At 65.9% G+C, this 57,671-nt stretch carries 51 protein-coding genes (2 of these 51 running past the window's edge); 32 read left to right on the top strand and 19 right to left on the bottom strand.

Going from position 1 to position 57,671, the window contains the following annotated elements:
* From ABS761_RS03675 to ABS761_RS03660, 4 genes are all read left to right on the top strand, one after another.
* Positions 1-672 carry the 3' portion of a phospholipase effector Tle1 domain-containing protein gene (locus ABS761_RS03675; RefSeq protein WP_350406732.1) on the top strand. 3,039 nt of this gene lie to the left of the window's left edge, so only the last 672 of its 3,711 coding nucleotides appear in the window; its start codon lies off the left edge, out of view; it ends in the stop codon at positions 670-672.
* Positions 673-785: 113 nt separating this feature from the next.
* Positions 786-2,471: an arginine--tRNA ligase gene (gene argS / locus ABS761_RS03670; RefSeq protein WP_350406731.1), complete on the top strand. Its 1,686-nt coding sequence runs from the start codon at positions 786-788 to the stop codon at positions 2,469-2,471.
* Between the two features lie 5 nt (positions 2,472-2,476).
* Positions 2,477-3,181: an SPOR domain-containing protein gene (locus tag ABS761_RS03665; RefSeq protein ID WP_350406730.1), complete on the top strand. Its 705-nt coding sequence runs from the start codon at positions 2,477-2,479 to the stop codon at positions 3,179-3,181.
* A gap of 36 nt (positions 3,182-3,217) precedes the next feature.
* Positions 3,218-3,847 (top strand): thiol:disulfide interchange protein DsbA/DsbL, encoded by a 630-nt coding sequence (locus ABS761_RS03660; protein ID WP_502881384.1) that lies wholly within the window; start codon positions 3,218-3,220, stop codon positions 3,845-3,847.
* Between the two features lie 216 nt (positions 3,848-4,063).
* Here ABS761_RS03660 and metC read toward each other — a convergent pair whose 3' ends face one another.
* Both metC and ABS761_RS03650 read right to left on the bottom strand, forming a co-directional pair.
* Positions 4,064-5,278 carry a cystathionine beta-lyase gene (gene metC / locus ABS761_RS03655; protein WP_350406728.1) on the bottom strand — a complete coding sequence of 405 codons (1,215 nt, stop codon included), beginning with the start codon at positions 5,276-5,278 and terminating at the stop codon, positions 4,064-4,066.
* A 45-nt stretch (positions 5,279-5,323) separates the two neighbouring features.
* Positions 5,324-6,394, bottom strand: a complete 1,071-nt coding sequence (locus ABS761_RS03650; RefSeq protein WP_350406727.1) for an MBL fold metallo-hydrolase — start codon at positions 6,392-6,394, stop codon at positions 5,324-5,326.
* A gap of 92 nt (positions 6,395-6,486) precedes the next feature.
* On the opposite strand from ABS761_RS03650, the gene ABS761_RS03645 reads away from it, so the two are divergent.
* The 9 genes from ABS761_RS03645 to ABS761_RS03605 all read left to right on the top strand — a co-directional run bounded on the left by ABS761_RS03645 (position 6,487) and on the right by ABS761_RS03605 (position 19,080).
* Positions 6,487-6,894 (top strand): MerR family transcriptional regulator, encoded by a 408-nt coding sequence (locus ABS761_RS03645; protein WP_350406726.1) that lies wholly within the window; start codon positions 6,487-6,489, stop codon positions 6,892-6,894.
* Between the two features lie 64 nt (positions 6,895-6,958).
* Positions 6,959-8,137 (top strand): isovaleryl-CoA dehydrogenase, encoded by a 1,179-nt coding sequence (locus ABS761_RS03640; protein ID WP_350406725.1) that lies wholly within the window; start codon positions 6,959-6,961, stop codon positions 8,135-8,137.
* Between the two features lie 9 nt (positions 8,138-8,146).
* Positions 8,147-9,997, top strand: coding sequence for a bifunctional isocitrate dehydrogenase kinase/phosphatase (gene aceK / locus ABS761_RS03635; RefSeq protein WP_350406724.1), 1,851 nt, complete (start codon positions 8,147-8,149; stop codon positions 9,995-9,997).
* 18 nt (positions 9,998-10,015) lie between these two features.
* Complete coding sequence (locus ABS761_RS03630; protein WP_350406723.1) at positions 10,016-11,197, top strand: acetyl-CoA C-acyltransferase; 1,182 nt, start codon at positions 10,016-10,018, stop codon at positions 11,195-11,197.
* 71 nt (positions 11,198-11,268) lie between these two features.
* Positions 11,269-12,873, top strand: a complete 1,605-nt coding sequence (locus ABS761_RS03625; protein ID WP_350406722.1) for a carboxyl transferase domain-containing protein — start codon at positions 11,269-11,271, stop codon at positions 12,871-12,873.
* Positions 12,874-12,884: 11 nt separating this feature from the next.
* Positions 12,885-14,906: an acetyl/propionyl/methylcrotonyl-CoA carboxylase subunit alpha gene (locus ABS761_RS03620; RefSeq protein WP_350406721.1), complete on the top strand. Its 2,022-nt coding sequence runs from the start codon at positions 12,885-12,887 to the stop codon at positions 14,904-14,906.
* A gap of 106 nt (positions 14,907-15,012) precedes the next feature.
* Entirely contained in the window at positions 15,013-15,480 is a 468-nt protein-coding gene (locus ABS761_RS03615) for a Smg family protein (RefSeq protein ID WP_350406720.1), read from the top strand.
* Between the two features lie 15 nt (positions 15,481-15,495).
* Positions 15,496-16,383: a tRNA glutamyl-Q(34) synthetase GluQRS gene (gluQRS, locus tag ABS761_RS03610; RefSeq protein WP_350406719.1), complete on the top strand. Its 888-nt coding sequence runs from the start codon at positions 15,496-15,498 to the stop codon at positions 16,381-16,383.
* A 93-nt stretch (positions 16,384-16,476) separates the two neighbouring features.
* Positions 16,477-19,080: a DNA topoisomerase III gene (locus ABS761_RS03605; RefSeq protein WP_350406718.1), complete on the top strand. Its 2,604-nt coding sequence runs from the start codon at positions 16,477-16,479 to the stop codon at positions 19,078-19,080.
* 71 nt (positions 19,081-19,151) lie between these two features.
* Here the strand turns inward: ABS761_RS03605 and ABS761_RS03600 are convergent, their stop codons facing one another.
* The 4 genes from ABS761_RS03600 to ilvB form a co-directional block, all read right to left on the bottom strand.
* On the bottom strand, positions 19,152-20,429 hold the full coding sequence (locus ABS761_RS03600; protein ID WP_350406716.1) for a TRAP transporter large permease: 1,278 nt from the start codon (positions 20,427-20,429) through the stop codon (positions 19,152-19,154).
* An 18-nt stretch (positions 20,430-20,447) separates the two neighbouring features.
* On the bottom strand, positions 20,448-20,936 hold the full coding sequence (locus ABS761_RS03595; RefSeq protein WP_350407046.1) for a TRAP transporter small permease: 489 nt from the start codon (positions 20,934-20,936) through the stop codon (positions 20,448-20,450).
* A gap of 4 nt (positions 20,937-20,940) precedes the next feature.
* The gene (locus tag ABS761_RS03590) at positions 20,941-21,924 is read right to left on the bottom strand and encodes a TRAP transporter substrate-binding protein (protein WP_350406715.1); all 984 of its coding nucleotides are present in this window, start codon (positions 21,922-21,924) and stop codon (positions 20,941-20,943) included.
* A gap of 159 nt (positions 21,925-22,083) precedes the next feature.
* Positions 22,084-23,829: a biosynthetic-type acetolactate synthase large subunit gene (gene ilvB, locus ABS761_RS03585; RefSeq protein ID WP_350406714.1), complete on the bottom strand. Its 1,746-nt coding sequence runs from the start codon at positions 23,827-23,829 to the stop codon at positions 22,084-22,086.
* A gap of 62 nt (positions 23,830-23,891) precedes the next feature.
* On the opposite strand from ilvB, the gene ABS761_RS03580 reads away from it, so the two are divergent.
* The 5 genes from ABS761_RS03580 (at position 23,892) to ABS761_RS03560 (ending at position 28,256) form a co-directional block, all read left to right on the top strand.
* Positions 23,892-24,419: an SET domain-containing protein gene (locus ABS761_RS03580; RefSeq protein WP_350406713.1), complete on the top strand. Its 528-nt coding sequence runs from the start codon at positions 23,892-23,894 to the stop codon at positions 24,417-24,419.
* Positions 24,420-24,512: 93 nt separating this feature from the next.
* A complete protein-coding gene (locus ABS761_RS03575) occupies positions 24,513-25,049 on the top strand; it encodes a TRAP transporter small permease (RefSeq protein ID WP_350406711.1) in 537 nt (178 codons plus the stop codon).
* The gene (locus ABS761_RS03570; protein WP_350406710.1) at positions 25,046-26,344 is read left to right on the top strand and encodes a TRAP transporter large permease; all 1,299 of its coding nucleotides are present in this window, start codon (positions 25,046-25,048) and stop codon (positions 26,342-26,344) included. Before ABS761_RS03575 ends, ABS761_RS03570 begins: the two co-directional genes overlap by 4 nt.
* A gap of 34 nt (positions 26,345-26,378) precedes the next feature.
* On the top strand, positions 26,379-27,404 hold the full coding sequence (locus ABS761_RS03565; protein ID WP_350406708.1) for a DctP family TRAP transporter solute-binding subunit: 1,026 nt from the start codon (positions 26,379-26,381) through the stop codon (positions 27,402-27,404).
* 6 nt (positions 27,405-27,410) lie between these two features.
* Positions 27,411-28,256 carry a TSUP family transporter gene (locus tag ABS761_RS03560; protein ID WP_350406706.1) on the top strand — a complete coding sequence of 282 codons (846 nt, stop codon included), beginning with the start codon at positions 27,411-27,413 and terminating at the stop codon, positions 28,254-28,256.
* A gap of 8 nt (positions 28,257-28,264) precedes the next feature.
* On the opposite strand, the gene ABS761_RS03555 is transcribed toward ABS761_RS03560, so the two are convergent.
* The 4 genes from ABS761_RS03555 to ABS761_RS03540 form a co-directional block, all read right to left on the bottom strand.
* Positions 28,265-28,813 carry a YaeQ family protein gene (locus ABS761_RS03555; RefSeq protein ID WP_350406705.1) on the bottom strand — a complete coding sequence of 183 codons (549 nt, stop codon included), beginning with the start codon at positions 28,811-28,813 and terminating at the stop codon, positions 28,265-28,267.
* A gap of 164 nt (positions 28,814-28,977) precedes the next feature.
* On the bottom strand, positions 28,978-30,252 hold the full coding sequence (locus ABS761_RS03550) for a TRAP transporter large permease (protein ID WP_350406703.1): 1,275 nt from the start codon (positions 30,250-30,252) through the stop codon (positions 28,978-28,980).
* Between the two features lie 57 nt (positions 30,253-30,309).
* Positions 30,310-30,828, bottom strand: coding sequence for a TRAP transporter small permease (locus tag ABS761_RS03545; protein WP_350406702.1), 519 nt, complete (start codon positions 30,826-30,828; stop codon positions 30,310-30,312).
* 122 nt (positions 30,829-30,950) lie between these two features.
* Positions 30,951-32,039, bottom strand: coding sequence for a TRAP transporter substrate-binding protein (locus ABS761_RS03540; RefSeq protein ID WP_350406701.1), 1,089 nt, complete (start codon positions 32,037-32,039; stop codon positions 30,951-30,953).
* Between the two features lie 241 nt (positions 32,040-32,280).
* Between ABS761_RS03540 and ABS761_RS03535 the strand changes: the two genes are divergently transcribed.
* Together ABS761_RS03535 and ABS761_RS03530 are read left to right on the top strand one after the other, a co-directional pair.
* Positions 32,281-33,069 (top strand): GntR family transcriptional regulator, encoded by a 789-nt coding sequence (locus tag ABS761_RS03535; RefSeq protein ID WP_350406700.1) that lies wholly within the window; start codon positions 32,281-32,283, stop codon positions 33,067-33,069.
* Between the two features lie 57 nt (positions 33,070-33,126).
* A complete protein-coding gene (locus ABS761_RS03530; protein ID WP_350406699.1) occupies positions 33,127-35,373 on the top strand; it encodes a DUF3604 domain-containing protein in 2,247 nt (748 codons plus the stop codon).
* Positions 35,374-35,456: 83 nt separating this feature from the next.
* Here the strand turns inward: ABS761_RS03530 and ABS761_RS03525 are convergent, their stop codons facing one another.
* Positions 35,457-36,224 (bottom strand): GntR family transcriptional regulator, encoded by a 768-nt coding sequence (locus tag ABS761_RS03525; RefSeq protein WP_350406698.1) that lies wholly within the window; start codon positions 36,222-36,224, stop codon positions 35,457-35,459.
* A 618-nt stretch (positions 36,225-36,842) separates the two neighbouring features.
* Between ABS761_RS03525 and ABS761_RS03520 the strand changes: the two genes are divergently transcribed.
* The 8 genes from ABS761_RS03520 to ABS761_RS03485 all read left to right on the top strand — a co-directional run bounded on the left by ABS761_RS03520 (position 36,843) and on the right by ABS761_RS03485 (position 42,947).
* Positions 36,843-37,295: a TRAP transporter small permease gene (locus tag ABS761_RS03520; protein ID WP_350406697.1), complete on the top strand. Its 453-nt coding sequence runs from the start codon at positions 36,843-36,845 to the stop codon at positions 37,293-37,295.
* 12 nt (positions 37,296-37,307) lie between these two features.
* On the top strand, positions 37,308-38,597 hold the full coding sequence (locus tag ABS761_RS03515; protein WP_350406696.1) for a TRAP transporter large permease: 1,290 nt from the start codon (positions 37,308-37,310) through the stop codon (positions 38,595-38,597).
* 59 nt (positions 38,598-38,656) lie between these two features.
* The gene (locus ABS761_RS03510; RefSeq protein WP_350406695.1) at positions 38,657-39,892 is read left to right on the top strand and encodes an aconitase X; all 1,236 of its coding nucleotides are present in this window, start codon (positions 38,657-38,659) and stop codon (positions 39,890-39,892) included.
* Positions 39,889-40,311, top strand: a complete 423-nt coding sequence (locus tag ABS761_RS03505) for an aconitase X swivel domain-containing protein (RefSeq protein ID WP_350406694.1) — start codon at positions 39,889-39,891, stop codon at positions 40,309-40,311. The genes ABS761_RS03510 and ABS761_RS03505 overlap by 4 nt, the downstream gene beginning before the upstream one ends.
* Positions 40,312-40,423: 112 nt before the next feature.
* Positions 40,424-41,419 carry a TRAP transporter substrate-binding protein gene (locus ABS761_RS03500; protein ID WP_350406693.1) on the top strand — a complete coding sequence of 332 codons (996 nt, stop codon included), beginning with the start codon at positions 40,424-40,426 and terminating at the stop codon, positions 41,417-41,419.
* Between the two features lie 84 nt (positions 41,420-41,503).
* Entirely contained in the window at positions 41,504-41,863 is a 360-nt protein-coding gene (locus ABS761_RS03495; RefSeq protein WP_350406692.1) for a YidH family protein, read from the top strand.
* Positions 41,860-42,174 (top strand): DUF202 domain-containing protein, encoded by a 315-nt coding sequence (locus ABS761_RS03490; RefSeq protein ID WP_350406691.1) that lies wholly within the window; start codon positions 41,860-41,862, stop codon positions 42,172-42,174. The genes ABS761_RS03495 and ABS761_RS03490 overlap by 4 nt, the downstream gene beginning before the upstream one ends.
* Before the next feature lie 11 nt (positions 42,175-42,185).
* Positions 42,186-42,947: a sulfite exporter TauE/SafE family protein gene (locus tag ABS761_RS03485; RefSeq protein WP_350406690.1), complete on the top strand. Its 762-nt coding sequence runs from the start codon at positions 42,186-42,188 to the stop codon at positions 42,945-42,947.
* Between the two features lie 31 nt (positions 42,948-42,978).
* Here the strand turns inward: ABS761_RS03485 and ABS761_RS03480 are convergent, their stop codons facing one another.
* Genes ABS761_RS03480 through xdhA form a run of 5 tightly spaced genes read right to left on the bottom strand, consistent with a single transcriptional unit; the run spans position 42,979 to position 50,742 of the window.
* Positions 42,979-44,463 (bottom strand): AMP nucleosidase, encoded by a 1,485-nt coding sequence (locus tag ABS761_RS03480; protein ID WP_350406689.1) that lies wholly within the window; start codon positions 44,461-44,463, stop codon positions 42,979-42,981.
* A gap of 41 nt (positions 44,464-44,504) precedes the next feature.
* Complete coding sequence (gene guaD, locus ABS761_RS03475; protein WP_350406688.1) at positions 44,505-45,830, bottom strand: guanine deaminase; 1,326 nt, start codon at positions 45,828-45,830, stop codon at positions 44,505-44,507.
* Between the two features lie 36 nt (positions 45,831-45,866).
* Positions 45,867-46,868: a xanthine dehydrogenase accessory protein XdhC gene (gene xdhC, locus ABS761_RS03470; RefSeq protein WP_502881383.1), complete on the bottom strand. Its 1,002-nt coding sequence runs from the start codon at positions 46,866-46,868 to the stop codon at positions 45,867-45,869.
* Positions 46,868-49,243 carry a xanthine dehydrogenase molybdopterin binding subunit gene (gene xdhB / locus ABS761_RS03465; protein ID WP_350406686.1) on the bottom strand — a complete coding sequence of 792 codons (2,376 nt, stop codon included), beginning with the start codon at positions 49,241-49,243 and terminating at the stop codon, positions 46,868-46,870. The genes xdhC and xdhB overlap by 1 nt, the downstream gene beginning before the upstream one ends.
* Before the next feature lie 11 nt (positions 49,244-49,254).
* Positions 49,255-50,742 (bottom strand): xanthine dehydrogenase small subunit, encoded by a 1,488-nt coding sequence (gene xdhA / locus ABS761_RS03460; RefSeq protein WP_350406685.1) that lies wholly within the window; start codon positions 50,740-50,742, stop codon positions 49,255-49,257.
* A 150-nt stretch (positions 50,743-50,892) separates the two neighbouring features.
* On the opposite strand from xdhA, the gene ABS761_RS03455 reads away from it, so the two are divergent.
* Complete coding sequence (locus tag ABS761_RS03455) at positions 50,893-51,828, top strand: LysR family transcriptional regulator (protein ID WP_350406684.1); 936 nt, start codon at positions 50,893-50,895, stop codon at positions 51,826-51,828.
* Here ABS761_RS03455 and ABS761_RS03450 read toward each other — a convergent pair.
* Entirely contained in the window at positions 51,825-52,760 is a 936-nt protein-coding gene (locus tag ABS761_RS03450) for a LysR substrate-binding domain-containing protein (protein WP_350406683.1), read from the bottom strand. The genes ABS761_RS03455 and ABS761_RS03450 overlap by 4 nt on opposite strands.
* Before the next feature lie 134 nt (positions 52,761-52,894).
* Between ABS761_RS03450 and uraD the strand changes: the two genes are divergently transcribed.
* Together uraD and ABS761_RS03440 are read left to right on the top strand one after the other, a co-directional pair.
* Positions 52,895-53,425 carry a 2-oxo-4-hydroxy-4-carboxy-5-ureidoimidazoline decarboxylase gene (gene uraD / locus ABS761_RS03445; protein WP_350406682.1) on the top strand — a complete coding sequence of 177 codons (531 nt, stop codon included), beginning with the start codon at positions 52,895-52,897 and terminating at the stop codon, positions 53,423-53,425.
* A 27-nt stretch (positions 53,426-53,452) separates the two neighbouring features.
* Complete coding sequence (locus ABS761_RS03440) at positions 53,453-53,956, top strand: ureidoglycolate lyase (RefSeq protein WP_350406681.1); 504 nt, start codon at positions 53,453-53,455, stop codon at positions 53,954-53,956.
* Between the two features lie 37 nt (positions 53,957-53,993).
* Here the strand turns inward: ABS761_RS03440 and ABS761_RS03435 are convergent, their stop codons facing one another.
* On the bottom strand, positions 53,994-54,974 hold the full coding sequence (locus ABS761_RS03435; protein ID WP_350406680.1) for a DMT family transporter: 981 nt from the start codon (positions 54,972-54,974) through the stop codon (positions 53,994-53,996).
* Positions 54,971-55,888 (bottom strand): LysR family transcriptional regulator, encoded by a 918-nt coding sequence (locus tag ABS761_RS03430; RefSeq protein ID WP_350406679.1) that lies wholly within the window; start codon positions 55,886-55,888, stop codon positions 54,971-54,973. Before ABS761_RS03430 ends, ABS761_RS03435 begins: the two co-directional genes overlap by 4 nt.
* 232 nt (positions 55,889-56,120) lie before the next feature.
* Here ABS761_RS03430 and gcl point away from each other — a divergent pair, with 232 nt between their 5' ends.
* On the top strand, positions 56,121-57,671 hold the 5' portion of the coding sequence (gene gcl, locus ABS761_RS03425) for a glyoxylate carboligase (protein ID WP_350406678.1). Its footprint extends 231 nt past the window's final position; the window shows 1,551 of its 1,782 coding nt (coding positions 1-1,551); it begins with the start codon at positions 56,121-56,123; the stop codon falls past the right edge of the window.

Raw genomic sequence — 57,671 nt, 5'->3', positions numbered from 1 at the left:
TGGTTCTCGATCGACGACCCGCTGCGCGGAACGATCGGCCTGTGCCTGGACCTGCGCTTCATGGGCCTGTTCGACTCGGTGGCGCAATTCGGCCTGCTGGGGGCGCACAACGCCGGCTACGCGCTGGGCATCGCCCATGCCTGGCAATGGGTGGCGCACGCCGTCGCCTTGCACGAATACCGCCTGATGTTCCCCCTGCTGTCCGCCGACGGCGCCGGCCACCTCAATGCGGTCGAGGCCCCCTTCATCGGTGCGCACGCCGACATCGGCGGCGGCGTGCGCCTGAACCACGCCGGCGAACCCGAGCCCGCCGGCGATCTGTCCGACGTGGCGCTGAACTGGATGCTGTGGCAGGCGCGCGCGGCGCAGGTGCCCTTTGCCGACTTGGCGCCCGAGGAGCGCCAGGTCACCGAGGCGCTGCTGCACGACGAGCGCCCGGCATGGCAGCGGATGCTCGCGGACAGCGACCGCGCCATCCAGGACAGCCGCGGCCTGTCCACCCTGATGGCTCAAGGCCGTCACGAACAGCTCGGCGACGTCCGGCGACGCGAGCTCGAAGCCTATATACGGCGTGTGGACGACTGGCGCGGCGCGGCTGGCAGCGTAGCGGGCGAAGTCGACATGCAGGGATACGGACAGTGGCTCGAGTCGGCCCTGGGTCTGCGGATGTAGCGCGGCTCCGCTGAAATCACGCTATCATTCCAGGATGCCCTGACGATCCCGTTTCGACGGAATCGGCCCGACCCGGGCCTGTGTTCCCGCACCCCGAAACTTTTCCGCACTCCATGCTACCAGAGCAACACGCCCAGCTCATCGCCGTCATCCAGTCCGCGCTTGCCCGCACCCTCCCCGAGGCCACGCCGGAGATCACGCTCGAACGACCCAAGGTCGCCGCCCACGGCGACATCGCCTGCAATGTCGCCATGCAGGCCGCCCGCGCAGCGCGGCGCAACCCGCGCGAGCTGGCCCAGGCCCTGGTGGCCCTCATCCTGGCCGACGAACGGTCCGCGAGCCTGATCGCCCAGGCCGAGGTCGCGGGCCCCGGTTTCATCAACTTCCGACTGGCCGCCGCCGCGCACCAGGCGGTGCTCGCGGCGATCCGCGACAAGGGTCCGGGCTATGGCCACCGCGCGCCAACCGAGGACAAGGTCATGGTCGAATTCGTCTCGGCCAACCCCACCGGCCCTCTACACGTCGGCCACGCACGCCAGGCGGCGCTGGGTGATTCGATCTGCCGACTGTTCGCCACCCAAGGCGCCCAGGTGACCCGCGAGTTCTACTACAACGACGCCGGCAACCAGATCCACAATCTGGCGATCAGCGTCCAGGCGCGCGCGCGCGGCATCGAGCCCGATGCGCCGGATTTCCCGGTCGATGGCTACAAGGGCGACTACATTCTGGACATTGCGCGCGACTACATGGCGCGCGCGACGCTGCAGGCCGCCGATGGCGAGCCCGTCCAGGCCGCGGGCGACCTCGATGACCTCGAGGCCATCCGCCGCTTTGCCGTGGCCTACCTGCGCCGCGAACAGGACCTCGACCTCCAGGCCTTCGATCTGCGCTTCGACCACTACTATCTGGAAAGCTCCCTCTACACCAGCGGCCGAGTCGACCGCACGGTCCAGGCGCTGGTCGCGGCAGGCCATACCTACGAGCGGGACGGCGCGCTGTGGCTGCGCACGACGGAACTCGGCACCGGCGACGACAAGGACCGCGTCATGCGCAAGTCCGAGGGTGGCTATACGTACTTCGTGCCGGACGTCGCCTACCATGTCTCCAAATGGGAGCGCGGCTTTCACCGGGCCATCAACATCCAGGGCACCGACCACCACGGCACCATCGCCCGGGTGCGGGCGGGCCTGCAGGGCCTGAACCTGGGCATCCCCAGGGACTACCCCGCCTACGTGCTGCACAAGATGGTCCGCGTCATGCGCGACGGCGCCGAGGTCAAGATATCCAAACGCGCCGGCAGCTACGTCACCCTGCGCGACCTGATCGACTGGGTGGGGCGCGATGCGGTGCGGTTTTTCCTGGCCCAGCGGCGAGCGGATTCCGAATTCGTGTTCGACGTGGACCTGGCGCTCTCACGCAGCGAGGAAAACCCCGTCTACTACATCCAATACGCCCACGCGCGCATCCACTCGCTGCTGGGCCAGCACGCCGAGCTCGCAACGCGGATCGACGAGGCCGACCCCGCCGTCCTGGAGGCCCCTACAGAGATCAAGCTGCTGCAAAGGCTCGCCGAGTACCCGGGCACCCTGACGCTTGCCGCCCAGGAACTGGCGCCGCATCAACTGGCGTTCTGGCTGCGCGACTGTGCGGCGGATTTCCACGCCTGGTACAACGCCGAGCGCATCCTGGTCGATGCGCTGCCGCTGCGCGCCGCGCGGCTGCGCCTGGCCAAGGCCACCGCCCAGGTCCTCGCCAACGGCCTGGGATTGCTCGGCGTCTCGGCCCCTGAAAGGATGTGACCCGAATGGCGACTCGCAAACGTAAAACCTCCTCACGCTCCGGCGGGACCTGGCTCGGCCTGATTCTCGGCATGGTGCTGGGCGTCGGCGCGGCCGTGGCGGTCGCCTTGTTCGTCACCCAGGCCCCCATGCCCTTCATGGACAAGGCCAGCCGCAGCACGCCCTCGACCCTGCTGCCCGATGTCAGCAACGCCCCCGATCCCAATATCGGCCTGTACGGCAAGGACGGACCCGCCGGTACCCGCAGCCCCGCGCAGGGCGGCGGCACGAACAATCCACCGGCCCCGGCGCCCAGCGAGAGCGGGAACCCCCTGGCCGACGACATCGGCAAGCTGATCGCCGGCCTGGACGCAAAGCCATCCGCCGTCCCGCCACCCTCGGCGCCGCCGGCCGCGACCGCTGCATCGGGCACCGCATCAGGCGCCCAGGCGCCCGCACCCCCGCCCACGAAACCCGCGGCCCAGCCGGCCCCGGGCACCCAGACCATCTACTATCTGCAGACCGGCGCATTCCGGTCCAAGGACGAGGCCGAGGCCATGCGCGCACGGGTGCTGCTGCTGGGCCTGCCGGTGCGCATCGAGCAGGGGCAGTCAAACGGCAGCGCCATCAACCGGGTCCGGGTGGGCCCCTTCAAGGGCATCGATGAGATGAATCGCGCGCGCACTCAACTCGGCAGTGAAAAAATCGAATCCTCTGTCGTCCGGCCCTGAACGGACGCTAACCCCGACCTTCGCACCACGGAGTCCCTGATGAAGTCCTTTCTTTCCCGCATCGCCCTGGGCATGGCCCTGGGGCTATCCCTGGCGTTTGCGCCCATGGCGCAGGCCGCCAACCCATACGACGTCGTGGACCCCGCCCAGCCCTCTGATACACCGGGCAAGATCGAGGTACTCGAATTTTTCGCCTATACGTGCCCGCATTGCAAGGCAATCGAGCCGCTGGTCGAAAAATGGCGGCCCACGCTGCCCGCGGACGTGGCGTTCAAAGCCGTCCCGGTGGCCTTCAACGCCAGCATGCAGGACCTGCAAAAGCTCTACTACGCGCTCGAGGCCATGGATCGCCTGGATCTGCATGCCACCGTGTTCCGCGCCATCCACGATGAACACGAGCGTCTGTTCAAAGCCGACGCCATCATCGACTGGATTGCCGGGCAAGGCGTGGATCGTCAGGCCTTCATCGACGTGTTCAACTCATTCGGCGTCAAGACCCGCGTGATGCGCGCCGACGAACTGGTCAAAGCCTACCATATCGATGGCACGCCCTCCTTTGCGATCGGCGGGCGCTACGTGACCTCGCCCTCGCACACCGGCACGTACCAGGGCGCCATCGACGAGGCCGACAAGCTGGTCAAGCAGATACTGGCCGAAGGGAAGTAAATAAGGCCCCCACGCTGCGCCTGCGGCTTGCTGCCCCCCAGGGGGGCGCTTTTTCCTTGGGGCGGCCCGGCGGAAAAAAGACCCCCACGCTGCGCCTGCGGCTTGCTGTCTACCTCACCGCTTGCAGGCGGTTCGGATTCACCAGGCACGGAACGGTCCGCAGGACCATTCCGTATCCCGGCTCATCCCCAAAGGGGGCGCGCGGCTTGTCGTACCTTAGGCCAGAGCTTGTGTGAAGGCCTGCTGGAGGTCGGCGATCAGGTCGCGCGGATCCTCCAGGCCGATATGCAGGCGCAGCACACTGCCGGCGCGCAATCGCGCATCGGCCTGTTCGGCCCAGTAGCCATGCGTCTGCAGAGCCTGGGGCTCGACCTGGGTGACGAGGCTCTCGTAGCCCCCCCAGGAATAGCCGATGCCAAACAGGCGCAAGGCGTCGATCAGCCGCCGGGCGCCGGCCCCATCGAAATCCACCGCCACCGACAACAGACCGTTCGAGCCCTGCGCATCCCGGCGCCATAGCGCGTGACCTGGATCGGCGGGCCACGCCGGATGAAACAGGCGCGAAACCTCGGGGCGGGATTCCAGCCAGCGACAGACCTCGAGCGCATGGACCGCGCTCTGGCGCATGCGCAGGCCCAGCGTGCGCGCACCGCGCAGGGCGAGCCAGGCATCGTCCGCGCTGACCGTACTGCCCAGAGCATAGTGGGTTTCGCCCAGCCGCCGGTTCAGCGCCTCGTCGCACGCCACCGCCGCGCCCAGCATCAGGTCCGAGTGCCCACCGATGTATTTGGTCGCCGCGACGACCGACACGTCCGCGCCCAGCGCCAGGGGGCGATAGACATATCCCGATCCCCAGGTGTTGTCGACCACCACCACGAGGCCATGCGCACGACCCCAGCGCGCCAGCGCCGGCAGGTCCAGCATCTCTAGCAACAAAGAGCCCGGTGATTCCAGATACAGCACCCGGGTTTCCGGCCGCAGGGCGGCCGTCAGGGCCTCGACCGTGGGCCGCACGAAATCCATGCGCACGCCCATGCGCGACAGGATGGTCTTGTGCAGATAGCGCACCGGCGCATAGACGCAATCAGCCGCCAGGATATGGTCGCCCTGCCCCGCCAGGGCCAGCAGCGCCATGCTGATCGCCGCCATCCCCGAAGGGGCGAGGAAGGCCCGGGTGCCCCCCTCGAGCTCGCACAACAGGGTCTCGAGCGCCGCATGGGTCTGCAGGCCCACGCGCCCGTAGGTCGGGACCCGCTCGCCGCGCGCCTTGGCCGCCTGGGCGCGGTCGAGGGCCTCCATGTCCGCAAAGCGCACCGTGCTGGTGCGCATGGACGGCATGGCGACGGGCCCGCTGCCCGTGGCCGGGTCCAGCGGCGCCTGGCCGGTATGCTGCAGCAGGGTATCGAGGCGGGCGTCTGAGGGGACGGACATGGGCGGGCCTGAAAAAATCTGGTGGACGTTGCGGCTGGCGAGGCGCTAGACGCGCTGGAAACGGTAGATTCCTTGCGCATCGACGCTGCGGCGCAGCTTCCCTTCGAAGTATAAGGCGTGCAGGTGGGCGATGGCCTCGCCCATGGCGAAGGTGAGCTGGTGCAGGTCGAGTTTGCGGCGAAACAGCACGGGCAGGATGTCGGTCGCACTCACGGGCTCGCCGCAGGCCACCAGCAACTCATCCAGGCGCTCGGCATGATGGGCATGCTGCTGGGCTACGCGCTCGTGCAGGCCCGTGAAGGGGCGGCCGTGCGACGGCAGCACCAGCGTGTCGGCATCCAGACCATCGTAGGCCTTGAGCGAATCCAGATACAAAGGCAGGGGATTGGCCTCGGGCTCGAGATCGAACACGCTGACATTGGTCGATATCCTCGGCAACACCATATCCCCCGAGATCAGCACCCCCAGCGCGGGGCAGGACAGCGAGGCGTGCTCAGGCGCATGGCCATAGCCCACGATCACACGCCAGTCTCGTCCGCCGATGCGCAGAACCTGGCCATGGAGCATTCGATGAAAGCTGCCGGGCATTCCCGGCACCAGTCCGCTGTAGTAGCCGTGGCGCTCGCGGATCTGCCGCTGCGCCTCGGGATCCAGCAGGCCGTGCTGCGCAAAATGCCGCACCGCGGATTCCCCGGTGGGCCCCCCGCCTTCGGCGTCCGCGGGTGCGGGCGCCGACCATAAGCGGGCCAGCGTATAGTCGGTCATGGTCATCCATAAAGGCGCCTGCCAGCGCTCGCACAGCCAGTGTGCAAGCCCCACATGGTCGGGATGCATGTGCGTCACGACCACCCGCAGGACCGGCAGGCCGCCGAGCGCATGTTCGAAGACCTCTTCCCAGCGCGCCCGCACCTCGGCGCGGTCGATGCCGCAATCGACCACGGTCCAGCCCTGGCGCCCGTCGATCTCATCGCGCAGCAGCCACAGATTGATGTGATCCAGGGCGAAGGGCAGCGGCATGCGGATCCACTGCACCCCATCGGCGATGCCGACCGCCCGGCCCGGTTCGGGGAGGGCTTCGCCCAGGGGATAGCTCAGTTTCTGCTCATTCGGATTCAATTGATTTCTCCACGGATACAGTGGCGCGCGGCCATATGGATTTGATGCATATTATGGCATTATGTATTGACGTTAACGTAAGCTTCCGCCCCATGACTCAAATCACCTGGACCATTTCCGAGCTGGCCCGCGAATTCTCGGTAACGCCGCGCACGATCCGCTTCTACGAGGATCAGGGCATCGTCAGCCCAGGTCGCCAAGGGCGCAACCGGGTCTATTCGACGCGCGACCGCACGCGGCTCAAGCTCGCGCTGCGCGGCCGCCGCCTGGGCTTGCAACTCGCAGAGATCCTGAGTCTGATCAATATGTACGACGAAACCGGCGCCAGCAGCACCGCCCAGTTGCGGCACTACGCCCAAGTGCTTGAGACCCACCGGATCAAGCTCGAGCAGCAGCGCCAAGACCTCGAGGTGACGCTGCGCGAGATCCGCCAGCAAGAGGCTGAATGCCAAGCCTTGCTGCGCGAACGCGCCCTGGATGCTGCTTCGGCCAGATCCTGATTGACGTTAACGTAAACGTCATAGCAAAATAAGGCCTTATTCACGCCCCACCCTGGAGACTCCCATGAACTTGCCCGGCCTCAATTTCGAACTCGGCGACGACTTGGACATGCTGCGCGATGCGGTCCGCGATTTCGCGCAGGCCGAGATCGCACCGCGCGCCGCCGCCGCCGACCGCGATGACCAGTTCCCCATGGACTTGTGGCGCAAGTTCGGCGACCTGGGCCTGCTCGGGGTGACCGTGGACGAGGCCTACGGCGGCTCCAGCCTCGGCTACCTGGCCCATATGATCGCCATGGAAGAGATCTCGCGCGCGAGCGCCTCGATCGCCCTGTCCTACGGCGCGCACTCCAATCTGTGCGTCAACCAGCTCCACCGCAACGGCACCGAGGCGCAAAAGCGCAAGTACCTGCCGGCGCTCGTCTCGGGCGAACGCATCGGCGCCCTGGCCATGAGCGAGCCAGGTGCCGGCTCGGATGTGGTCGCCATGCGCCTGCACGCCGAAAAACGCGGCGACCGCTACGTGCTGAACGGCACCAAAATGTGGATCACCAACGGCCCCGACGCGGACACCCTGGTGGTCTACGCCAAAACCGACCCGCAGGCACGCCAGCACGGCATCACCGCCTTCATCGTGGAAAAGGGCTTCGCGGGATTCTCGGTGGCCCAGAAGCTCGATAAGCTCGGCATGCGCGGCAGCCACACCGGCGAACTGGTGTTCCAGGACTGCGAGGTGCCCGAGGAAAACGTGCTGGGCGCCGTCAACGGCGGCGTCCGGGTGTTGATGAGCGGCCTGGACTACGAGCGCGCGGTCCTCGCCGCGGGCCCCCTGGGCATCATGCAGGCGGTCATGGACGTGGTGGTGCCCTATGTGCACGAGCGCGAACAGTTCGGCCGGCCGATCGGCGAGTTTCAACTGATCCAGGGCAAGCTTGCCGATCTCTACACGACGCTGCAGGCCTCGCGCGCCTTTTGCTATACCGTCGGCAAAAACCTCGATCGCCTGGGCACCGCGCACGTGCGCCAGGTACGCAAGGACTGCGCGGCCGCCATTCTGTACTGCGCGGAAAAAGCGACCTGGATGGCGGGCGAGGGCATCCAGATCCTGGGCGGCAACGGCTACATCAACGACTACCCCACGGGCCGCCTGTGGCGCGACGCCAAGCTCTATGAAATCGGCGCCGGCACCAGCGAGATCCGCCGCATGCTGATCGGCCGCGAACTCTTCGGCGAGACCGCCTGACGCGATCCCATGAGCGATTCCGGGGACCACCAGCGCATTGAGCCCGTCGCCCCCCGGCGGCTGTCGCCCGAGGCCGTGGCGCGCATGATTCTTGCGGGCTTCGACCGCCACTACTCGCTGTTTCGCTACGGTGCGCAGCGCGCCAAGTCGCTGTTCGAGTCCGGCGACTGGCACGGCATCCAGCGGCTCTCGAGCGAGCGCATCGAATACTACGACATGCGCGTGCGCGAATGCGCCGCGACCCTGGCGCAGGCCCTGCGCGGCAGCGATACGGCGCCGGCGCCGGGCATCCCGGCCGCCCTGACGCCGGCGCAGCTCGAATTCTGGCAAGAAACCAAGGCCCTCTACGTGGGCCTGCTGGCGGGTCACCGGCAGCCTGAATGCGCCGAGACGTTCTTCAATTCGGTCTCTTGCCGCATCCTGCACCGCAGCTACTTCAACAACGATTTCATCTTCGTGCGCCCCACGGTGGCGACGGAGTACATCGATGACACACTGCCCTCGTACCGCAGCTATTACCCCCTGAGCGACGGGCTGGCGGCCACCATCGTCCGCATGGTCGCGGACTTCGGCCTGGCCGCGCCCTACGCCGACCTGCCGGCCGACGCCCGCCGGCTCGCGCGCCTGGCGATCCGCCAGTTGCGCCTGCGGCTGGCGCGCGGCATTGGCCAGCGGCTCGCGCCGGATTGCCAGATTCAGGTCCTCAACACCTTGTTTTTCCGGAACAAGGGCGCCTACATCGTCGGCCGGCTGATCAACCAGACCGCCATCCACCCCTTTGCCATCGCCCTGCTGCACAATCCGGCCGGACAGGTCCGCCTGGACGCGCTGCTGCACACGAGCGACGACCTCAGCACCTTGTTCAGCTTCACCCGGGCCTACTTCCTGGTGGACATGGAGGCGCCCGCCGCCTATGTGGAATTCCTTATTTCGCTGTTCCCACGCAAGCCCAAGGCCGAGGTCTACACCACCTTGGGGCTGCAGAAGCAGGGCAAGACGCTGTTCTACCGCGATTTCCTGCACCACCTCTCGCACTCGCACGACGCCTTCGACTACGCGGCGGGGATCGAGGGCATGGTCATGACCGTGTTCACCCTGCCGTCGTATCCCTACGTGTTCAAGCTGATCCGCGACCGCATTGCCAAGGACGGCATGACCGAGGACATCGTGCGCCGCAAGTACCAAATGGTCAAAATGCACGACCGCGTCGGACGCATGGCCGACACCTGGGAATACTCGCTGGTGGCCCTGCCCAAGCGGCGCTTTTCAGCGCGCCTGCTCGATGGCCTGCGCGCCGAGGTGCCGAGCCTGATCGAGGAAACCGAGGACACGGTCCTATTCAAGCACGTCTACATCGAGCGGCGCATGACGCCGCTGAACCTCTACCTGGCGCGCGCCTCGGACGGTGCCCTCGAGGCGGCCGTGCGCCAATATGGGCAGGCCATCCGCGAGCTGGCGGCGGCGAACATCTTCCCCGGCGACATGTTGTACAAGAACTTCGGCGTCACGCGCCTGGGGCGCGTCGTGTTCTACGACTACGATGAGATCCAGCGCATGACCGAAATGCAGTTCCGCCGGATCCCGCCCGCCCCCAACGAAGAGGCCGAGCTCGCGAGCGAGCCCTGGTACCCGGTGGGCCCCAACGACGTATTCCCCGAGGAGTTTCGTCACTTCCTGCTGGGCGACGCGCGCGTACGCGCCGCCTTCCTGGCGCACCACGCCGAGCTGCTGGACGCACAATGGTGGCAAGAGTGCCGGATGCGCGCCTCACAGGGCCGGATCGAGGATATTTTTCCGTACGATAATGCCAGAAGGCTGCTCGGCTCGGCGCCACCGCCCTATCCCCGCAGCATCCTCTGAAACTTTCTGGAGCTCATCATGTCCGATCACATCATTCTCGCCTCAGTCGCCCGCACCCCCATGGGGGGCATGATGGGCAGCCTGTCCGGACTGGCCGCCCACGAGTTGGGGTCGATCGCCATCCGCGCCGCCGTCGAACGCGCCGGCATCACCGGCGATGCCGTCGATGAAGTCATCATGGGCAACGTCCTGCAGGCCGGCCAGGGCCAGGCCCCGGCGCGCCAAGCGGCGCTGGGCGCCGGCCTGCCGCTGGGCGTGGCCTGCAGCACGCTGCACAAGGTCTGCGGCTCAGGCCTGAAGGCGGTGATGCTGGCCCACGACATCATCAAGGCCGGATCGGCCGACGTGGTGGTGGCCGGCGGCCAGGAAAGCATGAGCAACGCCCCCTACCTGCTGCTGCGCGGCCGCCAGGGCTATCGCTATGGCCACTCGACGGTCTACGACCACATGGCCCTCGACGGCCTGGAGGACGCCTACCAGCGCGGCACCGCGATGGGCGTGTTCGCCGAGGACTGCGCCGCCAAGTACAGCTTCACCCGCGAACAGCAGGACGCCTTCTCGCTGGAATCCCTGCGCCGCGCCCGCCAGGCGAACGAGGACGGCTCCTTCAAGTGGGAAATCGTCTCCGTCGCGATCAAGGGCCGCAAGGGCGATACCGTGATCGACACCGACGAGGCGCCCTTCAAGGCCATGCCGGAAAAGATCCCCACCCTCAAGCCCGCCTTCAAAAAGGACGGCACCATCACCGCCGCCAACGCCTCCTCGATCTCCGACGGCGCCTCGGCGATGGTGGTCATGCGCGAATCCACGGCCAAGACCCTGGGCGCCACGCCGCTGGCACGCATCGTCGCCCATACCCAGCACTCTCAAGAGCCCGGCTGGTTCACCACGGCGCCGGTCGGCGCCATCCAAAAGCTCCTGGACAAAACCGGCTGGAGCACGGACGAGGTCGATCTCTACGAGATCAACGAAGCCTTCGCGGTGGTCACGATGGCGGCGATGGCCGACCTCGGGCTATCCCACGACAAGGTCAACATCCACGGCGGCGCCACCGCCCTGGGCCACCCCATCGGCGCCTCGGGCGCGCGTCTGCTGACCACGCTGGTGGGCGCGCTGCGCAAGACCGGTGGCCGCCGCGGCATCGCCTCGTTGTGCATCGGCGGCGGCGAGGCCGTGGCGCTGGCCATCGAAATGCTCTGAATCCAAGCCTCCCGGGGCGCGCGGCCACGGCCGCGCGCCCTTTCGACCAGGCCCGTTTTCCAGGAGCCCATATGCCGGTCATCGAATCCAGAATCAACCCCAGGACACAGGAATTCCAGGACAACGCACAAGCCATGCACGCCCAGGTCGAGGACCTGCGCGCGCAACTCGCGCGCACCGCCTCCGGTGGCAGCGAATCGGCCCGCGCCAAGCACCTCGCGCGCGGCAAGCTGCTGCCGCGCGAGCGCGTCGAGCGGCTGCTCGATCCGGGCACGCCGTTCCTGGAACTCTCGCCGATGGCCGCGCATGACCTCTACGACAATGCCTCGCCAGGCGCCGGCATCATCACCGGCATCGGCCGCATCGCCGGCGCCGAGTGCGTCATCGTCTGCAACGACGCGACGGTCAAGGGCGGCACCTACTACCCCCTGACAGTCAAGAAGCACCTGCGCGCGCAGGAAATCGCCCAGCAGAACCGCCTGCCCTGCATCTATCTGGTGGACTCCGGCGGTGCCAATCTGCCCAATCAGGACGACGTCTTTCCCGACCGGGACCACTTCGGCCGGATCTTTTACAACCAGGCGGTGATGTCCTCGATGGGCATTGCCCAGCTCGCCGTGGTCATGGGTTCGTGCACCGCGGGCGGCGCCTATGTGCCGGCCATGAGCGACGAATCCATCATCGTACGCAATCAGGGCACGATTTTCCTGGGCGGCCCACCACTGGTGAAGGCGGCCACCGGCGAGGAGGTCTCGGCCGAGGATCTGGGCGGCGGCGACGTCCACACCCGGCTCTCGGGCGTGGCCGACCACCTGGCGGCCGATGACACGCACGCGCTGCGGCTGGCGCGCGAGGCCGTGGCCCGCCTGAACCTGGCCAAGCCCGCCGCGCCCGCCGGCGCCTGGGCCGAACCCCTGTATGACGCCCGCGAACTCAACGGCATCATCCCCCGCGACACGCGCAAACCCTATGACGTGCGCGAGGTCATCGCGCGGATCGTGGACGGCTCGGAGTTCGAGGAATTCAAGGCGCGTTTCGGCACCACGCTGGTCACGGGCTTCGCCCGCATCTACGGGATGCCGGTGGGGATCATCGCCAACAACGGCATCCTGTTCTCCGAAGCAGCGCAGAAAGGCGCGCACTTCATCGAGCTGTGCTGCCAGCGCCGCATTCCGCTGGTCTTCCTGCAGAACATCACCGGCTTCATGGTCGGGCGCAAATACGAGAACGAGGGCATCGCGCGCCACGGGGCCAAGATGGTCACCGCGGTGTCCACCGCCTCGGTGCCCAAGTTCACGGTCCTGATCGGCGGCTCGTTCGGCGCCGGCAACTACGGCATGTGTGGCCGCGCCTTCAGCCCAAGGCTGCTGTTTCTCTGGCCCAACGCCCGCATCTCGGTCATGGGCGGCGAACAGGCCGCCAGCGTGCTGGCCACGGTGCGCCGCGAGGGCATCGAACGCAAGGGGGGCCAGTGGAGCCCCGACGAGGAAGAAGCCTTCAAGGCGCCGATCCGCGCCCAATACGAGCATGAGGGCCATCCCTACTATGCCACCGCGCGTCTGTGGGACGATGGCATCATCCAGCCGGCGGACACCCGCCGCGTCCTGGGGCTGGGCCTGTCGGCCGCGCGCAATGCACCGATCGAGGACACGCGATTCGGCGTGTTCAGAATGTAAGGAGACGCCCTGTGTTCGATACGCTCTTGATCGCCAATCGCGGCGAGATCGCCTGCCGCGTCGCCGCCACCGCGCGGCGCATGGGCCTGCGCACGGTGGCCGTGTATTCCGACGCCGACGCCCACGCCCGCCACGTGGCCGCCTGCGACGTGGCGGTGCACATCGGCGGGCCCGAGCCCGCCAGCAGCTATCTGCGCGCCGACGCCATCCTCGAGGCGGCGCGCCGCACGGGCGCCCAGGCCATCCATCCAGGCTATGGATTCCTCTCGGAAAACGCCGCCTTCGCACGCGCCTGCGCCGAGGCCGGCATCGTCTTCGTTGGCCCGCCCGCCGACGCCATCGCCGCCATGGGCAGCAAGTCGGCCGCCAAGACCCTGATGGAGTCCGCCGGCGTCCCCCTGGTGCCCGGCTACCACGGCCAGGAGCAAGATCCGGAATTCCTGCGCCGGCAGGCCGATGCCATCGGCTATCCGGTGCTGATCAAGGCCAGCGCCGGCGGCGGCGGCAAAGGGATGCGCATCGTCGAGTCGGACGAGGCCTTCGCCGAGGCCCTGGCCTCCTGCCGCCGCGAGGCCGCCAGCAGCTTCGGCAGCGACCAGGTCCTGATCGAACGCTACCTGCAGCGCCCGCGCCACATCGAGATTCAAGTCTTCGCCGACGGGCTCGGCAACTGCATCCACCTGTTCGAGCGCGACTGCTCGGTGCAGCGGCGCCACCAGAAGGTGATCGAAGAGGCGCCGGCACCCGGCATGACGCCCGAGCGCCGCCAGGCCATGGGCGAGGCCGCCGTGGCCGCCGCGCGGGCTGTGGGCTACGTCGGGGCGGGCACGGTGGAGTTCATCGCCGAGCCCGGCGGGCGTTTTTATTTCATGGAAATGAACACCCGGCTGCAAGTCGAGCATCCCGTCACCGAAGCCATCACCGGCCACGACCTGGTCGAATGGCAGTTGCGCGTGGCCGCCGGCCAGGCACTGCCCGTCTCGCAGGCGCAACTGAGCATCCATGGCCATGCGATCGAGGCGCGAATCTATGCCGAAAACCCCGACAAGGGCTTCCTGCCCTCGATCGGCCGCCTGGATGCCCTCGAATTCCCGCCGCACGTGGTGTTCCAGCGCGGCCCGGTCCGGGTCGACGGCGGCGTCCAGGCGGGCGACACGATCACCCCCTATTACGACCCCATGATCGCCAAGTTGATCGTGCACGGCCAGGACCGCGAGCAGGCGCGCCAACGCATGCTGCGCGCCCTGGCGGCGATCCGCGGCACCGGCGTCCAGACCAACATCGCCTTTCTCGGCCGCCTCATGGACGATCCGGCCTTTGCCGCGGCCGACCTGGATACGGGCCTTATCGAGCGCGAACACGACCGCCTGTTTCCTCCGGCGGAGGCACTCCCCGACACCGTGCCCGCCCTCGCGGCGGCGGCCGTGCTGCACGCGGGCGGGCTGGCTGCGCCCGAGGCCCGGCGGCTCACCGGCGATCCCTGGGCGGATGCGGATGGCTGGCGCGTGGGCGGCGTCTATACGCGCGAACTGCCGTTCTCCGACGGCACGCGGGACTATCGCGCCGGCCTGCGCCGCGAGGATGGGCAGTGGCGGCTGACCGTGGACGACGGGCCCTCGCAGGCGCTGTCCTGGAGCGCGCGCGGCACCCATCCCGCCCACGTCCGCGCCCGCCTGGCCGATCTCGACGTCCAGGGCGCCGTCTTCATCCAGGGCCGCCGCCTCGACCTGTTCGTCGACGGCCGGCGCCATACCTTGGAATGGCGTGACCCGATCGCCCTGGCGACCGGTGAATCCGACGAAGGGCCGGGCGGCCTGTCCGCGCCGATGCCCGGCAAAATCCTTGCCGTGGCCGTGGCGGCCGGCGCCATCGTCGCGCGCGGCGACCCGCTGATCGTGATGGAGGCCATGAAAATGGAACACACCATCCACGCGCCGCACGACGGCAAGGTCCTCGAGGTCTATTTCGCGCCGGGCGACCAGGTCCGCGACGGCGACGCCCTGCTCGCGCTGGGTCCGGTCGGCGACGAATGAGGGCGCGCGCCGACGCGGCGACCGGGGAAATCCCCACGTCGCCGGCGCGCTCGGCGCCGCGTCCGAATCAAGTACACTGTACGGGAAGCACGCAATACGGGCCGCCATGTACGACATCCTCGTCTATCTATTCGAAACCTACTACACCCCCCAGGCCTGCCCCAAAGCCGAAGTCCTGGCCAGCAAGCTCGCCGCCGCCGGCTTCGAGCACGAAGACATCGACGACGCGCTGGCTTGGCTGCGCGACCTGGCCGCCGCGACCGAGCAATGCCAGGCCCTGGCCCCCGCCCGGGATACGGGATACGTGGCGCAGCGGATTTATACCCACCAGGAATACCAGACCTTGGGGGCCGAGGCCATCGGCTTCATCGTCTTCCTGGAAAACTCCGGCGTGCTGCCGCCGGCCCTGCGGGAAATCCTCATCGAGTGCGCCCAGGCGGCGCACGCGGCGCCCCTGACGCTGGCCGAAATCAAGGTGATCGCCCTGATGGTGCTCTGGAGCCAGGAGGCCGAGGTCGATCACTTGATCTTCGAAGAACTGCTGGCCGACGACAACGAGCGCCCCTCGCACTGATTCCGGCGCGGCGCCATGGCGCAGGCCCCATCCCCACGGCCGTACGTCGGCCGTTTTGCCCCCAGCCCCAGCGGTCCGCTGCATGACGGCTCGCTGGTCGCCGCCATGGCCAGCTACCTGGACGCCCGCGCCCATCGGGGTGCCTGGCTGCTGCGCATCGAGGACATCGACGCGCCACGGGTGGCGGCGGGCGCCGACCGCTGGATCATGGCGCAGCTATGCGGCCTGGGCATGCACTGGGACGGGGAGCCGGTCTGGCAGACCCGGCGCCACCCCGAATACCAGCGGGCCTTCGAGCGCCTGCGTGCGGACGGACGGGCCTACGGCTGCGCCTGTACGCGCCGGGAACTGCCCGTCGCCGGCCCGTACCCCGGCACCTGCCGTCCAGAGGCAAGGGGCGCCAAGGGCCCGGTGCCCGCCCACGAGGCCCGATCCTGGCGCTTTCGGGTCGACCGGGGCCTCGAAGCCTTCACTGACCGGTGGCAGGGCCCCCAGTCCCAGGATGTGGCCACCGAGGTCGGGGATTTCATCATCCGCCGGGCCGACGATTTGTGGGCCTACCAACTGGCCGTGGTGGTCGACGACGGGTTGCAGGGGGTCACGGATGTGGTGCGCGGTGCCGACCTGCTGGACTCGACCGCCCGCCAGCGGCAGCTCGCGCGCGCCCTGGACCTGCCCTGCCCCCGCAGCCTGCACGTCCCGCTGCTGTGCGACGGCGCGGGCCGCAAACTGTCCAAGCAAAACCATGCCCCCGCGCTGGACACGGACCACGGGCTGGAGTGCCTGCAAAGGGCGTGGCGGACCCTGGGGTTCGAGCCGCTGCCGGCCCGCGGCCTGGGGGAATTCTGGGCGTGGGCCATCGCCCGCTGGGCGGCACGTTTCGGAATCACACCGGCGCCTTGACACGTGCCGAAAAGGGTGCACGACTTGCGTGGTAGGACACCACCCTCGTATGATCCGCGCTATCGTGGCTGAAATTTCAGCCTCCGGGACCTCATGACTAAAACACTGATCATTGCTGAAAAACCCTCGGTTGCCCTCGACATCTCCCGCGCCCTGGGTGGCTTCACCCGCGAGGGGGACTACTTCGAGAGCGACCAATACGTGCTGTCCTCGAGCGTCGGCCACTTGCTGGGCCTCGTGGCGCCCAACGACCCCGTGCGCGGCAAATGGAGCTTCGCGCACCTGCCGGTCATTCCGCCCAAATTCGAGCTGGGTCCAACCGACAAACGCTCGGCCGAGCGGCTGAAGCTCCTGGTCAAGCTGCTCAAGCGCAAAGACGTGGGCGCCGTCATCAACGCCTGCGATGCGGGGCGCGAGGGCGAGCTGATCTTTCGCTATATCGTCCAGTACGCCAATGTGCACAAGCCGATCCAGCGCCTGTGGCTGCGGTCCATGACGCAGGCGGCCATTCGCGAGGCCTTCGCCGGCCTGCGCAGCGACGAGGCCATGAAGCCCCTTGAGGCCGCCGCACGCGCCCGCGCCGAGGCCGACTGGCTGGTGGGCATCAACGGCACCCGGGCCATGACAGCCTTCAACAGCAAGGACGGGGGTTTCTTCAAGACACCGGTCGGGCGCGTCCAGACGCCGACCCTGGCGATCGTGATGGAGCGCGAGGACCGCATCCGCCGATTTGTCTCGCGCGACTACTGGGAGGTCCACGCCACCTTCGTCGCCGCTGCGGGCCTCTACGAGGGGCGCTGGTTCGATCCGACGTTCACCAAGGACGAGCAGGACCCCGAGCGCCGTGATTCCCGTCTGTGGTCGGCCACGGCGGCCCAGACCATCGTCGCGGCCTGCCGCGAGCAGCCCGGCAGCGTGCGCGAGGAATCCAAGCCCAGCACCCAGCAGTCGCCGGCCCTGTTCGACCTGACCACGCTGCAGCGCGAGGCCAACTCGCGTTTCGGCTTCTCGGCCAAGACCACGCTGGCGCTCGCCCAGGCCCTGTACGAGCGTCACAAGGCCCTCACCTATCCGCGGACCGACTCGCGCTACCTGCCCGAGGACTACCTGGATACGGTCCGTCAAACCATGCGTGCGCTCTCCGGCAGCGAGTCGGGCATCGCCCGCGGCCTGCGTCCCTTTGCCCATCAGGCGATCGAGCAGGGCTGGGTCAAACCCAACCGTCGGATCTTCGACGATAAAAAGGTGTCCGACCACTTCGCCATCATCCCCACGCTGCAAGTGCCGCGCGAGCTGAGCGAGGCCGAGGCCAAGATCTACGAACTGGTCTCGCGCCGCTTTCTCGCCGTGTTCTTCCCGGCGGCCGAATTCCGCGTCACCACCCGCATCACCGAGGTCTCCGGCCACTCATTCAAGACCGAGGGCAAGGTCCTGGTCTCGCCGGGCTGGCTGGCCATCTACGGGCGTGATGCGCAGGGCGCGGACGGATCGCTGGTGCCCGTGGCCCAGGGCGAAGCCGTCCGCACCGAGGACATCGAGGCGCGCGGCCTGGCCACCAAGCCACCAGCGCGCTTCAACGAGGCGACCCTGCTCTCGGCCATGGAAGGGGCCGGCAAGCTCGTCGACGACGAAGCCCTGCGGGAGGCCATGTCCGAACGCGGGCTGGGCACCCCGGCGACGCGCGCGGCCATCATCGAGGGCCTGCTCAACGAGGGCTACATGCGCCGCGAGGGCCGCGACCTGGTGCCCAGCGCCAAGGCGCGCCAACTCATGACCCTGCTCTCGGGCCTGGGCGTCAACGAACTCACCTCGCCCGAGCTCACCGGCGAATGGGAGCACCGGCTCAAGCAGATCGAACAGCGCGAACTCGACCCCGACGCCTTCATGCGCGAGATCGCGCAGATGACCCAGGTCATCGTCAAGCGCGCCAAGGAATACGAACGCGACACCGTGCCCGGCGACTATGCGACCCTGCAGACCGCCTGCCCCAAATGCGGCGGCGTAGTCAAGGAAAACTATCGCCGCTACGCCTGCACCGCCTGTGATTTCTCGATTGGCAAGCATCCCGGCGGGCGCACCTTCGAGATCGCCGAGGTCGAGGAACTGCTGGCCCGGCGTGAACTGGGCCCCCTGACCGGATTCATCAGCAAGATGGGCCGCCCCTTTGCCGCCCTGCTGCGCATCACCGACGAGTACAAGCTCGAATTCGACTTTGGCCAAAAGGACGACGAGGACACCGAGCCTGTCGATTTCTCGGGCCAGACCCCGGTGGGGCCCTGCCCAAAATGCGGCGGCAAGGTCTACGAACACGGCTTGAATTACGTCTGCGAGCACTCGGTCGGCCCGGCCCGGTCCTGTGACTTCCGCAGCGGCAAGATCATCCTGCAGCAGGAAATCAGCGCCGCCCAGGCGGCCAAGCTGCTGACCGATGGCAAGACCGATCTGCTCGATGGCTTCGTATCGAGCCGCACCAACCGCAAGTTCAAGGCCTACCTGGCGCGGCAGGCCGATGGCAAGATCGGTTTCGAGTTCGAGGCGCGCGCGCCCAAGGCCGGTGCCAAGGCTGCCAAATCCACCGGCGCGGCGGCGAAAAAGGCGACCGCCAAGACGGCGGCCAAGAAAACCGCCACCAAGACGGCGGCCAAGAAGGCCCCCGCGAAAAAAGCGGCGAAAAAAGCGTCAAAGACGGCCGGCTAGTGTCCGTCCACCCGCGGGCTGGATGCCCGGGCCCGCCCGGCACCGCGCAGGGCGGGCCCGGCGCCGGATCCCTAACGGTACACGAGATCGCGAAAATACAGCGACAGCTCCGCCCAGTAGGTGACTACCATCAGGCAAGCCACCACCACGCCCACAAAAGGCAGCAGGGGTCGGATCAGGCGCTCGATCGGCACCTTGGCCACCGTACACGCCGCAAACAGGTTCACGCCAAACGGCGGAGTCACCATCCCCAGGGCCAGATTGACCACCATGATCACCCCGAAATGCGCGGGATCGACGCCGAACTGCATGGCCACGGGCAGCAGCAAGGGCGCCAGGACCACGATGGAGGCCGAGGTCTCGATGAACATGCCGATCACAAACAGGGCGACGTTCACGCCCAGCAGGAAACTGAACTCGCCATCGAACACCTGCGACAGCCACTGGCCCAGCGCCATGGGCACGCCCGCGCGGTTGAGCAGGAATCCGAACACCCCCGCGTTGGCAATGATGAACATGATGATGGCCGTGGATACCACCGAGCGGTGGAATGTCCGCGACAGCACGGGCAGGCTCAGGCGCCGGTAGACGAAGACCCCCACGAACAGCGCATAGACGACCGCCACGGCGGACGCCTCGGTGGGCGTGAAGACGCCGCCATAAATGCCGCCCAGGATGATGACCGGCATCAACAGCGCCCACCAGGCGCGCTTGAATGCCGTCCAGACCGGCAGACGCCCATCGCCGTCATGCGTCCCTAAACCGTGGCGGCGGGCGTAGAGCCAGACATAGCCCATCAGGGCCGCGACGATCAACAGGCCCGGCCCGATGCCCGCGATAAAGACCTCGCCCACCGAGGTGTCGGTGGACACGGCGTACAGAATCATCGGAATCGAGGGGGGGATGATGACCCCGAGCTCGGCCGCCGAGGCTTGCAGCGATGCCGCGAACGGCGCCGGATAACCGTGCTTGACCATGGCGGGGATGAGGATCGCGCCCACCGCAAACGTCGTGGCCACGCTGGAGCCGGCGACCGCGGCGAAGATCATGCAGGTCAGCACGCAACTGCAGGCCAGGCCGCCCTGCACGCCGCCCACGACGCTCTTGGCGAACTCGACCATGCGCTCGGAAATCCCGCCCGCCTCCATCAAATTGCCGGCGAGGATGAAGAACGGCACGGCCATCAGGGGGTATTTGTCCAGCGCCGCGTAGAGCTGCTGTGCGATGACCAGCCACGTCATGTGGCCGTCCCAGCCAACGCCCAGCATACTGGCCAGGCCGATGGACACCGCCACCGGCACCGTCAGCGCGAAAAACATCAGCATCGACAGGACCATCAGCTGGGACATGCGCCGGCCCTCCGGGATTCAGATATTGTCGATGTGCTGGCGCCTGGGCCCCTCGGCCCAGTACGCGAGGACGGCCGCCAGCGACAGCGCGGCGCCGACGGGGATGGCGAGATAGACCCACGAGATCGAGGCGTCCAGGCTGGGCATGGTCTGGAAACGCACGCGCCAGGTCATCTGCCCTCCTACCCAGACGAGAAAACCGAGAAAACCCACCACGATGAGCAGGACCAGGTGCTCGAGGCAGCGCGCCCGGGCCCCGCTCAGCAGGTTGTGCAACAGGTCGACGCCCAGCATGGCGCCCTGGCGGAAGGCCAGGGCGACCCCCAGCATGACCGCCCAGATGATCGAGGCCCGTGTCCAGGCCTCGCTCCAGGCCGAGGGTGACTCGAGGACGAAGCGCGCCAGGACCTGATAGAAGCCCGCCGCCACCGCGCTGAACAACAACCACTGCGCGGCCAGCGAAACCCCGCGGCACAGGCCACGGTCGATGCGGGCGATGAGGCGCATGGCCTTACTGGACGTTGCGGATGGCATCGACCAGGTCCTGGCCGAACTGCTTGTAGTACTGCGGATAGACCGGCTCCACCGCCTTGACGAAGGCGGCGTGGTCGACCGTGTTGACCGCCATCCCGTGGGATTTGAGCTCTTCGACGCCGACCTTTTCGACGTTGTCGACGAACGCGCGCATGGCTTGTGCCGAGACCGCGGCGGCCTCCTTGAGCTTGGCCTTGTCGGCGTCCGACAGCGCGCCATAGGCCGAGGGCGACATCAGCACCAGCGCGGGGCCGTAGACGTGCGCCGTCAGGGAAAGATATTTTTGCAACTGCCACATCTTGACCGACACGATCACCGACAGGGGGTTCTCCTGGCCATCGATGGTGCCCTGCTGCAGCGCCGTGGCGACCTCGGGCCAGGCCATGGGCGTGGCCAGCACGCCCATTTCACGGAAAGCCGCGATATGGATCGGGTTTTCCGTGGTGCGGATCTTGAGGCCCTTGATATCGGCGGGCTCCTTGACGGCGCGCACATTGTTGGTCAAGTGCCGGAAGCCCTGCTCGCCCCAGGCGAGCGCGATCAGGCCGCGCTTGGGGAATTCGGCGAGCATATCCTGGCCGACCTTGCCGTCCAGGACCTTGCGCGCATGGGCCAGGTCGCGAAACAGGAAGGGGATGTCGAACACGCCGGTCTGCGGCACGAAATTCAGGGTGGCGCCCGTGGATACGATGGCCAGGTCGATGGTGCCCAGTTGCAAGCCCTCGATCACCTCGCGCTCGCCGCCCAGCGCGCTATTGGGAAATTGCTCGATCTTGAACGCATCGCCGGCGCTGCCCTGGAGGGACTGCGCAAAGGCCGCCGCCCCCGCCCCGTAGTGGGAATTCTCGGATAGGGCATAGGCCATCTTCAGCGAGGTCTGCGCCAGAGCCGGCGACGCCGCCGTCGCGCCCGCGAGGGCCGCGGCGGCCAGCCATTTGAACAAACGTTTCCCGTGTCGCATGAGAGATCTCCCGATGATGGTTCCGGGTGGCGGACGCCAAAACGCCCCACACCCAAGTTTCACGACGAATTCAAGCACGAATCCCCGTCGCCATTCAAGCACGGCATCGCCGACGCATCCCTCAAAGCCCCATCCCCCGCCCGGGCATGGCGCGCGTCCTCAAGCCTCGACGTACCAGGTATCCTCGGACAGCATGACCTGCTGGTGGCCATAGCCCGCCGGCATCATGGGAAAGCAATTCTGCAGGGGCACGACCGCCACATCCAGGAAATACGGACCGTCGTAGGCCAGGCAGGCGGCCAGGGCGGCCTCCAGGCCATCGGGATGGTCGATCCGCGCCGCCCCCCAGCCAAAGGCGCCGGCCAGCGCCACGAAGTCCGGGAGCGAGGCGTTATAGCTGTGGCTGTAGCGCCCCTCGTGTATCAGCTCCTGCCACTGGCGCACCATCCCCATGTGGCCGTTGTTGCACAGGATCAGCTTGACCGGCGCACGGTGCTGGGCGGCGGTGGCCAGCTCCTGGATATTCATCAGCACGGAGGCATCGCCGCTCACGCAGACGACGGTCTTGTCCGGATGGGCGATCTGAGCGCCGATGGCGGCGGGCAGCCCATAGCCCATGGTGCCGGCGCCGCCCGAGGTCAGCCAGCGATGGGGCCGCGTGACCCGGATATATTGCGCGGCCCACATCTGGTGCTGGCCCACGTCGGTGGCGACGATGGCATCGCGGCCCTCGAGGGCCGCATCGATGCTCCGCATCAGGTGCTGCGGCAGGATATGCGCCATCGAGGGTTCGAATTCGAGGCATTCCCGAGCCTGCCAGACGGCGATGCGCTGCCACCATTCGTCCAGGCGTCCGGGCTCGGGTGTCTGGGCGCCCAGCTCTTTGTGCAGCGCCCGCAGCAGCGGGTAGCAGTCGCCCACCAGGGCCACATCGGCGCGCACGACTTTGTTGATCGACGCCGGATCGATGTCCAGGTGGATCTTGTCCGCATGGGGACAAAAATCCGACAGCCTGCCCGTGATACGGTCGTCGAAGCGGGCCCCGACGCAAACAATCAAGTCCGCATGGTGCATGGCCAGGTTCGCCTGCAACGTGCCGTGCATCCCCAGCATGCCGAGGAACAGCCGGTCGCCGGCCGGATACGCGCCCAGGCCCATGAGGGTCAGGGTGCACGGCGCGCCGACGTCCTGCACCAGGCTGCGGAATGCATGGCAGGCATCGAGACCCGAATTGATGAGGCCGCCGCCACCGTAGAACACCGGCCGCTTGGCGCGCGCGATCAGTGCCGCCGCGCGCTTGAGGGCGGCCTCGGTCGCCGCCGGCACGGTTTCGGCCACGGCCGGCGCCTCGGGTTCGGCCCGCAGGTGCTCCGGCGGGACCAGGGCGGTCTGGATATCCTTGGGGAAATCGAGCAGCACCGGCCCCGGGCGCCTGGCGCGTGTCAGCCGCAAGGCTTTGGCCGTCAACGCGGCCACGTCCTCGACCCGGCGGATCTGGGCGTTCCACTTGGTCACCGGCCGCGAAATCCCCACGGCATCGCACTCCTGGAAAGCATCGGTGCCGATCGCGCCGGTGGCCACCTGGCCGCTGATGCACAGCACCGGGATGGAGTCGCACAGGGCATCGAGCAGACCAGTGGTGGTGTTGGACATCCCCGGCCCCGAGGTGACCAGCACCACGCCCGGGCGCCCGGTCGTGCGGGCATAGCCCTCGGCGGCATGCATGGCAGCCTGCTCGTGACGCACCAGCACGTGGCGGATCCGGGTCTCGGCATACAGGGCATCGTATAGCGGCAGCACGGCGCCGCCAGGATAGCCAAAAATGGTGTCCACGCCCAAGGCGAGCAGATTGTCCAACAGGACCTCGGCGCCATTGCGGCCGGTCGTGTGCGCGTTCGCGTTCATGAGCCTCGAGACGACAAATCAGGGATAATGGCCCCCAGTTTATCGCTTTTCATTCCGCACCCATGGCCACACGACACCCCTGGCACCTCGTTCGCGCATCCACGCTGCACGGCACGGGCGTGTTCGCCGCCCGCGACATCCCGGCCGAGACCCGCATCCTGGAATACGCCGGCCGACGCATCACGCCCGAGCAGGCGGATGCGCACTGGCCGGTAAACCCCGACGACCCCTACCATACCTTCTATTTTTCACTGGGCTGTGGCCTGGTGATCGACGGCGGCCGGCGCGGCAACGACGCGCGCTGGATCAACCACTCGTGCGCCCCCAATTGCGAGGCGCGCGAAAACGACGAGGGCACACGCGTGGCGATCTACGCCCTGCACGACATCCCAGCCGGCGCCGAGCTGCTGTACGACTACGGCCTGATCACCGAGGAAAAGCTCACGCCCGCGCTCAAGCGCCATTACCGCTGCCTATGTGGCGCGCCCGCCTGCCGCGGCACGATGCTGGCCGAGGCGCGCCAGGCATCGAAAAAATCCCCCAAACGCAAGAAACCAGCACACACCTCGCCCCGAAAACCGGCGAAATAAACAATGCCGGCGCCCGCCGCCCCTGGGATACTCCCGAATGGCAGACGCGCCGGACCGCGCTAGTATGAGGGGCATTGCCGCCCCTTGACACCCATGTCCCATCCGCCCGACCCGCCCCAACCCGACGATTACGCCGCCCAGGCCTACGTCCCGCCCCCCGATCCTCCCGTTCGTGTGCCGCTGCGCATCGAGGACTGGATCACCGTCGCGACCATCGGCGCCCTGGCCGTGATCACCATGGCCAACGTCATCGTCCGCTACCTCACCGACGAGTCCTTTGCCTGGACCGAGGAAATTTCGATCTTCCTGCTCATCGTGCTGACCATGAGCGCGGGCGCCTCGGCCTTCGTGCGCAACCAGCACATCCGCATCGAGCTGCTCGCCGACAGCGGCTCCCCGAACCGCCAGCGCCGGCTGGCCATCCTGGCCCAGGGGATCACGCTCGCCTTCTTCACCGTCCTGACCGTCCTGCTCGCGCGCATGGCCCTGGACGAATACAACTGGGGAGACACCTCGCCCGCGATCGGCGTGCCGACCTGGTGGTATTCGATGTGGCTGCCCGTCCTGTCCGCGGCGATCGCACTGCGGGTCGCGGGCATGCTGCGCCGCCGCCTGCGAGGGCCCGCATGATCCCGGGGCTGCTGTTCACCGTGTTCGTCGGCCTGATGGTCATCGGCGTGCCCGTGGGCGTGGCCCTGGGCGCCGCCGGCACCCTGGCCATCGCCCTGGCCAACCCCGACACCCACTGGTTCGGCCTGATGGCGGTCTCACAGAGCTTCTATGCCGGACTGGCCAAGTATCCGCTGCTCGCCATCCCCATGTTCGTGCTGGTGGGCTCGATCTTCGACCGCTCGGGCGTCGCCGCGCGCCTGGTGCGGCTGGCCATCGCCATCACCGGCCGCGGCCCCGGCATGCTGGCCGTGGTGGCCATCGGCGTGGCCATGTTCCTCGGGGGCATTTCGGGATCGGGTCCCGCCTGTGCGGCGGCCGTGGGCGCCGTCATGATCGGCGCCATGAACCGTGCGGGCTACCCGCCCGCCTATTCGGCGAGCATCGTCGCCGCAGGCGCCGCGACCGACATCCTGATTCCCCCGTCGATCGCCTTCATCGTCTATTCCATCCTGGTGCCGCAAGCCTCGGTGCCCGCGCTGTTCGCCGCCGGCCTGTTCCCCGGCATCCTCGCCGGCATCGGCCTGATCATCCCGGCCGTATGGCTGGCGCGCCGCCACGGCATGGGCGGCGCGGCGCGCGGCGAGCCCCGGCCACCCTTCTGGCGCAGCCTCTACGAAGCCCTCTGGGGCCTGGCCGCGCCGGTCATCATCCTGGGCGGCATGCGCATGGGCTATTTCACACCCACCGAGGCCGCGGTGGTCGCGGTCTTCTATGGCCTGTTCATCGGCATGTTCGTCCACCGGACCATGACCGTGCACGACCTGTTCCCCATCCTGCGCGAGGCGGGCGAGCTCTCTGCCGTCATCATGCTGGTGGTCACCTTGGCGGGCATCTTTGCCTGGTCGCTGTCCACCCTGAGCATCATCGACCCCATCACCCAGGCGATCGTGCATTCCGGCCTGGGCGAGCACGGCGTACTCGCGCTGCTGATCCTGTTGCTGATCGTCCTGGGCATGTTCCTGGATGGAATCTCGATCTTTCTGATCTTCGTACCCCTGGTCCTGCCCATCGCCCAGGCCTTCCAATGGGATGTGGTGTGGTTCGGCGTGCTGCTCACCCTGATGGTGGCCGTGGGCCAGTTCACCCCGCCCATCGCCGTCAATCTGATGGTGTCCTGCCGGATCGCCAACGTGCCCATCGAGAACACCGTGCGCTGGGTCCTGTGGCTGGTGGGAGGCATGCTGTGCGCCCTGGCGCTGGTCATCCTGTTCCCGCAGACCGCCTTGTGGCTGCCGCATTATCTGGGATACTGAACACATTCGATCTCACACCGAGGAGGAGTCCTTCATGAAACTGAGCAAGCTGCTAGGCGCCGCCGCATTCGCGGCCGCCGCCCTGTCGACCACGGGCGCGGTCCACGCCGCCGACTACAAGTCCGAATACAAGCTGTCCATCGTGGTGGGCACCACCTTCCCCTGGGGCCAGGGGGCGGTGATCTGGTCAGACCTCGTGCGCGAACGCACCAATGGCCGGATCAACATCAAGATCTACCCCGGGACGTCCCTGGTCCAGGGCGATCAGACCCGCGAATTCACCGCCATCCGCCAGGGCGTGATCGACATGGCGATCGGCTCGACCATCAACTGGTCGCCGCAGGTCAAGGAACTGAACCTGTTTTCCCTGCCCTTCCTCATGCCTGACTACCCGGCCATCGACGCGCTGACCCAGGGCAAGGTCGGCGCACAGCTCTTCGAGATCCTGTCGCAGAAAGGCGTGGTGCCCCTGGCCTGGGGCGAGAACGGCTACCGCCAGCTCAGCAACTCCAAGCACGCGGTCCAGACCCCCCAGGACATCAAGGGCATGAAGCTGCGCGTCGTGGGATCGCCGCTGTACATCGACACCTTCACCGCCCTAGGCGCCAACCCCACGCAGATGAGCTGGGCCGATGCCCAGCCGGCCCTGGCCAGCGGCGCCGTCGACGGCCAGGAGAACCCCCTGTCCATCTATGCCGGCGCCAAACTCTACGACGTGGCGCAGAAATACCTGACGCTGTGGAACTACGTCGCCGACCCGCTGATCTTCGTGGTCAACAAGGAGGTCTGGGGTTCCTGGACGCCCGAGGATCAAAAGATCGTCCGTGAGGCCGCACTCGAAGCCGGCAAGCGCGAGATCGTCATCGCCCGCCAGGGCGTGACCGCGACGGACGACTCTTTACTGAAGGACATCGAGGGCCACGGCGTGACCGTCACCACGCTCTCGCCCGAGCAGATCGGCGCCTTTGCCAAGGTCACCCAGCCCGTGTTCGACAAATGGGCCAAGCAGATCGGCCCCGACCTGGTCAAGCAGGCCCAGGCCGACATCGCCAAGCGCTGAGCGACTATGATGGATGCCGGGCCGGCGGCTGCCGGTCCGGCTTTTTTGTTTGCAGGCCGCAACGCCCCGATCGAGGACTGCTGCTGCCGCCCGCGCGCCATGGAATTCTCCGCCGAGATCGCCGTCCTGTTGTTCTTTGTCGCCATGCTGGCCGGCATCGTCGACGCCATCGCGGGCGGTGGCGGCCTGATCGTCATCCCAGCGCTACTGGCCGCGGGCCTGCCGCCGGAGGCGGCCATCGCGACCAACAAGATCGGCGGCATCGGCGGCTCGACCGCCGCCACGCTGCATTTTCTGCGCACCCGCCAGATCGATCTGCACCGCAGCCGCTGGATGGCGCTGGGGGCCTTCGTCGGCTCGCTGATGGGCGGGATCGTCCTCACGCAGATCGACAGCTCGGTGCTCAGCCGCCTGATTCCCGTTCTGCTGATCGGCTTCGCCCTGTACTTCCTGCTCTCGCCCAGGGTCGGCGCAGAGGACCGCAAGGCGCGCATCCCGGTCGCCACCTACGCGCTCGTCGCAGCGCCCTTGATCGGCTTCTACGATGGCTTCTTCGGCCCGGGGACCGGCACTTTCCTGGCCATCTCGCTGGTCACCCTGCTGGGTTTCAATCTGGTCAAGGCCACGGCGCACACGAAACTGCTGAATCTCTGCAGCAATATCGCCTCGGTGCTGTTCTTCAGCCTGAACGGCAACATCCTCTGGGCCTTCGGCCTACCCCTGCTGGCCGGCCAGTGGATCGGCGGCACCATCGGCGCGCGCCTGGTGGTCAGCCACGGCCACCGCCTGATCAAAATCGTCATGTCGGTGGTTGCGATCGCGATCTCGGCGAAGATGATCTGGAGCGCCTGAGGCATCCCTCAGGATTCGCCCGCCAGGAGCTCCACATCGACGCCGACGTCGCCCCGCGCCGAGGACACCCACGCCGTGCGATCCGTCACATTGACGTTCATCGTCATGCCACGCTCGGCCAACGCCGCCAGCGCACGGGTCGCCTCGGCGGGCAGGGCATAGACCTTCAGATTCCCCGCGCGGGCGACTTTACCCCGCACGCCGGCCCACCAGACCTCGAGCCCGCGGCCGTAGGCGAACACGATCACCTCTTGGGCGCGTCCGCAGGCCTTCAAGATGCGGCGGTCGTCCGGCAGGCCGACCTCGATCCATTGCCGGATCGCGCCCGTCAGGTCCAGGCGCCACAGATCGGGCTCGTCGGTCTCGCTCAGGCCGCGGGTAAAGCCCAGGCCCTCGTCGCCGTCCACGAGCAGGGCATAGGCCAACAGGCGCACCATCAGCCGTTCGTCGGTTTCCGAAGGATGACGGGCCACGGTCACGGCATGGCTGCCGTAGTAGGCACGATCATTGTCGGCGACGTGGATCTCGGCTTTGTAGATGGTTGCGCGCAGCGCCATGGCTCCTCGACCCCCGGGGGCTTCGCGCCCAGACGGCGGAAACCGGAAAACCGATAGTCTAACCCGGGCGGAATAGACGCTGAACGCCATAGGCTGCCAAGGCCCTTGCAGCATAGGCCTCGCGGTGGCGCGCTCAGTGACGAAGGCCGCAGCCGCCCTCGCCGTCAATGAATCAGTTCCACCAATGTCAGCGACAGGGGCGCATAAAAGGAAATCAACAGCAGATCCACCACCAGCATCAGGATGTACGGCCAGATCTTGACCACGATCTTTTCCAGCGCGATGTTGGTGATGGCCGAGGCCACGAACAGGTCCACCCCCACGGGGGGCGTCACAGTCCCGATACTGAGGTTGACCGTCATGATCACGCCGAACAGGACCGGGTCGATCCCGAACGCCACGGCCGCCGGATAGAGGATCACGGTGAAAACCGTGATTGCCGCCGCCGCATTCATGAAACAACCCACGACCAGCAGCATGAGATTGCAAAAGATGATGAAGACCGCCGGGCTTTCCGAATGCGCCGCCAGGTACGCCGAGACTTGTTGCGGCACTTGATCGATGGTGATCATCCAGGTGAAGGCGCCGGCGGCATTCATGATCAGCATGATGATGGCGGTGGTCAGCGTGGATCTCAGGAAAATGGCATAGAGCTTGCGCAGGGTCAGCTCCCTGTACGCCAGGCCGATGATCAGACCATAGAGCACGGCGACGGCCGCCGATTCCGTCGGCGTGAAGACGCCGCCATAAATGCCGCCCAGGACAATGACCGGCATGAGCAAGGCCCAGAAGGCCGCCTTGAAATGGGACCAGATCGCGCTGAAGCCCTCGAAACGCTCCTGGACGACCGGCATGTCCCGGCACAGCACCCAGTTGACCAGCAGCAGGCTGATGCAGATCACGATACCGGGCAGCAGCCCGGCAATGAACAGATCGGTGATGGATACCCCCGTGACCACGCCATAGAGTATCAAGAGAATGCTGGGCGGGATGATCATGCCGGTGACGCCGGCGGCCGCCACCGTGGCCGCGGTATACGCGGCGCTGTAGCCCTTCTTTTGCATTTCCGGGCTCATCACACCGCCGATGGCGGCCACCGTCGCGGCATTGGATCCGGAAATGGCCGCGAAGAAGCTTGAGCTCAGGATCGCCACCGCCCCCAGCCCGCCCCGGTAATGGTTGACCATCGATCCGGCAAAGCGGACCAACCGCTGCGAGATTCCTCCCGCGCACATGATCTCGCCCGCCAGGATGAAGAAGGGAATGGCCAGCAGGGGAAACGAATCATTGGTCGCGAACATCTGGGCGACCAGGATTTCCAGGTTGAATCCGCCATGGGCCACCAAACCGATGACGCAAACCAGGCCAATCGCCACCGCGATCGGCACGCGGATGCACATCAGCAGGATCATCAGGGTGAAAATCGTAATCGTGTACACGGTTCTGGACCTCTCGTCGTCGGTATCGGAAATCCATCAACATCCCTGAACAGGGCGCTAGTTGCCCGCCAGAGTGGATTCGTCGATTTCGCCCTTGGTGTCACTCGGCCCGGCCAATTGCCGTCCGACGACTTCCAGGGTGTAGAGCAGCATGAACGCGGCGCCAACCGGGATGGCGGCATACGGATAGCTCATGGGCAGGCGCATGGCCGGCGATTTGTGCGCACCGACCCGCAGGACGACGTCATAGCCTTTGACCACGAGAACGGCAAAGAACACCGCGGACAGCAACAGGCTGAAAATGATCACGGCCTTGCCCAGGGTATTGGGCAGCCAGCCGACGAACAGCTCGATCGCCGCATGGCTGTTCTTGCGCACGGCCAGCGCGCTACCCAGGAAGACACTCCAGACGAATAAGAAGCGGATCAGTTCGCTGGGAAACGAAAGCGAATACTCCACCACATAACGACAAAAGACCTCTGTCACGCCCAGTGCGAACATGGCGGCCAGGAGGACGACGCACACGAAGCCGATCAGGGTTTCAGAGAGATCCAGGAATGCTTTGATGAGGCTCATATTTCACCGTCTGGAATGATGGGGGGCGCGACCGGCGGCGATCCCGGAGCCGCAGCGGGCGCCGGGGCGCCAACGACCTCGCCCCGGACGAGACCGCCTCGCCCGATCGTGTGGAGCCCAGCTCAGGCCTTGACGGCGCTGTCGATGAGTTCCCGGCTCAGGCCCTTGCCGAATTCCTCGACAACCGTCTTCGTCTTGGCTCGAAACCGGGCGCGCTCGTCATCGTTCAGATCGATGACCTGCAGACCTTCCTTGCGCATCAAATCCAGATAGTTGCCGTTCTCCCGCTGGAGCTCGGCGCGCTCCCAATCCTGGCTTTCCTTGGCGGCCTCGGCCACGACCTTCTGGACATCCGCGGGCAGTGCGGCGAATTTGGCGTCGCTGATGAGAAACATGATGCCCGCCCATTGATGGTTGGACAGCGTCTCGTAACCCTGCACCTTGTAGAAGCCAAAGGAATAGACGTTGCCGATCGGGTTGTCCTGGCCATCGACCGTGCCCTGCTGCAGCGCGGTGAAGACCTCGCTCAACGCCATGGACGTCGCATTCGCACCCAGCGCGCGGAAGGTCGCGATGTTGATCGGGTTATTGGGCACCCGCATCTTCAGCCCCTTCAAATCATCAGGGGCGCGAACGGCGGTCGCGCGCGTGGTGATGGTCCGAAAGCCGCTCTCCATCATGGCCAGGTAGCGGATGCCCGTGCGCGACCGCATCTCTTCGTAGAGCCCCTTGGCCGCCGCGCCATCCGCGAAGCGATAGGCATGGGCGCTGTCGGAAAATATGAAGGGCAGGTAGAACACGTCCAGCGGATCGTAGAACGTCGCGACGTCCGTGGTCGGCACCAGGGCGATGTCCACGGCACCCATCTGCATGCCATTGACCAGCGCCTGGGACGATCCGATGGTGCTGTTCGGATAGACATCGACCTGTACCGCGCCCCCGGTGCGCTCGGCGAGCAGGCCGGCGAATTTCTCGGCCCCTTTGGCCAGCGGATGCTTGACGTTGTAGGGGTGGCCGAACTTCAGCTTGAATTCCGGCGTCTTGCCTCCCTGGGCCCATGCCGAACCGATCACGCCCGGCAAGATGCCCGCACCAGCCAGCATACCGCCCGAAACCCCGAGGCGCAGCAAGGACCTGCGCCCTGGCTGCAGCAGTTGGCGTGCCCGGCTCGCGCCGTCCTCTGGACCACAGGACTGCTTGTCTCCCTTCATGGCTTGTCTCCGTCTTGATTGCTTCATGGATTTAAGGGATGCGGAGGCTGTCTTCCCTCCTTGCGCATCGCCAGCCCTGGCCTCTTTCCGACGACCCCTGCCTTTTTATGGAGCAGGTGGAACAGAAAGATAGCAACTTGAGATGTAGACGTCAATAGCTATATAGCTATTGACGTCCAGGGCGAGCATTGGTAACCTTCCCCAGGAAAAACGAGCCAACGACAAAGTGAAAGCAAACGTCATGTCCAGGGAAACACTGCCCGCGGTGCCCGCCGCCACCATACGCAAATACTTCCATCGGCTGCTCCAGCCCGGGCTCAGCAAGCATGCTCAACTGCGGCAATCCGTCATCCAGGCCGTCGAGAACGGCGAGCTGGTGCCCGATGAGAAACTGCCGCCCGAGCGCGAATTAGGCGTGCTGCTGGGCATCAGCCTGGGCACGACGCAGAAAGCCCTGAGCGGGCTGGCCACGGACGGCTATGTGATCCGCAAGCAGGGCATCGGCACGTTCATCGGACAGCCCAAAAGCTCGATACGGAAATCCTGGCACTATCGGTTCACCGACCTGGAAACAGGCCGGCACCTTCCCGTCTATGCTCATCTGCTGGGCAGGAGCATCGTCGACACATTCACGCGCGCCGCGCAGCTCGGGCCGGACCCGGAAGGCTATATCCGCATCGACCGCAGCATCTCAGTGGACGACCGCTTCTACTGCTACAGCGAACTGTACTTGCCGGCCTCGCGCTTCCAGCCTTTGCTGGACCTGCCCCGGGAAAAACTGGAAAACGTCAATCTGAAGGAAATACTCGAGACCGAGTGCGGTTATCCCACCACCGAGGCCAAGGGGGGCGCCAGGCTGGTGCAGCTCGACGCACGAGTCGCCGAATCGATGCGCGTCGAAAGCGGCAGCTGGGCCTTGCGGATAGACATCCTGGGCAAAACCCTGGATCAACCCATCTCGTACCAGAAAATGTTCGTCCCTCCGGCGAACTGCGACCTCGACATGGACTTCGTCGGCCCGCCACGCTGAAACCGGCGAAGCCACCAGAACACCTCCGATCGATCGGGCAAGGGAGACATCAGAGACATGGGACATTCGCATTACTCGCCGGAACGCATGGGCTCAGCCACCCTCAGCCCGGACGGCGCCTTCGAGGCCGGCAGCATCCATTCCTTCACGCTCATCTATACCGCCGGTTATTTCGGCATCGATGACACGGGGTCGCTGAAGATCGTGCACCGCTTCGCGAGCGACATGGGCAAGCCCCAGTTCGACGATCCGATAGGCCTGAACTACACCACCGTCGAAGCCTCCAACGGGGCGGTGCTTGAGGTGCTCTATGACCGCAAGCGCAACATCCGTCCCTGGGATAAGACCTTGTTCATCCGGGTCGTACAAGGTTTCCTGCGCGAGGGCGACACCATCACCGTGCGTTTCGGCGACACCCGCCGGGGATCTCCGGGCATTCGGGTGCAAACATTCTGCGAACCACGATTCGAGTTCAAGGTCCTGGTCGACGCCTTTGCGACCTATCAATATGTGGAGCTCCCCACATCCCCTACGATCGCCATCGTGTCGGGCCCCCCCGCCACCTTCAAGGCCATCCTGCCGACGCTGGCACGGCCGGGAGAACCCTTCAAGCTGGGCTTCAAGGGCGAGGACAAATGGGGCAATCCTTCCGACCAGGTCGCAGGGGTTTTCAGTCTGCACGCCAACCTGCCGCTGCAACATCTGCCGGCCTCCCTGACCGTGGAGCGAGGACAGCCCGCGCACGTGCTCACCGGACTGCGGGCCCTGGAACCCGGAGACCTGCAAATCGAAGTGCGCCAGGATGGTCGGACGGTGGCGCGCTCGAACCCCTGCCGCGTCGATGGCCGGTCGCGCCACCGCCACTATTGGGCCGACCTGCACGGACAGTCGGAGGAAACCATCGGGACCAACAGCGCCCGTGCGTTGATGGAATTTGCACGCGACCGCGCCTTCCTGGACGCCATGTCCCACCAGGGAAACGACTTCCAGATCACCCAGAAATTCTGGGCGGAACTGAACGCCCTGAACAAGGAATTCAACCGAGACGGCGAATTTGTCGTCTTTCCCGGATACGAATGGTCGGGCAACACCGGTCTGGGGGGTGATCGGAACGTCCTGTACCTCGAGGACGACCGCCCGATCTACCGCTCATCCCACGCCCTGGTGGACGACCTGTCGGACGTCGACACCGACGCCAACAGCGCGGACGAGCTGTTCGAAGCGCTAAAAAAAGAGGACGTGGTCGTCCAGGCGCATATCGGCGGGCGCTACGCGGACATCGTCATGTCCCATAACGCGCAAATCGAACGATCCATAGAGGTGCATTCAGATTGGGGCACCTTCGAATGGCTGCTGGGTGACGCGTTTGCGCAAGGCTACCGGGTGGGCATCCTCGCCAACAGCGACGGACACAAAGGCCGCCACGGCGCGAGCCATCCCGGCGCGTCGCTGTTCGGCGCATATGGCGGCCTGAGCTGCCTGCTGGCGGACGAGCTCACTCGCCGCTCGCTGGCGGAATGCCTGCGCCAGCGTCGGCACTATGCCACGACCGGCTGCCGGGCCTACCTGTCCGCGGGGGTGGCCTTTGATCGCCCGGCGACACTGTTCTCGGACGACCCGAACCTGGGCGCGCCGGTAGAGTCCAGAAAAAGCGACTGGGCCGACATCGGTGCCGTGGTCGAATACGATGGCGACAGCGTGGTCTTCGAGTTTGAGTTGATGACACCCGGGCCGATCGAAAACATCGAGATCCGCAACCTCATGGAGGTCCATGAAACCTTCCGGCCTTACGGTGAGCAAGACCTCGGCCGGCGGATCCGCATGGTCTGGGAAGGCTCCGGCTATCGCGGCCGCGGGCGGCAAACAATCTGGGACGGGCACGCGACCCTGCAGGGCAACGCCTTCGAAAATCCCACGCCGATCAATTTCTGGAACCTGGACAAAGTTCTCTCCCAGCCCTCGCCCCAACGCCTGGAATGGCAATCCCTCACGACTGGCGGCTTCGCCGGCGTGGACGTATTCCTGGAGCGGCGCAAGGGAGGCACCCTGCGCATCGACACGCCGCTCGTGCAAGAGACCGTGGAGGTCGACTCCATCGGCCTGGTGCCGCAGGTCTTCGAGAACGGCGGCATCCAACGCCGCCTGCGCGTCTACCGCCTGCCGGACGAGAACGCCTGCCACCGCACCAGGCAGCGGATCCGTGTCCCGCTGCATCGAGGCAAGGACAACGCCCTTTATTTGCGGGCGACGACCGAGGACGGTTTTTTCATATACTCAAGCCCCGTATACATTTCCAGAACTTAACCGGCAGGCGATTGCCTGTCGGTGCGCGCGGACCGCATCCGGCGCGCCCGATCAAGCGCGGCCTCGATCAGGCTGCGCATGAATCACGTCCCCGTGTTCCGGGAACCGGACACCTTGCGGATCCCCGAGGCGAGCTGCATCGGACCCGCCACCTCCATTTCGAAGGCAAATACATCGGGCTGAATGTAGAAGTGCGAGCTTTCCAGCAGCGTGCCGGACTCATCGTACGATGTCCTGTCCATTTGCAGCAGACCCGCCGTGCTTTCCAGGCCCATTCGCGTGGCGATGTCGGGCCTCATGCCGGTGGCCTTGATCTGCGTGGCGGCCCGCGCGACCTTCTTTTTCAGCACCTCTTGCAGCAAGGCATACACCGGCAGGTGTTCGACCTGATCCTGGGTGATGAGCGCATCCAGGCAAAAAACGGTGATATCCGCCAAGACGATGATCGCGCCTTCGAGCTGATAGAGCCGGACATACTGGAAGACATTGCCCGATGCCCCCGCCTCGGACGCTTTGAGCTGGACGAACTCGACCACCTCTGTTTCCACGTCATAGTTGCGCGCGACCAGGCCATCGTAGAACCCCCTGAGGGATCCAAGATCCTGATTGACGCGCGGTCCGCGGACATACACCCCTTTGCCCTGGCGGCTGACGACCAGGCCCCGGTCGACCAGCACCCGAAAGGCCTGCCTGACCGTCACGCGGCTGACACCGAAAAACTGCGTCAACTCATGTTCTGAAGGCAGCTTCTGCAGCGGCAGCCACTGCTTGGCCTGTATCTCATTGGCGAGCTGCTCGGCCAATTGCAGATACAGCGGGGTCTCGGAATTTCTAGTGAGTTTGGATAACACGGCTGGCAGGGCTAAGAAAGGATGTTGTTTTCGCTTATGTTAAGACAAACCTGGAACGCAACCCATAGATCCCCCATGCTCGACATCCCCAAGCCATCACTGTATTAGGATGTCTTAATATAAGTAATAACATACTCTTTTGAGAGGCACCAGTGGCCCAGGGCGCGCCAACCGCGTCGGCACTCTAGTCGTCATGGCACCCCATTGCAAGCGGGCCGGGCCACGACCCATGGATGCGATGGATGGCTCCCGGAAACGGCTGCGCCGCCCCATCAATCTTGTATTGACTTGTCTTGATACAGGTCATAGAATTATTTCCACGAACCGCTCCGCACACCTCCGAGAGCCACCGGTTCGCCAGACAAGTACAGAGGCGCAAGCGACCGAGCCACCCCATCCACACCTCGATCGCCGAGCGCCCGGGATGCAAATCCAGACAGCCCGCCATGTCACGAACGCCCCTGGCGGGCATCACGAACGGCCGCATATCCACGCCCACGGGCGAAAACCACAGCAATGACAGGATTGCCGCAGCGATACCGCCAAAAGGAGCTCGTCGTGACCCGCGAGAATAGAAAATCCGCAGTTCTTCAGCACATCGACAGACTCGGCAGGACCATGAGCACGTGCACCCTGATCCTCATGATCCTGCTGTCCCTGCTCATCTTCTATGACGCGCTGATGCGGGCCGCCGGGCACCCGACCATCTGGGTCTTCGAGAGCTCTCTGTACTCATTCATATTCATAGGCTTTCTCGGGAACGCGCTGGCCGTCAAGAGACGAGCTCATTTCAGAGTGACGTTCCTGATGGAGGTATTCCCCAGATCGCGCAAGGCGCTGAACCTCATATCGGATACATCGCTGCTGCTATTTGGCCTGCTGCTGATTTCTTCGGGGATTTACTTCACCCACTACCTGTGGAGCAACTCGGTGGCCTCATCGAGCCTCCTGGAGGTACCCATGTGGATACCCAGCCTCGCCATTCCGCTCGGAGGCCTTGGCCTGGTCACGCAAACCATCGTATCGATGCTCGGCGGCGATGCCATCGACGCCTCCCCGACCATCGAATAACAAAGGCCCTCCATGGACTTCCTGCTTGATAACGTCGGATTCATCGCGATATTCCTGCTGTTCCTGTTCATGCTGCTGACGATCCCCGTGTTCGTCGCAATGGGGCTGTCGGCATTCCTCGCCGCGATCCTGATCGATGATCCTTTTCAGACGTTTCGCTCATTCATCCAGATCAGTTGGCAGGGCGCTTCGATCTTCGAGCTGATTGCGATACCGCTGTTCATATACACCGGCACGATCATGCAGAGAAGCGGAGCCGGCGGGGATCTTTTCGATTTCACCAAGGCCTGGGTCGGATCGATACCCAACTCGCTGGGCCTGGCCACCATCATCGCCTGCGGCATCTTTTCGGCGATCTCCGGCTCCAGCATTGCGTGCGCCGCCACGGTCGGGCTGGTCGCCATCCCCCTCCTCAGGCAAGAAGGCTACAGCGAAAGCCAGGCGGGCGGATTCGTCGCGGGCGGCGGCACGCTGGGCATCATCATCCCCCCCTCGATCCCGCTCATCCTCTACGGCGTGCTGACGGAAACATCGATTGGCCAGTTGTTCATCGCCGGCGTGGTGCCGGGGACAGTGATGCTGACGCTATTCGGGATCTACGTGCTGATTTCAAGGCCGACCATCCGGACCAGGCACATCGTCCCGCTGGCCGAAAGGATCAGGATCACGAAAAGAGCCATCGGCATCATCCTCCTGGCGCCCGCCATCATCATCGCCATTTACATGGGCATATTCACGCCCACCGAAGTCGGGGCCCTGGCCGTCATATACGTGACCGTGCTCGGATTCGCCCAGCGGCGGCTGAACTGGGAAAAATTCCGCGACGCCACCCTCTCGGCGATAGAAACGAGCTGCATGCTGTTCATGCTGATCGTGTTCGGCCAGTACTTCGCGCATTTCCTCACCTATGAGCAAATGCCGCAAATCATCGCCCAGTCGATCATAGAAAACGCCAGCGGCTTTCTTGCCCTGAACCTGATGATCCTGACCTACCTGATCATGGGCATGTTCCTCGAGAGCGCGGCCATGCTACTGATCTCGATTCCGATTTTCTTTCCGGTCGCGATGCAGATCGGCATGGACCCGCTGGTGTTCGGGATCTTTGCCGTCATCGCCATGGAAATCGCGCAGATATCGCCTCCGGTCGGCATCAACCTATTCACCATATACGGGATCTCAAAAATACCCCTGAGCAAGATCGCATGGGGCGCCGCGCCTTTCCTGCTGGTGCAAATCGGCATGCTGTACGCCGTCTACTTCCTGCCTGATATGGCGACCTGGTTGCCGGCATCGATGAAATAGCCGCCATCCCTAGATCCCACGAGCCGTCAAACCCACCTGTATTTTGAGGAAACAGTCCAATGAGGTTAACCGAAGAAGAGAAAGCCATGGCCGCCGGCGAGATCGGCAAGCCAATACAGTGGGCCATGGAGCACATGATCCAGGTCGGCCGCCAGTTCGATGCGCAGGACCTCGTGACCGTATCCCAGGCGCACATGATGGGGGATCCGGAATCCCTGGGGCCGGCGGGCGTCGATTTCCTGGAGGACCTAGTCTCGAAAGGCGGCAAGGTCTGCATCCCGATGATCACCGATCCGCGCGGCGTGGACCTCTCTTACTACAAAGAACTCGGACAGACCGAGGAAATGGCCAGCCTCGAGCGCCGCCTGATCGCCGCGTGCCGGGCCCTGGGCATCCTGATGACCAATACCTGCATCAACTACCAGACGATATCGGCGCCCGTGCTGCGCGACCACGTCGCCTTCGGGGATACGGGGGTCGTGATCTACAGCAACAGCGTGCTCGGTGCCCGGTCCAATTTCGAGGGCGGGCCCTCCGCTCTGGCCTCGGGGCTGACCGGCCGCACCCCGCGCTATGGGCTCCACCTGGACGCCAAGCGCCAGGGGACCATGCGCTTCACCATCAAGAACCAGCCCGAAAACTTGACCGACTGGGGCATTCTCGGCGGCATCGTCGGGCGTCTGGCCGGATCGTACTGGCAGGTCCCCGTCATCGAAGGGGTCGAAAATACCCCGTCTTCGGACGACATGAAGCATTTCGGGGCGGCCATGGCAAGCTACGGATCGGTGCCCCTGTTCCACATCGTGGGCGTCACCCCCGAGGCGCCGAACCTGGCCGCCGTCTTCAGCGGCACGCCGCCCGCGGCGCGGGCCATCGTCGACGAGGACTACCGCAGCTTCAAAGCGGTCTTCGACGCCCGCGGCAGCAAGGTGGATGTCGTGGTCTTTGCCGCCCCCCAGCTCTCGCTGATCGAGATGTCCACGCTCGCCCAATTATTGGACGACCGCCGCATCCACTCCAAGACGGCCATGATCGTCTGCACCTCGCCCAGCGTCGCGGCCGATTGCGATCGCATGGGCCTGACCCAGCGCATCGAGGACTCGGGCGCCAAGGTCCTGCGGGGGACCTGCTTCTATCAGCAATTCGCCCGCGAAATGGGCGAGGCGAACGGCTGGCGCAGGCTGCTCAGCAATTCCACAAAAATCGTGAACATCATCAGCGGGTATGGTTACCAGCCGTCATTGGCGAGCATGGAGCAATGCGTCGAATCCGCCATCAAAGGAGAGATAGTGTGAGCAAGATCCTCAAATGCCACGTCGGCATCGGCCAAAAGGTCCGCGGACGCGCGATGGTGGCGTCGGACAATTTTTCGGCGCGCTACGATCTCGACCGGATCAAGGGGGTGTTCTCGCGCCCGGCGCACAAACTTTATGGCCAATCCTACGTGGACCGCATCCTGGTGCTGAACACCGCCAAGGGGGGCGTGGCCTCGGCGTGGATGCTCCACGAGATGAAGTCGCGCGACATGGCGCCATTGGCCATATTGTTCAACCAGACCAACACGATCCTGGCGCAAGGCGCCGCACTGGCCGGCATCAGCCTGTGCGATGGCTTCGAGGCCGGGGACATCACCCAAATCATCCACAACGACGACGAGCTGTCCGTGGATCCAGAGGCCGGAGTCGTGGAAATTCTCAGCCCAGGCACCGACTGAAAAGGCCGCCCGTGCCCATAAGGCTCGATGCTTCCACAAGCCACCCTCGCAGAGGGCGGCGACCCGGAATCTCGGCCCGCGGGCACGGAGACATACACTTAGGAGACAACGCATGATTTCCAGTTTCAAGAAATGGGCCATCCTGCCATTGCTCGCCGGCATGGCGCTCTCGACTTCGGTGCACGCCGAACGTCTATCGATCTCGACCTGGGGCAGCCCGCTGCATCCGCAAGTCAAGGTCTTCATCCCCGCCTTCACCGAAGCCCTGAAAGAAAACAGCAAAGACGCCTTCCGGCTGCGCGTCTTTCAGGGCGGCGAGATGGTCAAGCAGGAATTCGTCGCCACGGCGATTCCCCAGGGCACGGTCGATATTTCTCTGACGACGCTGGACACCTGGTCCGGGCGCGTGTCCGACGTCTCCATCCTGACCTCGCCGCTTTGGAACAAGTCCATGCAATGGACACAAAGCCACCTGCTGCCCGGCCAGCCGATATTTGAATACTTCAACGAAAAATTCAAGGAACAGGGCGCCGTCATACTGGCCATGTTCGATATCGGCCCGGCGGTGGTGGCCTCGCGCGACCCCATCGCCCTGCCCAAGGACATCAAGGGCCACTCGATCCGGGTGTATTCCCGGGGCGCGGGATTGATCATCCAGGAGCTGGGCGGCTCCCCCGTCACGATGGGCGTCGGCGACGTATACTCTGCTTTGCAGAGAGGCACCATAGACGGCGCGATGGGCGGCCTGGGGGGCGCGGTGGGCCTGAAGTACTACGAGGTCGCCAAGTACATGCTGGCCCAGAACGGCGTCATCGGCTCTCTCGTCCACGCGTATGTCATGAACAAGGACAAGTATGACAAGCTCAGTCCCGAGTTGCGCAAGGCCCTGGAGGACGCGGTGGCGAGCGCCCGAGGCACCATGCAGCAGGCCTTGATCGACACCTACGCGAAACAGGTCGACGAGGTGCGCCAAGCCGGCAACGTCGTCACCGAGTTGACGCCGGGAACACCGGACTGGAAGATCTGGGAAGCGGCGCTGCAAAACCTCAGCACCTCGGCTCGCCAGAGCTACCCGAGCCAACTGGTCGAGCTGGTGAGCGCCAACTGATCTTCAAGGGGCCGCGGGGCGCTCGCCGCGTGCGCCGCCCCGCAACCACCCGCCAGACGGGATACGACTCGAGGGAATAATCGGATGGCCTGGTTCGACGAAGGAAAGGATCCCGACTACCGGTTTTCCCTGGCCAACGAAAGGACTTTCCTGGCCTGGATCAGGACCGCCCTGGCCATACTGGCAGGGGCGGTGATCCTGTATCAGTTTTCGGCTTCTCTGGAGACCGCGCTGGTCCTGCCGGCCCTGAAGGTGCTGACGGGGGCGCTCGCCATCCTGGCGGCCGTCATCGGCGCGGGCGCCTTCTTTCGCTGGCGCGCCAACGAGCTGGCGATGCGCCTCGAGCAGTCCCTGCCGCGTTCATCGCTCATCGTCTGGTTGGCCATCACGATCGTCGTGCTGAGTATCGGGTCCGCCCTGTGGATGCTCGGCCTGCACCCATGATGCGCAGCCCGGGGCTCCAGCCCGAGCGCACGGCGGTCGCCTGGGTGCGCACCTGCGCCGCGCTCATCGTCAATGCGCTGGTGCTCGCCCGCGCCGGCCTTGGCACGCACGGCGCACACTCCAACATCGTCTTGCTCGCCGTCAGCGCGGTCCTGTGCGCAGGCGCGCTCTTGCTGTTCCTGCTGTCATCCAGGCGGCAGGTCATCCTGGCTCGGCGCTTTACGCCCGCGCGGCTCGAAATCGGCATTGTCTCCGTCCTCACGATCATCGTCGGAGCCAGCGCCACATACGCGATTCTCTGCGGGACCTGAGCGGGACGACCATGGACTCCTGGGCCGTGGGGGCAGCCACAACGTTATGGATATACGCCGGCCTGTGCGTGGTGACCTGCCTGGCCGGGACCATGCGCGGATTCGCCGGCTTTGGCTCCGGCCTGCTGATGGCGCCGGTCTTCAGCCTGGCGATGCCGCCTGCGGACGTGGTGGTCCTGATACTGGCGCTCAACCTCGCAACGACCTTCCAATTGATGCGGGAAGCCCTGAGGCTGGTGCAATGGCCGCTGGTGCTGCGCCTGTTCATCCCCTCGCTGGCCGGCATTCCGATCGGGCTTGGCCTGATCCACCTCCTGGATCCCCCACTGATACGGAAAATGATCGCGGTGCTGGTCGCCCTCATCTCGATCGCCCTGCTGAGCGGCTGGTATTACGACGCGCGGCGCGGCAGGCTGTCGGACTCGGTCACCGGCCTGCTCAGCGGCGCCCTGACGTCGCTGGCCGGCATCGGCGGGCCGCCGGTGATCCTTTATCTGCTGTCGGACCGGCAGCAATCGCCCAGGGCCGCCCGGGCGACCTGCCTGGTGTTTTTCTTTCTGGCACAGATCGCGATCATCGTGCCCCTGGCGATCGGCGGATCGATCGGCGCCCGGCAGGGTTCAACCATGCTGGCCCTGTTGCCGGCCTACATCCTCGGCAACTGGATCGGCCTGCGCGCGCACCTCTGGTCCGCGGGCCGCTTCCAGCGCCTGGGCCACCGCGCCTCCCTGATCATCTTGCTGATGACGAGCGCCGCCTCGTTTTTCGTATAGACGCCGAGCATCCCGGAGCGCCCGTGCCCCGCTACTTGAACGCCGTCTCGATAAAGCTGCGCAGCTTGCGCGAATGCAGGCGCTCGGGCGGCATCTCGCGCAGGCGCTCGAGCGCCCGTATACCGATGTGCAGGTGCTGATTGACCTGCGTCCGATAAAAGGCGCTGGCCATTCCGGGCAGCTTCAGCTCGCCGTGCAGCGGCTTGTCGGACACGCACAACAGCGTGCCGTAGGGCACGCGAAACCGAAAGCCGTTCGCCGCGATGGTGGCGGATTCCATGTCCATGGCGATCGCCCGCGACTGCGACAGGCGCTGGACGGGTTCCTGCTGGTCGCGCAGCTCCCAGTTGCGGTTATCGATGGTGGCGACCGTGCCGGTGCGCATGATTCTCTTGAGCTCCCAGCCCGTGAGGCCGGCCACCTCGGCCACGGCCTGCTCAAGCGCCACCTGCACCTCGGCCAGCGGCGGCACGGGCACCCACAACGGCAGATCATCGTCCAGCACGTGATCCTGGCGCACGTAGCCGTGGGCCAGCACATAGTCGCCCAGGCGCTGGGTGGTGCGCAGGCCCGCGCAATGGCCCAGCATCAGCCAGGCCGAGGGCCGCAGCACCGCGACGTGGTCGGTGATGGTCTTGGCATTGGAGGGCCCCACGCCGATGTTGATCAGCGTGATGCCGGAATGACCCTCGCGCTTGAGGTGATAGGACGGCATCTGCGGCGTCCGCTCGAGCGGCACGGCGGGCTCGTCCACAGTCTCGCGGGTGACGATACGATCGCCCGGCTCGACCAGCTCGGTATAGCCGCCTTCGCCACGGGCCAGGGTGTCGCGTGCCCACTTGACGAATTCCTCGACATAGAACTGATAGTTGGTGAACAGCACAAAATCCTGGAAATGCTGCGGCGCCGTCGCCGTATAGTGCTGCAGGCGATACAGGGAATAATCGATGCGCGGCGCGGTGAACGGGCCCAGCGGGCGCGGCTGGCCCGGCCGCCCCTGCCAGGTGCCGTTGACGATCGCATCGTCGGTGACGACCAAGTCGGGCACGTCGAAATGATCACGCAGGGTATGGCCGGGCGCTTCCATGTACTCGCCCTCGACGTATTCGTCCTCGGGAAAGGCGAAATGCAATGGAATGGGCATATCGGATTCACCGATCTCGACAGGCACCCCGTGGTTGCGGACCAGCAGGCGAACCTGCTCGCGCAAATAGTCACGAAACAGCGCCGGCTGCGTCACCGTGGTCATGTAGACACCAGGTTCCACCAAATGGCCGTACGACAGGCGGCTGTCGACCTCCTGATAGGAATTCACCCGGATGCGGATCGCCGGATAGCAGGCGCGCACCCGCTGCCCCTCAGGCAGGCGGCCCGCGCTGTAGTCGCGAAAGGCCTCCCGGATAAAGGCCGTGTTGCGCGTATAGATGGCCAGCAACTGCTCGACCGCGGCGTCCGCCCGGTCAAAGCTCGCAAACGGAATCAACGGCGGCATCGAGGTCGGTCGCGGGGTGCTCATAAAATCGCTCAGATCATTCATACACCCATTATCGCAGAGGCTTATGACCTTCTGTTGACTGCGCGGCCCGCCGCATAAGTGGCGGCGACGCTGCGGTCGTCGCCCAGCATGGCCAGGGCAAAGAGCCGCTCCTCGAGAGTCTGCGCGCGCGCACTGCGCCGCGCCAGCAGCGGCGTCGCGGCTGGATCCAGCACCACGAAATCCGCTTCGGCGCCCGGTGCCAGCGTACCGATGCGTCCCGCCAGGCCCAAGCCACGCGCCGCCCCCTGGGTCGCCATCCAGAACATGCGCCGGGCGCTGAGGTGATGGCCCGACAGGCGGGCGATCTTGTGCGCTTCGCTCATTGTCCGCAGCATGGAAAAGGATGTGCCGCCACCCACGTCGGTCGCCAGGGCCGTGGGCATGCCGCAGGCCCGGGCGGCGGCGAAATCGAACAGGCCGCTGCCAAGGAACAGATTGGAGGTCGGGCAATGCGCCGCGAGCGCGCCGGCATCGCGCATGCGCCGACGATCGTCGTCGTCCAGCCACACGCAATGCCCGTAGACCGAACGCGGGCGCAATAGACCGTACTGGTCATAGATATCGAGATAGCTGCGATACCCGGGAAAGAGCTCGGCCGCCCACTTGACCTCGTCCTTGTTCTCGGACACGTGGCTCTGGACGAACACATCGGGATATTGCCGCGCAAGCTCGCCGCACAAACCGAGCTGCTCGGGCGTGGACGTGGGCGCGAACCGGGGCGTCAGGGCATACATCTGCCGCCCCGTGCCGTGCCAGCGCCGCAGCAAGTCCTCGCTGTCGCGCGCGCCCGACTCGGCGGTATCGCGCAGGAACTCAGGACAGTTGCGATCCATCATCACTTTGCCCGCGACCATGCGCAGATTGCGCGCATGACTTTCCTCGAAGAACGACTGCGCCGACTGCGGATGCACGGTGCAATACACCAACGCCGTGGTGGTGCCCACGCGCAGCAACTCATCCAGGAAGAAGCGCGCCACCTCGGCGGCGTGCTCCGGGTCCCCGAAGCGGCGCTCGGTCGGAAAGGTATAGGTTTCGAGCCAGGGCAACAGGCCGGACGCGGGCGAGGCGATCATGTCGGTCTGCGGATAGTGAATGTGCGTATCGATGAAGCCGGGCACGATCAGGCGGTTGCGCCAGTCGATCACCGGCGTGTCCGGAGCCAGTGTCGGCGCCAGGCGCGAGTACTCGCCGCAGTCACGCACGTGCCCATCGGCCACCACCAGCAGACCGTCCTCGATCCACACACAGGCCTCGTCCTCGGCCTCGACATCATCGCGAAAATACAGCAGTTGGGCGCGAAAGGCGCTGGCGGAGCCGTCGTCGGCGCCTTGTCGGGGCTTGCTCATCCACTACTCCAGGTTGGGCGCACGGCGGGCGCGGGCTCACATAATAGGCGAGGCGGCGCGCTGCGCCACCTCGGCGCGAACGCGCAGGATCTGGGCCGCCACGGCAACGGCGATCACCGCCGGCTGCTTGCCGTCGATGCCGGGCTCACCGATGGGACAGACGATGCGTTGGTAGCGCGCCTCGGAAATGCCGCGCGCCTGGAAGCGATGCTCGAACTTGCGGCGTTTCGTCAAGGATCCGATCAACCCGAAGTACGCAATGTCGTCGCGGCGCAGGAGTTGCTCGCACAGACGCTGGTCCAGCGCATGATCGTGCGTCATGATCAGGTAGCAGCTCTGGGGCGGCGCCTCGTCGATCACCGCCTCGGGCGTGTCCGTGGCCTCGATGCGGACATTGGCGGGCAGGAGGTCTGGAAACAGATCCTCGCGCTCGTCCACCCAAGTGACCCGGCAGGGCAGCGTACCCAGGATATGCACCAGGGCGCGACCCACATGACCCGCGCCGAACAGGACCACGTTCAAGGGCGCCGGCGCGATCACCTCGGCGAACAAGGGCCGGCCGTGCCCGTCCTGGGCCAGCAGTTTGGCGGGCAAGGCGGCGCCGGGCTCCAGCGGCGCATCCCGCAGGCGCACCCACGGTTGCGTCTCGCCGCCACCCAGCCCCACCTCGCGCACAGCGGCACAGTCCGCGCGCAGGCGCTCGCGCAGATCGCTCAGCCAGCCCTGATCGGCCGCGCCGAGGCGCTCGAACAGCAGGTGGACCATACCGCCGCAGCATTGGCCCAGCGACGGGCCCAGGGGCAGGCGCTCGATCCAGCGATCGGGTACGTGCGTGGCATGCAGGCGCTTGCGCGCCACGTCGATGGCAACCCATTCCAGGTGGCCGCCACCGATGGTGAACCACTGCTGACGATCGGACACCAGCATCTTGGCGCCCGCCTCTCGCGGCGTCGACCCCTGGGCCCAGGCCACGGTGACGAGCACCAGCGCCTGCCCGCGCTCGAGGCTCCAGAGGGCCTGGTCGATCCAGTCATGCATCATGTCCCGCCGCGTTTCCGCAGCTCCTCGATGGCGTGGAGGATGGCCTCCGGGGTCGCGGGCGCGTTGAGCGCCGGCTCGCCGCGGCCATCGCCCACCGCCGCCACCGCCTCGCGGATGGCGTTGTAGGCGCTGAATCCCAGCAACAGCGGCGGCTCGCCCACCGCCTTGGAGCGATGCACGGTCTCTTTGAGGTTGCCGGCCTTGAAAAGTTTGACCCGGAAGTCGCGTGGACAGTCGCTGATCGCGGGGATCTTGTAGGTGGACGGCGCGTGCGTCATGAGGCGGCCCTGCGCGTCCCACCAGAGTTCCTCGGTGGTCAGCCAGCCCACGCCCTGGATGAAGCCGCCCTCGACCTGGCCCAGATCGATGGCCGGATTGATCGAGGCGCCGACATCATGCAGCAGGTCGGCGCGCAGCAGCCGCCATTCGCCGGTCAAGGTATCGACCACCACCTCGGACACCGCCGCGCCATAGGCGTAGTAATAAAAGGGGCGCCCGTGCATGGTCGCCTTGTCCCAGACGATGCCCGGCGTCTTGTAGAAACCGTCGGACCACAGCTGCACGCGGTCCCAATAGGCCTGGTCGACCAGTTCGGCAAAGGCGATGGTGGCACCGTTGGCGTTGACCTGGCGGTAGGCGAAGGCGACCTCCTCGGGTTTGCCGCCGTACTTGCGCGCCGCGAAATCCGCCAGCCGCGCGCGCAGCCGCAGGGCCGCGTCCTCGGCGGCCTTGCCGTTGAGGTCGGTGCCCGTCGAGGCCGCAGTAGCCGAGGTGTTGGCGACCTTGGCGGTATCCGTCGCAGTCACGCGCACGCACTCGAGATCCAGGCCGAGGGTGTTGGCGACCACCTGCGCGACCTTGGTGTTCAGGCCCTGGCCCATCTCGGTGCCGCCATGATTCACCAGCACGGATCCGTCGCGATAGATATGCACCAGCGCACCCGCCTGGTTGAAGGCCGGGACATTGAACGAAATGCCGAATTTGACGGGCGTGAGCGCGATGCCTTTCTTGAGGACGGGGCTCGTGGCATTGAAGGCCCGCACGGCCTCGCGCCGGGCCCGATAGTCGCTGCTGGCCTCGAGCTCGCCGACCAGTGGCTCGAGCAGATTGCCCTCGACGACCTGCCCGTAGGGGGTCACATCGCGCGTCCCGACGCCATAGAAATTCAGCCGCCGCACGTCCAAGGGATCCTTGCCCAATTGGCGGCTGATGCGGTCAATGATGACCTCCATCACGAGCGCACCCTGCGGGCCGCCAAACCCCCGGAACGCCGTATTCGACTGGGTATGGGTCTTGCCGCACATGGCGCGCAGATCGACATCGGGGACGTAGTAGGCATTGTCGAAGTGGCAGATCGCGCGGCTGGCGACCGCCTCGGACAAATCCGCCGAAAACCCCGAATTCAAGGTCATGTCGAGCGTGACGCCGAGAATGCGACCCTCGTCGTCGAAACCCACGTCGTACTCGTAATAAAAGCCATGGCGCTTGCCGGTGATCATGAAATCATCGTCGCGATCGACGCGCAGCTTCACCGGACGGCGCAGGAGGTGCGCACAGATCGACGCCAGGCAGGCGAACAGCGCCGATTGGGATTCCTTGCCGCCGAATCCGCCGCCCATGCGCCGGCATTCGATCTGGATCTGATGGGCCTGCCAGCCCAGGGCATGGCCGACCACGGTCTGCATCTCGGTGGGGTGCTGGGTCGAGCACCAGACCAGCATGCCCTGACCCTCGCGCGGGACGGCATAGGAAATCTGGCCCTCGAGGTAGAACTGCTCCTGGCCCTTGCACTCGAAGGTGTCGCGAATGCGGTGGGGCGCCGTCGCCAGGGCTTTTTCAGGATCACCATTGTATAGCCTGAGGTCTGGCAGGACCCGGGCACCCTCCGCCTTGGCTTCGCGCGGCGTCAGAATCGCGGGCAGCTCCTCGTACTCAATCCCGCCCAGGCGCGCGGCGCGGCGCGCGGCATCCACCGTGCTCGCAACCACCACGAATAGCGGCTGGCCGATGTACTGCACCAGGCCATCGGCCAACAGGGGATCGTCGTGGATCACCGGGCCGCAGTTGTTCGCGCCAGGAAGGTCGCGCGCGGTGTAGACGGCGATCACTCCCGGCGCGCGGCGCACCGCCTCGAGGTCCATCGACACGACTCGGGCGTGCGCCTTGGCCGACAGGCCCAGGGCCGCGTAGACCGTGCCGCGCAGCTCGGGGATGTCGTCGGTGTAGACCGCCTCGCCACTGACATGCAAGGCGGCGGACTCGTGGGGGCTGGATGCGCCCGCCGCGGGCTCGCCCGGACGCGGGCGCGGGATCTGGTGATTGCCGATAGCCAGGCGTTCGAGAGCGCCGGGCGCATTGATACGCATGTTCATCGCGAACCTCCTCAGGCGGTCCCGGCCAGTACGGCCGTATTGACCTGATGCGCCGCCAGGGGCGCCCCAGGGGCCGTTTCCAAATAAAAACGGTACAGCAGATTGCGCGCGGCGGTCATCCGATAGCCGCTGCTCGCGCGCATGTCGGTGAGCGGCTGGAAGTCCCGCGCCAGGGCATCCATGGCGGCGCGCACGGGCGTCTCGTCCCAGGGCCGCCCCAGCAGCGCGTCCTCGGCCGCGCGCGCCCGGCTGGGGGTCGCGGCCACGCCGCCATAGCCCATGCGCACCGCCGCAACCGCGCCGCGCTCATCGAGCGTCACCGCGAACGCGGCGCATACCGCCGAGATATCCTGATCGAAGCGCTTGGACAGCTTGTAGACCCGGAACCGGCGCCCGGACACCCGCACCGGGACGCGCACACCCTGGACGAACTCGCCGGGCTCCGAGGCGTTCTTTTGATAGGCCAGGTAATAGTCCTCGAGCGGCAGCTCGCGCACCCGCGCACCACGACGCAGCACGATCCGCGCGCCCAGTGCGATCAGCGGCGGCATCGAATCGCCGATCGGCGAGCCATTGGCCAGGTTGCCGCCCAGGGTCCCCGCATTGCGGATCGGATACGAGGCAAAGCGCTGGCGAAATTCCGCGAACTCGGGCAGACGTGCCACCAGGGCATCGTACGCATCGTTCAGCAGCGCGCCGGCGCCGATCAGGAGATCATCGCCTTCCTCGTGGATGTCGCGCAGCGCCTGCACCTGGCCGACGTAGATCAGGTGGGACAGGTCGCGGAACTGCTTGGTCACCCACAAGCCCACGTCCGTGCTGCCCGCGAGGATGTGCGCCTCTGGATACTCCAGGCGCAGGGCCGCCAATTGCTCGAGCGTGCGCGGCGCATGGAACACGTGGCCGTCGCGCTCATAGGCGAACGTCTCGTCGCGCCGCAGGGCCTCGAGCGTCCGCGCGAGCCCCTCGCGATCGAAGGGCGCGTGAGGATAATCCTCGCCCATCCGGACGGCGGCCTGCACAATCGGCTGATAGCCGGTGCAGCGGCACAGATTGCCCGACAGGACGTCGTCGATCTCGTCGCGCGAGGGCGCGGGATCGCCGGGCTCGTGCGTCAGATACATGCCCCACAGCGACATGACGAAGCCCGGTGTGCAGAACCCGCACTGCGATCCATGACAATCGACCATGGCTTGCTGGACGGGATGCAGGCTGCCATCGGCCAGGCGCAGGTCCTCGACGGTGAACAGCGCCTTGCCGTCGAGAGTGGGCAAGAACTGGATACAGGCGTTCACCGCGCGCAGCGCGACGCCGCCCCTGTCGTCGGACTCGGCCACCACCACGGTGCAGGCGCCGCAGTCGCCTTCGGCACACCCCTCCTTGGTCCCCACGCACCCCAGGTCTTCGCGCAAATACTGCAGCACGGTGCGGGTCGTGGGCTGGTCGGCCACCTCGCGCAGCTCGCCTCGGTAATGAAACCGGATCGCCTGTGTCTCCATATCGGCACCTTTCTAGTGTCTAGACTTGTCCCGTCTCAAGATAACATCGTACCGGCCGCGGACCATTCCCGCGGGATGATGAACACTATCAGCCCCCGGGCATCCGCCCGGCGGGATGGACGCCGCCACCGGCGGCGGGAATAATGAGCCATGCAAAGACATCGCGAACCCCTGGACGCCCATCTGCTGCGCATCCTGCAGATTCTGCTGACCGAGCAAAGTGTGTCGCGCGCGGCCATCAAGCTCGGTCTGTCGCAGCCCGCCCTGAGCAACTCGCTGCGCCGGCTGCGCGACATCACCGGCGACCCGATCCTGGTGCGCGGCAAGACCGGCATGGTGGCCACCGAGCGGGGTCTCGAGCTGCTGGCCCACGCCAACGACGCCCTGGCGGCGATCGACCGCATCAAGCAGCCGACGGGCGTGTTTTCCCCCGCCACCACCCTGCGAGAATTCCACCTGGGCGCCCCCGACTACCTGGACGCGATGTTCCTGCCGAACATCGCCGAAATCCTGCGCCGCGAAGCCCCCCATGCAAAGCTCATCGTACACCCGATCAACGCCGACTTCGACTACGTCGCCGCCCTCGAGAGCGGCGCCCTGGACGTGGTGATCGGCAACTGGCTCGAGCCCCCGCCGCACATGCACATGTCGCGCCTGTTCGACGACGAGGTGGTCTGCATGATCGGCAGCCAGAATCCCCTGGCCACGCGCGGCCTCACCCTCAAGCGATACCTCGAGATCCCCCACCTGGCGCCCTTTCCCTATGTCTCCCGGCGCCAGAGCTTCATCGACGGCCACCTGGCCACGCAGGGTCTGCGCCGCAATATCCAGATGACGATCCCGTACTTCGGGCAGGTCGCCGGCATGTTGTTGCGCACGGATCTGGTCTTTACCACCGGCCGGCAATTCGCGCAACACTACGCGCGCTATCTGCCGATCACCATCCTGCCCTCGCCCGTCGACTTTCCGCCGATGCGCTTCTACCTCTTGTGGCATCAGCGCAGCCATTCGGCATCCGAGGTCGTGTGGCTGCGCCGCTGTGTTTCCAGGGTGGCGACCATGCTGCAGGCCAGCCTCACGGGCTAGGCGGCCGGGTGGATGCTGCGGCCGCAATCGGTCAGCAGGCGACGCAACCATTGATGCGAAGGCGCATGATGATTACGCGCGTGCCAGAGCTGATAGAAGCGCATCGGCGGAAAATCGATCGGCGACTCGACGATCGCCAGGGACAGCAAGCCCGCGTAGTAGCGCGCGAAATGGCGTGTGGTGGTAAAGATCAGGTCAGTGCCGGGCAGCAGGTAAGGGGCCAGCATGAAGGACTGGGCCTCGACGACTTCCGTGCGGGTGACGCGCAGCGAGGTCAACACCGTGTCGATCATCCCGCGCTGGCTGATGGAATACGGCGTGGGCACCACGTGCATCGCCGCGCGAAAGTCCTCGAGGCTCATCGGGCGCCCGGCCAGCGGATGACCGGCGGACATCAGACAGACGATCTCGTCCTCGAGCAGCACCGAAAGATGCATGCGATCAGGCGGCTCGGGCCAGTTGCCGATCACCACATCCAGCCGGCCCTCGGCCAGGGACTGCTCGAAATCGAAATCCGGCCCCAGCGCGTGCAACACCAGGCGCGCATGCGGCGCCTCGCGGCGAAAGCGCGCCACCACCGTTGCGGCGAACACCGGCGCCAGGTAGTCGGGCGAACCGATCCGGAATACCTGCCGGCTGTGCTCCGGCGCAAAGGCCTCCTCGACCTCGAGCATGCTGTCGATCGCCCCGAGCGCCGCCTTGGCGTGCTCGAGGAGGGCCAGCGCCCGGCTGGTGGGCACCATGCCGCTCTTTTCGCGCACCAGCAGGGGGTCGTGAAAGACCGCTCGCAAATTCTTCAGCGCCACGCTGATGGCCGGCTGGGATTGATTGAGCTTGAGCGCCGTGCGCGACACGCTGCGCTCGGCCATCAGAATGCAGAATACCTTGAGCAGGTAGGTGTCGAGCGTCTCATTTCCGCGCCGTATCGACATAAGCCCTCCACGAGCCGTTCGGCGCGGACGCCGCCGCGCTCCCGCACGTCTCTTTGTTCAATGCGCGATAGCATATACCACTTATACACGGCAACCGTCTTCTTTTGGCTCACGCATCACCGTACACTCGCGCCATGACGATTTCCTCCACCCCCACCATGACGCTGGCCGAACTCTCCGGACTGCCACAGGCCGAATTCACACGCGAACTCGGCGCGATCTTCGAACATTCGCCCTGGATCCCGGAACGGGCTTGGGCGGCGCGCCCCTTTGCCACGGTCGACGAACTGCACCGGGCGATGCTGAACGTCATGCTGGCGGCCGATCCGGCCGAACAGCTCGCCCTGATCGCCGCCCACCCCGAACTCGCCGGCAAGGAGGCCGCCGCCGGCACCCTGACCACCGCCTCCACCAGCGAGCAGCGCGGCGCGGGCCTGGACCAGTGCAGTCCGGACGAACTGACCCGCCTGCGCAGCCTGAACGCCCGCTATCGCGAGCGTTTCGGCTTTCCCTTCGTCATTGCGGTCAAGGGACGCAGCCGCTATCAAATCATGGACGCGATCGAGGAACGGCTGCACAATGGGCGCGACGCCGAATTCGCGGCCTGTCTCGGCCAGATCGGCCAGATCGCCCGCTTTCGCCTGGACGCACTGCTTGCCGGCTGACGCCGGCGACCCCTACGGAGCCCCCTCATGACTGCCACCACTTCCATGCGGCTGATCGCCGAGCCCCTCACGCGCGAGGCCTTCGCTCCCTATGGCGACGTCATCCAAGCGGACGATGGCGCCCAGCACTTCACCATCAACGAGGGCAACACCGAGCGCTATCACGACCTGGCCCGCATCGAGCCGGGTGCCGATGGCCGGGCCATCGTGTCCATTTTCCGCGGGTTGCCACGCGCACTGCCATTCACCATCGCCATGATGGAGCGCCACCCCAAAGGCAGCCAGGCTTTCATCCCCCTGTCGGGCCGCCCCTACCTGGTCGTGGTGGCCCCGCCCGCATCCACCCCCACGGTCGCAGACCTGCGGGCCTTTCGCTGCGAGGGGCACCAGGGCGTGAACTATGCGCCGGGCACCTGGCACTACCCCCTGATGGCGCTGGGCGAGGTGTCCGACTTCCTCATCATCGACCGGGCGGGGCCGGGCGACAATTGCGACATCGTGTCGCTGGACGGCAACGCCGTGCTGGAATAACCGGCGATTCCCTTGGCGCGCGGCCGGGCGCGACTCGTCAGCGTCGCCTCACCGCCCGCATGCTGAGCAGCACGAGCGCCGCGCCGATGAGGACCATGCCCGAGAGCTCGAACACGCCAGGCCGCTCGCCGAGCTCCAGCCACCCCGACAACACACCCACCATGGGCACACCCAGGGACGCCATGCCGGCCATGCTTGCCGACAGGTTCTGCAAGGCGAACAACCACAGGACCCACGCCAGGCCGGTGGCCAACACCGCGTTGTAGGCGAGGGCGACATAAAAATACGGTGCCGGGTCGATGGGCTTTTCGGGCACGACCCAGGCGGCGGCGCACAAGGCTATGGCACCGAACACCATCTGCCAGGTCGTCAACTGCAGCACACCCATGTCGTAGTCGCGCTTGATCCACTTCGCCACGATGGTCGCCAACCCCCAGGACAGGCCCGCCCCGATCGCCAGGACCTCGCTGAGGTAGCTGCCGCGCATCCCCCAGGGCTCGAGGACCAGCACCAACCCGCCAACGGCCATCGCCAAAGCGAGCCACTGCAGGCCGCGGATGCGCTCGCCAAAGGCCACCCAGGCCAGCGGAATCACCCAGAACGGCATGGTGTAGACGAGGATCGACGTCTTGCCCACGCCGCCCTGCAGCAAGGCGGACTGCATCAGGACCGAGAATGCCCCGGTCTGCAGGATCCCCAGCAGCAGCACCCGCAGCCAACCGCGCAGGTCCATCGATTGCCGCATCGACTGCCGCATCGCCCATAGCATCAACAACAGCGTCACAACGCCCAGCACCGTGCGCAAGGCCGAAAAGCCGAACGGCCCGACGTAGGCCAGGGCCTTTTTCAGGACCACCCAGTTATAGCCCCAGATCAGGGCCATCACGGCCAGCGCGAGCAGGGCCAGGCGCTCATTGCGCCGGGCCCGGGCTTCGCGCCCTTGGGCCCGCGTGGGCGTGGCGCCCCGGCCCGCGCCCGCTGCGGCCGAACGTCGCACGTCCGACGATTTGTCTTTCAAGATGCTTTTCGTCCTTCCCAATAACCGGGCTGCTGGTAGTGTGCGCGCAGATCATCGATAAAGTACCGCACTTTGGCGGGCAAGTAGCGCTGCTGCGGATAGACGGCCTGGATATCGTAGGCAGGCAGCGCGAAGTCGTCGAGCACGGTCACCAGCTCGCCGCGCTTGAGCTCGCGCTGGATCTCCCAGGTGGATCGCCAGCCGATGCCCAGGCCCTGACGCACCCAATCGTACAGCAGTTCGCCATCGTTGCAGGCCAGGCAGCCCCTGACCCGCACGGCAAAAGGCCGGCCCTCGCGCACGAAGGTCCAGCCCCGGTGCTGACCACCCTGCAGGTTGAAGGCCAGGCAGTTGTGGCCCGCCAGATCCTCGGGCACCCGCGGCACGCCATACCGATTGAAATACTCAGGTGTCCCGCATACCACGCGGCGATTGGGGTACAAGCGCACGGCAACGTAATTCGGATCGGTCACCTCGCCGATCCGGATCGCCATGTCGTAGCCCTCGCGCACCAGGTCCACCACGCTGTCGGTGAAGTTGAACGATAAACGCAGATCGGGATAGCGCGCCTGGAAGGCCGCCGCATGCGGCGCGACATGCTGGCGCCCGAACGAGGCCGGCGCCGACACCACCAGATGGCCGGCCAGGGATCGGCGCCGGGCCGTGATGCTGGCATCGGCCGCGTCGAAGTCCTGGATGAGCTGCTGGCATTGCTCGAGGTAGCGCTCCCCCAGGTCCGTCAGCACGAGGCCGCGCGTGGACCGGTGCATCAGCTGCACGCCCAGCCGCCGCTCGAGCGCGGTCAGGCGCCGCCCCATGATCACCGGCGTCACCGACTCGGCCAGGGCGGCCGCTGCAAAGCTGCCTTTTTCAGCAATCAATACAAAACTGCGTATCTCGGTATAGCGACTCATGGCTGCCTCCCGCCTCGCGCGCCGGTGTGGATTCCGGACGTTCTCTTTGGAAACATTGATTATTCGCCAGCGATCATAGCGCCACCGCCATCTGCTGGTGTATCCCGGGAATCAATCCATCAAATACTTATAGTACCGATAGAAAGGAGAAAACCTGGGATTCCTGGGCATCGGGGTTTTCCTTATTCTGACAGCAACCTCGAACGTTCAACCGATCAAAGGAGCAGCAACCATGGCCCGTATGAGAGCAGTCGACGCCGCCGCCGCGGTCCTCTGGAAAGAAGGGATCACGACCCTGTTCGGCGTACCCGGCGCGGCCATCAATCCGCTGTATTCGGCGCTGCGCAAGCATGGCGGCTTCCAGCACATCCTGGCGCGCCACGTCGAAGGCGCCTCGCACATGGCCGAAGGCTATACCCGCGCCAAGCCGGGCAATATCGGAGTCTGCCTGGGCACCTCGGGCCCCGCCGGCACGGACATGATCACCGGCCTGTACTCGGCCTCGGGGGATTCGATTCCGATCCTGTGCATCACCGGCCAGGCCCCCCGCGCGCAACTCCACAAAGAGAGCTTCCAGGCGGTCGATATCGAGGCGATCGCCAAGCCGGTGACCAAGTGGGCCGTCATGGCGCGCGAGCCCGAGCTTGTGCCCCGCATCCTCCAGCAGGCGTTCCACGTCATGCGCTCGGGCCGCCCCGGCCCGGTGCTGGTGGACCTGCCCTTCGACGTGCAGATGGCCGAGATCGAGTTCGACCTGGAAACCTACGAGCCGCTGCCGGTCTACAGGCCGGCCGCGACCCCGGCACAGGCGGCCAAGGCCGTGGCCATGCTCAATACCGCCGAGCGCCCGGTACTGGTGGCCGGCGGCGGGATCTTCAGCGCGGATGCGGCCGACAAGCTGCAAACCTTCGCCGAGCTGACCGGCGTGCCTGTGATCCCGACGCTGATGGGTTGGGGCGTGATCCCCGACGATCACCCCTTGATGGCCGGCATGGCCGGACTGCAGACGGCACACCGCTACGGCAACGCCAGCCTGCTCGCCTCGGACTTCGTGATGGGGATCGGCAACCGCTGGGCGAACCGCCATACCGGCTCGACGCAGGTCTACACCGAAGGCCGCCGCTTCGTGCACATCGACGTGGACCCGACCCAGATCGGCAAGGTCTTCGGACCCGACTTCGGCATCGCCTCGGACGCCGGCGCGGCGCTGGACCTGATGATCGAGGAGGCCCGCAGGCTCGCGGCCGCGGGAACCCTGCGCGAGCGCGGCGCCTGGGCCGCGGAATGCCGGGCGCGCAAGGGCGAGACATCGATGCAGCGCAAAACGCACTTTGACGTCTCGCCGCTCAAGCCCCAACGCGTCTACGAGGAAATGAACAAGGCCTTCGGCCAGGACGTGCGCTACGTCACCACCATCGGCTTGTCGCAGATCGCGGCGGCCCAGTTCCTGCACGTCTACAAACCGCGCCATTGGATCAACGCCGGCCAGGCGGGCCCGCTGGGATGGACGGTGCCGGCCGCGCTGGGCGTGGTCGCCGCGGGCACCGGCGACGAGATCGTCGCGCTGTCGGGCGACTACGACTTCCAGTTCATGATCGAAGAGCTGGCCGTGGGCGCGCAATTCAAGCTGCCCTACATCCACATCGTGGTGAATAATGCATACCTGGGGCTGATCCGCCAATCGCAGCGCGGCTTCGACATGGACTACTGCGTCCAGCTATCCTTCGACAACATCAATGCGCCGGAAACCGACGGCTACGGCGTGGACCACGTCAAGGTCGCC

This window comes from Castellaniella sp. GW247-6E4 (genome assembly GCF_040276065.1).
Lineage (GTDB): Bacteria > Pseudomonadota > Gammaproteobacteria > Burkholderiales > Burkholderiaceae_B > Castellaniella.
The sequence above is the reverse complement of the archived record's forward strand: the minus strand, read 5'-3'. Positions and strand labels throughout refer to the sequence as shown.

Bases quoted from the DNA above. Each gene is read 5' to 3' on its own strand.
- argS (WP_350406731.1), top strand. From the start codon at position 786: ATGCTACCAGAGCAACACGCCCAGCTCATCGCCGTCATCCAGTCCGCG.
- ABS761_RS03665 (WP_350406730.1), top strand. From the start codon at position 2,477: ATGGCGACTCGCAAACGTAAAACCTCCTCACGCTCCGGCGGGACCTGG.
- metC (WP_350406728.1), bottom strand. From the start codon at position 5,278: ATGTCCGTCCCCTCAGACGCCCGCCTCGATACCCTGCTGCAGCATACC.
- ABS761_RS03645 (WP_350406726.1), top strand. From the start codon at position 6,487: ATGACTCAAATCACCTGGACCATTTCCGAGCTGGCCCGCGAATTCTCG.
- ABS761_RS03640 (WP_350406725.1), top strand. From the start codon at position 6,959: ATGAACTTGCCCGGCCTCAATTTCGAACTCGGCGACGACTTGGACATG.
- aceK (WP_350406724.1), top strand. From the start codon at position 8,147: ATGAGCGATTCCGGGGACCACCAGCGCATTGAGCCCGTCGCCCCCCGG.
- ABS761_RS03630 (WP_350406723.1), top strand. From the start codon at position 10,016: ATGTCCGATCACATCATTCTCGCCTCAGTCGCCCGCACCCCCATGGGG.
- ABS761_RS03625 (WP_350406722.1), top strand. From the start codon at position 11,269: ATGCCGGTCATCGAATCCAGAATCAACCCCAGGACACAGGAATTCCAG.
- ABS761_RS03615 (WP_350406720.1), top strand. From the start codon at position 15,013: ATGTACGACATCCTCGTCTATCTATTCGAAACCTACTACACCCCCCAG.
- gluQRS (WP_350406719.1), top strand. From the start codon at position 15,496: ATGGCGCAGGCCCCATCCCCACGGCCGTACGTCGGCCGTTTTGCCCCC.
- ABS761_RS03605 (WP_350406718.1), top strand. From the start codon at position 16,477: ATGACTAAAACACTGATCATTGCTGAAAAACCCTCGGTTGCCCTCGAC.
- ABS761_RS03600 (WP_350406716.1), bottom strand. From the start codon at position 20,429: ATGTCCCAGCTGATGGTCCTGTCGATGCTGATGTTTTTCGCGCTGACG.
- ABS761_RS03595 (WP_350407046.1), bottom strand. From the start codon at position 20,936: ATGCGCCTCATCGCCCGCATCGACCGTGGCCTGTGCCGCGGGGTTTCG.
- ABS761_RS03590 (WP_350406715.1), bottom strand. From the start codon at position 21,924: ATGCGACACGGGAAACGTTTGTTCAAATGGCTGGCCGCCGCGGCCCTC.
- ilvB (WP_350406714.1), bottom strand. From the start codon at position 23,829: ATGAACGCGAACGCGCACACGACCGGCCGCAATGGCGCCGAGGTCCTG.
- ABS761_RS03580 (WP_350406713.1), top strand. From the start codon at position 23,892: ATGGCCACACGACACCCCTGGCACCTCGTTCGCGCATCCACGCTGCAC.
- ABS761_RS03575 (WP_350406711.1), top strand. From the start codon at position 24,513: ATGTCCCATCCGCCCGACCCGCCCCAACCCGACGATTACGCCGCCCAG.
- ABS761_RS03570 (WP_350406710.1), top strand. From the start codon at position 25,046: ATGATCCCGGGGCTGCTGTTCACCGTGTTCGTCGGCCTGATGGTCATC.
- ABS761_RS03565 (WP_350406708.1), top strand. From the start codon at position 26,379: ATGAAACTGAGCAAGCTGCTAGGCGCCGCCGCATTCGCGGCCGCCGCC.
- ABS761_RS03560 (WP_350406706.1), top strand. From the start codon at position 27,411: ATGATGGATGCCGGGCCGGCGGCTGCCGGTCCGGCTTTTTTGTTTGCA.
- ABS761_RS03555 (WP_350406705.1), bottom strand. From the start codon at position 28,813: ATGGCGCTGCGCGCAACCATCTACAAAGCCGAGATCCACGTCGCCGAC.
- ABS761_RS03545 (WP_350406702.1), bottom strand. From the start codon at position 30,828: ATGAGCCTCATCAAAGCATTCCTGGATCTCTCTGAAACCCTGATCGGC.
- ABS761_RS03540 (WP_350406701.1), bottom strand. From the start codon at position 32,039: ATGAAGGGAGACAAGCAGTCCTGTGGTCCAGAGGACGGCGCGAGCCGG.
- ABS761_RS03535 (WP_350406700.1), top strand. From the start codon at position 32,281: ATGTCCAGGGAAACACTGCCCGCGGTGCCCGCCGCCACCATACGCAAA.
- ABS761_RS03530 (WP_350406699.1), top strand. From the start codon at position 33,127: ATGGGACATTCGCATTACTCGCCGGAACGCATGGGCTCAGCCACCCTC.
- ABS761_RS03520 (WP_350406697.1), top strand. From the start codon at position 36,843: ATGAGCACGTGCACCCTGATCCTCATGATCCTGCTGTCCCTGCTCATC.
- ABS761_RS03515 (WP_350406696.1), top strand. From the start codon at position 37,308: ATGGACTTCCTGCTTGATAACGTCGGATTCATCGCGATATTCCTGCTG.
- ABS761_RS03510 (WP_350406695.1), top strand. From the start codon at position 38,657: ATGAGGTTAACCGAAGAAGAGAAAGCCATGGCCGCCGGCGAGATCGGC.
- ABS761_RS03500 (WP_350406693.1), top strand. From the start codon at position 40,424: ATGATTTCCAGTTTCAAGAAATGGGCCATCCTGCCATTGCTCGCCGGC.
- ABS761_RS03495 (WP_350406692.1), top strand. From the start codon at position 41,504: ATGGCCTGGTTCGACGAAGGAAAGGATCCCGACTACCGGTTTTCCCTG.
- ABS761_RS03490 (WP_350406691.1), top strand. From the start codon at position 41,860: ATGATGCGCAGCCCGGGGCTCCAGCCCGAGCGCACGGCGGTCGCCTGG.
- ABS761_RS03485 (WP_350406690.1), top strand. From the start codon at position 42,186: ATGGACTCCTGGGCCGTGGGGGCAGCCACAACGTTATGGATATACGCC.
- ABS761_RS03480 (WP_350406689.1), bottom strand. From the start codon at position 44,463: ATGAGCACCCCGCGACCGACCTCGATGCCGCCGTTGATTCCGTTTGCG.
- guaD (WP_350406688.1), bottom strand. From the start codon at position 45,830: ATGAGCAAGCCCCGACAAGGCGCCGACGACGGCTCCGCCAGCGCCTTT.
- xdhC (WP_502881383.1), bottom strand. From the start codon at position 46,868: ATGCATGACTGGATCGACCAGGCCCTCTGGAGCCTCGAGCGCGGGCAG.
- xdhB (WP_350406686.1), bottom strand. From the start codon at position 49,243: ATGAACATGCGTATCAATGCGCCCGGCGCTCTCGAACGCCTGGCTATC.
- xdhA (WP_350406685.1), bottom strand. From the start codon at position 50,742: ATGGAGACACAGGCGATCCGGTTTCATTACCGAGGCGAGCTGCGCGAG.
- ABS761_RS03455 (WP_350406684.1), top strand. From the start codon at position 50,893: ATGCAAAGACATCGCGAACCCCTGGACGCCCATCTGCTGCGCATCCTG.
- ABS761_RS03450 (WP_350406683.1), bottom strand. From the start codon at position 52,760: ATGTCGATACGGCGCGGAAATGAGACGCTCGACACCTACCTGCTCAAG.
- uraD (WP_350406682.1), top strand. From the start codon at position 52,895: ATGACGATTTCCTCCACCCCCACCATGACGCTGGCCGAACTCTCCGGA.
- ABS761_RS03440 (WP_350406681.1), top strand. From the start codon at position 53,453: ATGACTGCCACCACTTCCATGCGGCTGATCGCCGAGCCCCTCACGCGC.
- ABS761_RS03430 (WP_350406679.1), bottom strand. From the start codon at position 55,888: ATGAGTCGCTATACCGAGATACGCAGTTTTGTATTGATTGCTGAAAAA.